Consider the following 57,671-nt stretch of genomic DNA (forward strand, 5'->3'; position numbering starts at 1 on the left):
CGAGACGCCTGAGCAACCGCCGATTGACTTCGCCCTCTACGGGCGCAGTGGCCGGGTGGCGGTCATCTACGCAGCAGATCTGGCCGCTCCGCTGCCGGCAACGGTCAGCCCGCGCAGTCTGCGCGAAGCCGGCGATCAACGTTACGCGCTGGCCGCTGCCGGGTGGACGCCCGTTTTCCTGGACCCCGAACATTGCTGGCGCCAACCCGACGCCTGCCTGCGGGAGATCACGCAGGCGTTGGCGCAGGTTCAGGATGCTAAGGAATGAGAATTAAATAAGTGTCCGCTCTCACTGCCTGGCTGAGCAGCTACGAATTTTGACTTTAGTGACGACGCATCACTGTGGGAATGTAGACCGGCAGGGCGGTTGCGGGCGTTCCCTGGGCCACTTTGAGATCCCCGTTCGTGGTATCGTAATAGGCGGCGTAGGCCGTGTTGCTCTGATCCAACGCCAGGGCTACGTAACGCCCCACTTCGCCGGCGCCGTCCAGGATGTTGATGTCCCAACTGCCGCCGCGCAGTTGACCCACTTTGAGGTTGTGCGCGTTGTCGTCGTAGTAGGCCACCAGGGGAGCGTTGCGGCTGTCGAGCGCCAGGGCAGCAAAGCCAACCAGGCCGGTGTCGGCAACCGTTGTCACTACCCAGGAGGTTCCAGCCAGGTGTGCGTATTTCAGGGTGTACTGCGTCCAGTCATAATAGGCCAGGTGCGGATTGCCCAGCATGTCTACGGCCAGCGAGACGTAACCGCCCACATCGCCGGCGCTGTCCACAACCTGGATGTTCCAGGGATAGGCGATCTTGCCGCGAGCCACCTTCAAGTCGCCGTTGTTGGAATCGTAGTAGCCGATCTGAACAACGTCGGCGCTGTCAATGTCCAGGGAAACGTAACTGATCGAACCGACGTTGTCAATGAGTTGCAGATTCCACAGCGCGCCGTTGTAATACACATGCTTGAGCGTGGCGCTACCCGCATCAAGATAGGAGATGTGGGGGCGATTGGCCGAGTCCAGCGCCAGGCTGATGGCGCCGCCCACCGTTCCGCTGCCATCCACGGTCTGAATCTGCCAGGCGCTGCCGGTCCACTGCGCCAGTTTGAGGTTGCCGTGGGTGTCATCGAGATAGGCGATGAACGGGCGATTCATCGAATCCACCGCGATCGCGGTCTGACTGCCGACGGCGTCGCCGTTGGCGCCATCCACGGTTTCGATGCTCCAGGCGCTGCTGCCCCAACGAGCGTATTTGAGATCGGCTGCCAGGCTGTCGTAGTAGCTGATGTGGGGTTGGCCGCCGTAATCCAATACCAGGCCGGTGGCTTCGCCCACGTTGCCGGCCGCGTCCACCACGCTGAACGACCAGTCTGTGCCGCTCCAGGCTGCGTATTTCAACAGGTTGTGCGTCATGTCCAGGTAGCTGATGCGGGGGCGGGCAGTGCCGTCAAGCACGATCGAGGTGTAGGCGCCGGTATCGTCGGCGCTGTCAACCGTTTGGATGGCCCAGGTGGCGCCGGTGCGCCGGGCGTATTTCAGATCGCCGTGGGTCCAATCGCGATAGCTGATGTAGGCGCGGTTGGCTGCGTCCAGGGCCAGTGAGGTTTGGCCGCCCACATCATCGGCGCTGTCCACGACTTCGGTCTGCCAGCCATTGCCCACCGCGCGCGTGTACTTCAAATCGCCGTTGGTGCTGTCGTAAAAGCTGATGTGGGGAATGCCGCTGCTGTCCAGGGCCAGCGAGGTATCGCTGCCCACTTCGCCATCCGCATCCACGAGCTGCGTGATCCAATCGCTGCCGGTCCAGCGGGCGTAGCGCAGATTGGCCGCGTAGACATCGTAGTAGCTGATGTGGGCGCGGTTGCTGCTGTCCAGGGCCAGGGAGATGTGCCGCGCGACCAGGGACTCATTGCCCACAGACTGGATTTCCCACTGGCTGCCGGTCCAACGCGCGTATTTGAGCTTGCTGTGAGTGTCGTCATAGTAGCTGAAGTGGGGGCGGTTGTTGCTGTCCAGGGCCAGGGCGGCGCTGGAACCGACTTCGCCGTTGGCATCCACGATCTGGATGACCCAGGCGTTGCCCGACTTGCTGGCGTAGCGCAGATCGAAATTGGCGCTGTCGAAGTATCCAATGTGCGGACTGCCGTTACTGTCCAGCGCCAATGAGGCGTAGGCGCCCACGCGTATCGAGCTGTCCACCGTTTCGAGCTGCCAGGCGGAGCCGTCGTGCCAGGCGTAGTAGAGATGGTCGCCGCCGTAAGCGATGTGCGGCCGGCCCTGGCTGTCCAGGCGCAGGCTGCGCGTGCTCAGCTCATCGAGGGCCTTGGGGCAGTCCACGCAGCGAATGTCCCAGGTGTAGCCGGTCATGGGTGCGTGGTTGGCTCTGTGGGGAACGGCGCCAGCCTGCGGCGCGGGCGCCAGGCCAGAAAGGATGAGGAGCAAAACGATGGTCAATGCCCCTCTCTTGTGCAGGCGGCCGACGATCCAGGGGCTTGGCGACGCGGTGGATGAGCATTGTGCAGGCGTGTGATCACGGTGAACTCCTCGCCAGGATGAACGATGCCCACATCCAACGGATATGGGCATCGAGGTGAAAGAAACAGCGGCCCCCCTGCCCCCCCAATCCTGGGGGAAAAGCATTCGGCTCCCCCAGGATTGGGGGCAGGGGGGCACTAAGGTAGTTATTCGGATAGGCTGTTAGTAATCAAAAACGATCTCGGCCGCATCAATCTTGATGTGCTCCGGATGCCCGCCATCGCCATCGGGATCGCGCGTGACCAGGCGAATCTCGGTGCTGACCAGCTCGCCAAGCGTGCTGACGCGCCACAGATCGAAGTGATAGTCGGTCTTGACGTCCTTGTTCCAGAACGGGGGGATGATCGTGCCCAGGAGCACCAGGCGGCCATCGGACAGTTTCTGGTAGGCGTCGAGCACCGCGCCATTGTAAAAGGCGTTGACGCGCACCCGCACGCGCGGGCGGAAGATGTTGGTGGCCGGATCGAGGTTGCCGGGACTCCAGCGGGTCAGGTAGATCGGCCCATCGAGGGTCTGGTCAATGATGCTGCCGCCGCGCCGCAGCGCGGAGGTCACATCGCCGCCGCGGTAGGTGGCGCGAGAGACCACGCCCACCAGGGTCAGGCCGTAACCGACGCCCTGGCCCTTGTTGAGCGCCTCGGCCAGGCTCTCCACCCGGCGATAGGCGGTGTTCAACTGCGACGCGGGCGGGTTGAGCAAGCCTTCGATCTCGGTCAGGACGCCGCCCACAGTCGTGGCGGTGGTCAGCGCGGGCAGGTTGATGGGGGTGCGCGTCAGGAGCAGATTGCTGGCCACATTCAGGCGCAGCGCCGCGTATTCCTTGCGCGCCCGTCCTTCATCGCCAGGCGCGGGTCGGAGAAGCGCATCCTGCAGAGAGACGATCTCCGGGAAGACGGCAGAACTGTCCTGGGCCGAGGCAATGAACGCGGCAATCTCAGCCGCGGTGTAGCGAGGGTGCCCGCTGCGGTGAATTTCCTTCTTCCAGTCGGCAACCGTCATGGGGCCAACCGCCAGTGGATCGAAGTAGCCAAGATTCAGCTCACGAGTCTGTCCGGTCTCCAGGCTGAAGGCGAGCAGCGAAGCATCGTGCGATGGAATCCAGCCGGCCGGAATGGTCAGGTCGTCCACGCGCAGCACGTAGGCGCCGGCGTCGAGGCTGCTGAAGCTGTAGGCGCCCTGGCTGTTCGACGTGGCCTGGCCGACTACGCTCTCGCCGCTGTCAATCACGCCGTTGCCGTTGCTGTCGAGGTAGAGGGCCAGGGCGGCGCTGGCGATGAAGCCTTCGTCCGCGTCCAGCACTTCATCGCCATCCAGGTCTTTCCAGACGATGCCGTTGAGCGACGCGTCGCCCCCGCGGGGGATGAGGATGCCGACATCCTGGCGCAGGATGCCGCCGCCGTAGCGGCTGACGATGGGAACCGCGATTTGGGCCGGCAGCCCGATACCGCCGGGCGGCTGCACCCGCATCACGTACGCGCCAGGCCACAGGTTGGCAACGACGTAGTTGCCCTGGGTGTTGGAGACCGCGGAGCCGGCCAACGGTTCGCCGCTGTCAATCAAGCCGTTGCCGTTTGGATCGTGGAAGACCTCGACCAGGGCGTCGGGGATGACGGTTTCGCCCAGGCCGCGCACACCGTCCTGGTTGGCGTCATCGAAGATGGTGCCGCTAAGGGTCATCAGCAGGGTGCCGCCGAAATCAACGCCGAGCGCAACAACGCTGCCAACCACCACGGTTCGAGTATTCGGAGTCGTGCGGGTGTAGCCCAGGGCCTCCAGACTGAGTTCCGTGACCAGGTAGGTGTTGGCGTCCAGCGCAGTGAAGGCGTAGGTCCCATCCAATGCGGTGGTGGTGACGGTCAGGAAAACCTGGCCGTTGGTGGCGGCGTCGCGAATCTCGACAGTGAGACCCGCGTCCAGGCCGTTGTCGGTGGCATCACGGATGCCATCGGCATCGGCGTCGAAGAAGACGGCGCCGATGATCCCGCCTGTACCGGCAGCATGACCAGGGGCCGGGCGCGCCAGGGAAGCTGTAGCCCCCACAAGCAATGCCGTCAGCAGTACAAGCCGAAGTAGGTTTTTCATAACATTGACTCCCATTTCTCTAATGCCTGCGCCATGAATCACAGCGCTGTGAGTACCGGGGCAGGGCCGGCCCCGGCGCGCGGGGGGGGGGGCCTACAAATTGAGAAGATACGTGAAACGCACCTGATTCTAGCGAAATTTACGAGGTCGGGGGCGCGCTCGTGATTACAATTCGCTGACAATTCGACGGCTGACCGGCAACGACTGCTGTGTCAAGACAGCCGTCGAATGTTCAGGGCTTAATCCTCACCCGATTCTGCGCACTTGAATGGCCGAAACGATCGGATTCTTGGTGCCACTGACCTTGACGAAGCTGATATTGAGTACGCCATCGGTCACGGCGATCGTGTACACCTTGTCGAGCGCCACGGCCTTGCCGGCCTGACCATAGACGCTCATGTTCGGTTCGACGATGGTCGTTTCCAGCGTGATCTTCATCACACGATCCGTTGACTTGGAAGACTCGAAGTCAGCAAACTTGAACGTCACTTCGTACGTGCCGCTGGGAACGGTGAACTTGTACTCGCCGGGCGCGTCGCGCCATTTCTGGTACAGCGGGTCATCGGTGGTGCCGGCGACGGCCGTGGTGCTCGATTTGGCTGTGCCGCCGGTATAGCCCCAGCCGTTGGTCAGGTAGGCTTGATCGGCCGGCCACACCTGGCTGCTGCCGTCAGTGTACGCGGTGCCGCCGGCGTTGACGCGCTGGGTGGTGTAGGGCAACGGCGTTGGGGTGTTGGTTGGCGTCGCGGTCGGCGTGCGGGTTGGCGTTGGCGTTGCCGTAGGACAGGTCGCGCACGGTGTGTTCGTCGGGGTGGCAGTCGGTGTATGGGTCGGCGTGTTGGTGGCCGTGGGGGTCGGCGTGGGCGGAGGCACCTGGCGCACCCCTACCGCGGAAACTACCGGCACATTGCTGCCGCCATTCTGGCTGAAGACCACATTGAGAATGCCGTCGCTGACGGTGGTCTGATAGACTCGATTCAGGGCCACGTACTGACCTACCGCGGAATATAGGCTGAGTGCATTTTCGACGATGACGCCTTCGATCGTGATACGCATGATGCGCGACGTGGCCGATGTCGCGGTAAACTCGCAGAAGCGCAGGGTCACCTCGTAGTTGCCGTTGGGTACGGTGAACTTGTATTCGCCAGGCGCCTCGCGATATTTCTGATACAGCGCGTCTTCGGTGGTGCCGCCAACCGATTTGGTGGACGACTTGGCCGAGCCGCCGGTGTAGCCCCAGGAGTTAGCGGCAAAGGCCTTGTCAACGGCCCACACCACGGCCTGGCCATCGGTGAAAGCCGAGGTGCCGCCCGAGTTGACCCGCTGCGCATACGGCACCGGTGTGGCCGTGGGCGTGGGCGTCCTGGTCGGGGTATGGGTTGATGTTGGCGTTGCCGTGGGGCAGGCCACACAAGGCGTGTTCGTGGGGGTGGCAGTCGGTGTGTTGGTGGCTGTGGGGGTCGGCGTGGGCGGAGGCACCTGGCGCACGCCGACAGCGGAAACCACCGGCGCGTAGGTGCCGCCGTTCTGAATGAACATGATGTTGAGAATGCCATCGCTGACCGTCGCCTGATAGACCCGATCCAGGGCCACGTACCGTCCCACCGTGCCGTAGATGCTCAAGGCGCTCTCTACGATGACGCCTTCCAGGGTAAGTCGTATGACGCGCGACGTAGACGATGTCACCGAAAACTCAGCAAAGCGCAGGGTCACTTCGTAGTTGCCGTTGGGCACGGTGAACTTGTACTCGCCAGCCGACTCGCGATACTTCTGATACAGCACGTCGTCGGTGGTATTGTCAACCGATCTGGTGGACGACATGGCCGTGCCGCCGGTGTAGCCCCAGGAGTTGGCAGCAAAGGCCTTGTCAACGGCCCACACCAGGCCCTGCCCATCGGTGAAGGCGGTCGTGCTGCCCGCATTGACCCGCTGCACATACGGCGGAGGTGTGGCGGTTGCGGTTGGCGTGCGGGTTGGCGTGGGCGTCGGTGTGCTGGTGGGCGTGGCGGTGGCCGGCAGCGTCGGCGTCGGCGTCGCGGTGGGGGTGTTGGTCGCTGTCGGCGTCGGCGTGATCGTCGGCGTGGAGGTCGGCGTGTTGGTGAAGAGCGGCGTTGGCGTGGCGGTGGGCGTCGCGGTGAAGGGGGCCCAACTCGCGGCCGCGGCCAGCGCGGCGCCGGCGTCTATGCGGCCAAAGCCGTAGTAGATGTCATAGCCGGCCGCGCCTTTGTCCACCGCGGTTTGCTGGATGATGGCGCGCACGTCGGCCGCGGAAAAGCTCGGATGCGCCGAAAGGATCAATGCGGCCAGGCCGCTGACATGCGGCGCTGCCTGTGAGGTGCCGCTGAAGTACTGGTACGCATTGGGATTGCTGGCGGTCCAGTTGGTGCTCCACACCGTGTCGCCCGGCGCGGTCACGTCTACGAACGTGCCGTAGTTGGACAATGTCCACCACACATCGTAGTAGTCGGTGCCGCCCACCGCAATGACTGCGGGATAGCCGGCCGGATAGTACGTCTGATTCAGGCCACTGTTGCCTGAGGCAGCTACCATCACCACATCATGACTCGCAGCATAGGCCACGGCATCGGTCATCAGGTAGGAGGTGCCGGCGCTGCCAAGCGACATGTTGATGACATCCGCGCCATGATCGGTGGCATAGATCACGCCATCGGCCACCCACACCCAACTGCCGTAGCCGGTGTAGTCCATGACCTTCAACGGCATGATCTTGACGCCCGGCGCAATGCCCGTGTTGCCCTGTCCGTTGTTCATGGCAGCGGCCACGATCCCCGATACGTGGGTGCCATGCCCTTCGTCGTCGCTGGGGTCGCTGTCGTTGTGTACGAAGTCGTAGCCGGCCACCGTTTGCCCGCTGAATTCCGGGTGCGTCAGCGAAATGCCGGTGTCGAGCACGGCCACAGTCACGCTGGCGCTGCCGGTGGTGTAGTTCCAGGCCGTTTCAGCGTTGATCATCTGCGGCGCGTAGACCTTGCTGATGTCGCTGTAGTCGGGGTCGGTGGGCACCACGGCGATCTGCGCCAGGGCGTTCGGCTCGGCGTAGCGCACATCGGCGCGCTGGCGCAGCGCGCGAATCAGGGCCAACGCCTGCCCTGGCTGGCTGCGCAGCACCAGGGCGTTCAATGGCTTGATTTCACGCACGACCTGCGCCTGTTGTTCCGCCAGGATGGCCGCGACGGCGTCGGCGCTCATTCCTTCGCGGAAACGCACGATCACCTCATCGGCCGCCACGGGCGTCTGTTCGACCTGGGGCGGAATCACGCTGTTGCGCCCCGGCGCCAGGTCCAGCAGTGCGCCAAAGCCGCCCACCTCGCCGCTGAGCAGATCGAGACCGGTCTGCCCCGGCTCGCCAATGCCGCCCGGCGGCTGCACACGCACCACGCGCTGGCCCGGCATGATGCCGCCGATCGCGTAGTTGCCCTGGTTGTCGCTGACATCGCTGCCCAGCAGCGGTTCGCCAGTGTCCACCAGGCCGTTGGCGTTCAGGTCGTCGAAGACCTCGATCAGCGCGTCAGGGATGCGCATCTCGGTCAGGCCGCGCACGCCGTCGTGATTGGCGTCGTCATAGATCGTGCCCGCCACCGCGCGCGGCAGCACGTCCAGGAAATCTACGTTCGTGACGGCTGCCCCGATCACTTCGACCACCTGGGTGTTCGACGTGGTGCTCACATAGTTTTCCAGGTCGGTTTCGGTGACGGTGTAGGCGCCATCAGCCACCGCAGGAAAATGATAAAGGCCGTCCGGCGACGTGATCATCGTCGCGTAAACCACCTGGCCGCCCGTGGCCTGATCGCGCAGTTCGATGAGCACCCCGGCGATGCCGCGATCCTGCGGATCGCGCACGCTGTTCGCGTTACGGTCGAAGTAGACTGCGCCGCTGATCTCGCCATTGGTAGCCGGCTGCGCGCTGTCTCCGCTGCGGATGATGACTTCCTGCTGGCCGTCGTGCGCCAGCGCAACTGAGAGGATCGGCACGGCCAACAAGGCGCCGATCAACGCAACGATCAAGAGCTGTCCTATTCTTACAGTTATTTTCATCGTGGGTCCCTCTGGTACTTCTCTTATTCCTGGATGAACACTCATTCATGCTGGTTCATCATATCCAAATGATTGTGACAATGCTGATAACGAGTCTGCCCGGAGGGCAAGCACAGGCTCTCTGTTCAACGAATCTCGATGGCCGCAACGGCCGGGTTCTTCCTGCCGCCATTCTTGACAAAACTGATGTTGAGCGCTCCGTCGTTGACGGTCACGGCGTAAACGCGATCAAGAGCCGTGGCGCGCCCCACCAGGCCGTAGATGCTCAGCGCCGACTCCACCGTCACCCCTTCGATGGTGATCTGCATCAGGCGGTCGGATGCCCGCGTCGCCTCGAATTCGGCAAAACGCAGGATCACGTGGTAAGCGCCATTGGGCACGGTGAAACGATACTCCACCGGATTGTCGCGCCACCGCTGGTAGAGCGCGTCGTCCAGGGTGCCGGCCACAGCCAGGGTGGTGGATTTGGCCGCGCCGCTGAAGTAGCCCCAGGCGCCGGCCACATACGGCGCATCGGCCGCCCACACGACGCCCTGCCCATCGGTGAAACTGGGGCCGCCGCTGTTGACACGCTGAATGTAGGGCGTCGCGGTGGCCGTTGGGGCGGGGGTGGGAAGTGTGGCGCCGGCAAAGCTGACCTCGATGGCATTGATGATCGGGTCATAGCTGCCGCCGTTGGCGGCAAACAGGATGTTCAACTCCCCGTCATTGACCACGGCCTGGTACACCTTGTCGAGCGCGGTATAGCGGCCGGCGCTGCCGTAGATGCTCAGCGCCGCCTCCACGGTGGCTCCTTCCATTTCGATGCGCATGACACGCGCGCTGGCATTGGCCACATTGAATTCAGCGAAGCGCAGCACCACAGTATAGGCGCCGTTGGGCAGGCTGAAGCGATACTGGCCGGGCGCTTCACGCCAGGCCTGGTAGAGCGGCTGATCTGCGGCGCCATGCACCTGTTTGGACGAACGCTTGGTTGTGCCGCTGTCATAGCCCCAGGTTCCATTCCAGGCCTGGTCCGCGCGCCACAGGTTGCCCTGGCTGTCCTGGTAGGCCGCGCCGCCGCAGTTGACTCGATAAACCGCAGGGGCAGCGGTGGGCGCGGGCGTTGGCATGGCGGTGGCTGATGGCGTGGCCGTCGCCGTTGCCGTGGGCGTCATAGTCGGCGTTGGCGTCAGGGTGACGGTCGGCGTTGGCGTTGGCGTAACCGTGGGTGTCGAGGTTGGCGCGGGCGTTGGGGTGTCAGGCAGCGGCGTCCAGTTGACGGCCGCGGTCATGGCCGCGCTGGCATTGATGCGACCGGCGCCGAAAAACGGATCTCGGCCTGGCGCTCCCAGGTCTACGGCCGTCTGTTCGATGATGGCTCTCACCGCGGCCGGCTGCAAATCAGGGCGCTGCGCCAAGAGCAGGCCGGCCAGTCCACTGACATGCGGCGTGGATGCGGAGGTGCCGCTGGCAAAACCATAGCCGCCCGGCGTGCCGGCGCTCCAGAGCGTGCTCCAGATCTCCACGCCCGGCGCGCCGATGTCCACGAAACCGCCATAATTCGACAGGATGAAGCGCTCATCGGACCGGGTGGTTGCCATCACCGCAATCGTTTCATCGTAGGCAGCCGGGTAGTAGGGCAGTTCGAGGCCCAGGTTGCCCGCGGCGGCCACGAGCGTCACCCCATGACCGGCCGCGTAGCGCACCGCATCGAGCAGAAGTTGGGAGCCGGCGTAGCCGCCGAGCGAGAGGTTGATGATGTCGGCGCCCTGATCCGCGGCAAAGACGATGCCGGCGGCCACATCGGCCCAATCGGCCAGGTTCGAGGCGTTGAGAACTTTGACGGGCATGATGAGGGCGCCGGGCGCCAGGCCAGTCGTGCCCTGGCCGTTGTTCATGGCCGCGGCAATGACGCCGGCCGCGTGGGTGCCGTGACCCGAATCGTCGCTGGGATCGCTGTCCTCGTTGACGAAGTCGTAGCCCGGCAGCAGGCGGCCACTGAATTCGGGATGAGAGAGCTCGATGCCCGAATCGGCCACGGCAATCACCACCTCCGCGCTGCCGGTGGTGATGTCCCAGGCTGCCTCAGCGCCGATGAGCTGCGGGGCGTAAACGCGATCGGGCAGGCTGTAGTCGGGATCGGTGGGCGTCAGGGCCGCCTGCGCCAGGTAGTTCGGCTCCGCATAGATCACCTCTGTCCGGCCTCCTAACTCGTCCACCAACTGCATCACTGCGCCGGGTTGAGTCCTGAGCACATAGGTATCGAGGCCGGCCAGGTAGCGCATCGTCTGCAGCCCGTACTGCGCCATCAGCGTTGCGCGGGTCTGTTGGTCGGTTGGTGCAAAGCGCACGATGATTTCATCGGCCACGAAGCCAGACGTGACCTCGGGCTGAGCCTGCATCGTTACGGCTCGCGCCGGCCATGCTGCGGCCAGCAGGATGATACTGAGAATTAGCGGCAGCGCCCAGCGCAGCAAAACCTGCTGATCAACGTTGCGACCGGTCCGCGTGATGCGTATCTGTTTCATGCCATGTTCCTGTCTGAAACTCCGAATCACGGTAGTTTGCGGATCTGGATCGCCGCCACCATCGGATCGAGCTTGCCGCCGTTCTTGGCGAAGGCGATATTCAAGACGCCGTCCGCCACCGTGGTCTGGTAAACCTTGTTCAGGGCCGCGGCATTGCCCACCAGGGTGTTGACATTGAGCGTGTTCTCCACCACCACCCCTTCGATCGTGATCTTCATCACGCGCGAGGAGGAGCGGGTGGCCTCGAACTCAGCAAAGCGCAGCGTGATCTCGTAGGCGCCATTGGGCGCTGTGAAGCGGTACTCGCCTGGTGCGCTGCGCCACTTCTGGTACAGGGCGTCATCCGTGGTGCCGGCGACCGCGGTGGTGGTTGACTTGGCTGTGCCGGCCGTGTAGCCCCACGACCCGCTGGCAAAGGCCTTGTCGGCCGCCCATGCCTGGCCCTGCCCATCGGTGAAGACGGCGCCGCCGTTGTTGGCGCGCTGCGTGTAGGGCGCGCTGGTGGGGGTGGCAGTGGCAAGCGGCGTCGGCGTCGCGGTGGGGCAGGTCACACAGGGGGTGTTGGTGGGCGTCGCGGTAGGCGTGGATGTGGCGGTGGGCGTAGGGGTAGGAGGCACTGTCTGGCTGATCATCACAGCCGAAACCACCGGCGGCTTCGAACCGCCGGCCTTGTCGAGCTGGATGTTCAGTTGGCCGTCGTTCACAGTCACCTGGTAACTCTTGGTCAGGGCTGCATAACGCCCGACCTGACCGTAGATACTGAGGCTGCTCTCGACCACGACCCCCTCGATGGTAATGCGCATGACCCGGTCCGTTGACTTGATTACGTCGAATTCGGCAAAATAGAGACCCACCTGGTAGGCGCCGTTGGGCAGGTTGAAGCGGTAAGCGCCAGGGCTTTCGCGACGTTTCTGGTAAAGCGCGTCATCCTCCGTGTTACTCACCGCGCGTCGATGTCTTGGAAGTGCCGGCGGTGGCGCCCCAGTTCCCATCCCACACCTGGTCGGCTGCCCACATGGCGCCCTGCGAATCAACGAAGAAGGTGCCGCCGCTGTTGGTCCGGCGCACATAGGGCGTCGGGGTAGACGTGACGGTGGCGGTCGGCGTCGCTGTCGGCGTGGGGGTTTGGGTGCGGGTGGGGGTAGGCGTCATGGTGGGGGTCGCGGTGGGGATCGGCGTCGCCGTCGGCGTGGAGGTCGCGGTGGGCGTCGGCGTTACCGTGACCCAACTGCCCGCGGCGCCCAGGGCGCGCCCCGCGTTGATGCGTCCCCATCCGGAGTAAGAATTGGGCTGCGGCATGGCCAGGACATCGGCGCTTTGCTGCAGCAGCAGGCGCACATCGGCAACCGAGAAGTTGGGCCGGTCGGCCAGGATCAGGGCGGCCAGTCCGCTGACGTGCGGCGCTGCCATCGAGGTGCCGCTCAAGTAGTCGTAAGCGCCGGGGTTGGTGGTGGTCCAGAGGGTGCTCCAGATGTCAACGCCGGGCGCGGTCAGGTCCACCGCATCGCCGTAGTTCGACAAGCCCCACACCTCATCGCTGCGCGTGGTGGCGCCCACGGCCACGGTTTGGGGATAGTAGGCCGGGTAGAAGGGCGCATTGGTGCCGGTGTTGCCGCTGCCTGTGACCATCAGAACGCCGTGCGCCGCCGCGTACTCGATGGCGTCTTCCAGGATCGCGGAGCCAATCGGCCCGCCCAGCGAGAGGTTGATGATGTCCGCGCCCTGGTCCACCGCAAAGACGATGCCGGCGGCGATGTCGGCCCAGGTGCCGCTGTTGGAAGCGTTCAGCACTTTGACGGGCATGACAGAGACGCCGGGCGCGATGCCGGCCATGCCCTGGCCGTTGTTCATGGCTGCGGCCAGAATGCCGGTGACATGCGTGCCATGCCCGTTGTCATCGCTGGGATCGTTGTCGCCGTTGATGAAGTCGTAACCGGGTACGAAGTGGGTTTGTGCAAACTCAGGGTGAGTGAAAGAGACGCCGGTGTCTACCACGGCCACCACGACGCTGGGGACGCCGGTGGTTGCGTCCCAGGCGCTTTCGGCTGAGATCTGCTGCGGTGCGTACACCAGCGCCGGTGTGTTATAATCTGGGTCGTTCGGATGCAGGGTGCCGCCCACCACGTAGTTGAGGTCGGCCCACAGGACCGCGGGTTCCAGCGTCAGGGTCTCCACCAGAATCTCGACAACCCAGGCGTCGGTTCGATACTGATAGACATTGATGTCCGCCAGGTAACGCGTGAGCTGCAGGTCGTAGCGAGCTTCCACATCGTCAATGACCACAGCCGGGGTTTCCGGCAGATAGCGGATCAACACATCGCGGTCCTTGTACGCATGTTTGGCCAGCCCAAAATTGTTGCCGGTATCAATCAGGCCAAAGGCGTCGAAACTGGCCTGTTCCCTGTTGTCGGTGGTCAGGACGTGGTGTTTGGGTATAGATGAAACATCAATATCCAGAACGAACTGCCCCATGCCGCCGATAACGAAGGTGTAGGAGCCGCCCGCGGTGGATTTTTGCGTGGCCAGGAGGATGTCGCCGTAGTTCGGGATGCCGTTGTTGTCCACGTCGCGAAAGAGGCGCACCGTGACATCGCGGATGCCTGCTTCGGTGGCCGGGTCGAAGAGGCCGTCCAGGTTGCTGTCTCGAAAGACCATGCCGGTGATCACGTTTGACTGTTCGCCCTGGCACGCCAGCGCCCGGTAGGCTGAGCCGTTGTCCAGCACACGCAGGTTGCTGGCCAGGCCGGTTTCCAGGCTGATGTCGGCCAACAAACCGCCCGCGGTGACCGCCATGAGCGAGCCGGTCGTGGAGAAGCTGATGCCTTCGAGCGCGTCAAGGCCGGTGCTGCCAATGACCGACGTCATGCCGGTCGTCGTTTCGATTTTGATCAGAGAGCTGGCGCCGCTCGTCTCAGCGGCGATGCCGATCATTTGCCCGTCATCGGGGTGGAGGGTGATGTCGGTCACGAGTTGTCCGGCCGGGAGTTGAATGACGATGTAGTCCGCATGCCGGCCGAACGCATCATGGATGAATTCGCCGGACTGGGGTTCGATCTGGAAAAGGAGACTGCCCGCGGGTTCGACGGCCACGGCGTAGAGCGCGCCGGAGAACGGATCGAAACTCAAGCCCTGGATGTTCTCGAATTGCTGCCGCCCGGCGGAGCCGTTGCCTTCGCCCAGGGTTCTTTGGAGCGCAGTATAGACCCCAGAAGCGGCGTCCAGTTTGCCGAGCTTCTGACCGTTGACAGCCCACAGTTGACCGGTCCCGGGCTGGCGGGCCAATGCTGTCGTTTGTGAGACGCCCGCGCCGGCGCCGATGTTGGTTTCGTTGCTGGCCGGATTGCCGTCCGAGGGGAAGACAAGGGTCAACAGGCTGCTGCCATTGCTGCCGCCGGCTGCGGCGAGCGCGTAACAGGTATTCGTGTCCGTAGCAGGCATGCGAGGGTCCGGCGCTGATTGCCCGATGATTGCCAGCGCGCTGACAATCAAGATATTCATCAGGGTGTACAACATATTCATTTCTCCTTCGTAATGCCGCGACCACTCGTGCGCAACAGAAGGGATCGGGAGACTTCAAGTGAGCGGTTATGGTTCCATTATAACATAACCGGCTAACAAGTCACCTTACGAACAGATGACAATGCCAGGCGTCTCATCACGAAACCATAACGAAAAGACAGACGAGAAAGCTGCCTGAGCCTTCTCGTCTGTCTTAGGATTAGCGCACCCTTGCGGTCGCCCACGCGGGCAGGCGCAAGGCCATGCCCGCTCCGTGCGCTGGCTGGCTTTCCAACCAGCGCACGGAGTTGCCAGGCGTCGAACGGTTAGCGGCGCATGAAGGGCACGAAGAGCTGCATACCCCACAGCCGCGCCGACACCGGTCCGATCATCTGACCGGAGGGCAGCGCCTCCAGGCGGTAGAAGTAGGCCTTGCCCGCGACGGCCGACTCGTCCACCCATTCGTAGCTGGCGCCGCTGCCGCCAATCGCCTGGCTGGCAACCGGCGCACTGGTCATCTGCTGATAGACGCCGTCCGCACTGGTCGCACGCCACACGTCGAAGCCGGTGTTGCCACCTTCCGCCAGCGTGGTCCAGGCCAGGGTCACCTGCCCGCTGCTGTGCTGCGTCGCGGTGAAGTTAGTCACCAGGACGCTCGTCGGCGAGATGAACGGGAAGTCGAGCGTCAGGTCGCTCTGCCCGCTGAGCAGGTTGACGCTGGTCAGCGTGGTCGGGCCGGAGGGCAGATAGCCGTTCGGCTGCGGGAGCACGGTGGCGGTGTACTGACCGGGCGGCAGTCCACTCACCAGGTAGGTGCCGGGCGGGAAACCACCGGCCGGGCCGGTCGTCACCGTGGCCACCACGACGTTGCTGCTGTTCCTGACCTGCACCACGACGCCGCTCAACGGCTGCTCCTGGCCCGGGTCGTAAACATTGTTGCCGTTGGTGTCCACCCACGTGAAGTCACCGACCGTCACCGGCTGCCAGTAGCCGAAGTCAGCCGTCAGGTTGGTGTCGCCCACACCCGTCGGGTTGAAGTTCTGGATGCAGTACGGGTTGACCTGGCTGTTGTTGTCCTGACCCGGATTGGGGCCGCTGGACTTGGTGTAGGTGGTCAGCACCTGGTTGGCGTCGGTCACGATCACCACGTAGTTGCCAGCCGGGAACTCACCGCTGAAGCGGTAGTTGCCGCCCAGTGCGATGCTGCTGCTCGTCAGTTTGGTGTCCACCAGGAAGTCGAACTGATCGCGAGTGCAGTTGCCGTTGACGTCGTACCACAGCTCCACGGTGACATTGCCGATGCCCGGCTCACCGCCCTGGTACAGTCCGTCCGCGTTGCGGTCCACCCACACCAGGTTGCCGATCGTGCTGTCCTTCAACACGGTCGGGCCAGGGGCGTAGCCAAAGTCCGCGGTCGGGTTGAACTGGCCCTGCGCCAGATTCACTGCGTAGGGTTGAGCCTGGTTGTTGTTGTCTTGCCCGGGGTTGGGACCTAACACCGTGGGCGCATAGCCGGTCAGCACTCCGAAGGCATCGCTCACGCGCACCTCGTAGCTGCCCGCCTGCAGACCCACGAAGACGTAGTCGCCGCTGGCGCCCGTCGTCGTCGTGGCAATCACTACGCCGCCCTGGCGCAGTTGCACCGTCACGCCGTGCTGGCCGTAATCGCCGCTCGCCACCGCGAACAAGCCATTGTTATCCTTTTCGATCCACACCTGGTTGCCGATGGCGCCCATCGGGCGGTCGGTCAGGTGGTAGCCGAAGTCGGCAGTGAGATTGTCGCCGCCCACCGGCAGGATCACCGCGTAGGGGTCGGCCTGGTTGTTGTTGTTCACCCCGGCCGCGCCCAACGGCGACTTGGTGTAGCCGTAGAGCACCCCGTTGGTGTCACTGACATGCACCAGGTAGCGTCCAGCGGTCAACCCGCTGAACAGGTAGTTGCCGGTGTTGGCATCCAGGCTGCTGGCCGTGGTCACGGTCGCGATGATCGGCTCGCCCGCGTTCCACACGCCGTTGCTGTTACTGTCGCGGATCAGGTCCACGCTGACGCCCGCGAACGGCGTGTCGCTGCCGTTGTAAACCCCATCCTGGTTGGCATCCAGGAAGACCAGGTTGCCGATCGTGCCCAGCAGGTTGTTGCCGGTATCGTCGTAGCCGAAGTCGGCCTTCAGATACTGATCCCCGGCCAGCACCACCACCGGGCTGTGCGGCACCGGCGTGGTGGCCGTGTACCCGGCGGGCGGGTTGATCGGCGCCACGCTGTAGGAACCGGCCGGCACTTCGATCAGGTAATGACCGTTGCTGTCGGTGGTGTCACAGATCGCCGCGCCGCCGGCCATGGGGGTCGCGCAGACCTGCACATTGGGGATGCCCGGCTCGCCCGGCTGCTGCACGCCGTCGCCGTTGTCGTCGTACCAGACGGTGTCGCCGATGATCGCCTTGCCCGTCGTCGGCGTCTGGTAGTAGCCGAAGTCCGCGTCCTTGTAGACATCGCCGGCGCCCAGCACGATCGCGCCTGTCGGGTCAGGCTGGCTCTGGTTGGCGATGACATGGGTCAGCCCGGCCAGCACGTTGTTGGCGTCGGTCACATCCACGAAGTAGGTGGCCGGCGGCAAGTTGTTGAACAGGTAGCCGCCATCCGCGTCGGTGGTCAGGGTACCCACCAGGGTGTCGCCGCCGCTCAGCGTGCCGTTGCTGTCATCGTCGCGGTAGAGCGCGACGGTCACGTTCGGGATACCCGGCTCGCCCACATCCTCGATGCCGTCGTGATCCTTGTCGTACCAGACGAAGTCGCCGATCGCGCCGAGCTTGATGTAGCCAAAGTCGGCCGTCAGGTTGTAGCCGCCCTGCGGCAGCACCACCTGGTAGGCCTGCGCCTGGTTGTTGTTGTCCTGACCCGGATTCGGCCCGAGCAGCGTCACCACGTAGCCCGCCAGCACGCCGAAGCTGTCGCTGACCCGCACCTGGTACGTGCCGCCGGGCAGACTGACGAAGGCGTAGTCGCCGCTGGCGCCGGTCGTCGTCGTGGCGATGACCGCGTTGTTCTTGAGCAACTGCACCGTCACGCCCGCCTGGCCGACATCGCTGCCGTTGGCGTCGAACAGGCCGTTGTAGTCCTCTTCGGTCCAGACCTGGTTGCCGATGACGCCGATGTTGCTGCGATCGAGCGGATAGTAGCCGAAGTCGGCCGTTGTGTTGCTGCCGCCTGGCGCCAGGTTGATGGCGTAGGGGTCAGCCTGGTTGTTGTTGTTCACTCCGGCCGCGCCCAGCGGCGACTTGGTGTAGTCGAACAGCACCGCATTGGTGTCGCTGACATGCACCAGGTAGCGGCCACCCGGGACGCCGCTGAACAGGTAGTTGCCCGCGCTGCAGGCCGTGCCGCCCACGGTGGTGACCGTGGCGATGATCGGCTCGCCCGCGTCCCAGGCGTTGTTGGCGTTGCTGTCGCGGATCAGATCCACGCTGACGCCGGAGAGGGCGCTGTCACCGCTGTTGCAGACGCCGTCCTTGTTGGCGTCCAGGAAGACCAGGTCGCCAATCGTGCCCAGTAGCGGGCCATTCTTGTCGTCATAACCGAAGTCCGCGTCCAGGTACTGCTCGCCAATCTGCACGGTCAGCAGGTGCGGGACCGGCGTGGTCACGGTGTAGTTCGCCGGCGGGTTGATCGGCGCCACGCTGTAGGAGCCGGCCGGCACTTCGATCAGGTAATGACCGTTGCTGTCGGTGGTGTCGCAGATGGAAGCGCCGCCAGCCGTTGGCGTCGCGCAGACCTGGATGTTCGGGATACCCGGCTCGCCCGGCTGCTGGATACCGTCGCTGTTGTCGTCGTACCAGACGGTGTCGCCGATGATGGCCTTGCCGCTGCCCGGCTGCTGCACATAGCCGAAGTCCGCATCCTTGTAAACCTGGCCCATGCCCAGGTTGATCACGTTGGTCGGGTCGGGCTGGCTCTGGTTGGCGACGATGTGCGTCAGCCCGGCCAGCACGTTGTAGGTGTCGGTCACGTCCACGAAGTAGGCGCCGGGCACCAGGTTCTTGAAGATGTAGCCGCCGTCCGCGTCGGTGGTCGTGGTCGTCACCAGGGTGTCACCGGCGGTCAGCGTGCCGCTGCCATCGGTGTCCCGATAGAGCGCCACGGTGACGTTCGGGATGCCCGGCTCGCCCACATCCTCGATGCCGTCCTTGTCGGTGTCATACCAGACGAAGTCGCCAATCGCACCGTACTTGGTGTAGCCGAAGTCGGCCGTCAGGTTGAAGCCGCCCTGCGCCAGGCTGACCGCATACGGCTGCGCCTGATGGTTGTTGTCCTGGCCCGGATTGGGGCCGAGCACCGTCAGCACGTAGTCCTTGAGCACCTTGAAGGTGTCGCTGACCCGCACCTGGTAGTTCCCAGCGGGCAGGCTGACGAAGGCGTAATCGCCGCCGGCGCCGGTCGTCGTGGTGGCAATCACCACATTGTTCTGCAGCAGTTCCACGGTCACGCCGGCCTGGCCGACATCGGTGACCAACGGGTTGAAGATGCCGTTGCTGTCGTATTCGATCCAGACCTGGTTGCCGATGACGCCGATGTTGGTGCGATCCAGCGGGTAGTAGCCGAAGTCCGCGGTCTGGTTACTGCCCGCTGTGGGCAGGTTGATCGCGTACGGATCGGCCTGGTTGTTGTTGTCCACACCCGCAGCGCCCAGCGGCGACTTGGTGTAGTCCACCAGGACTGCGTTGGTGTCGCTGACATGCACCAGGTAACGGCCTGCGGGCAGACCGCCGAACTGGTAGTTGCCTGCGGTGCAGGTAGTCCCCGCGGTCGTCGTGGTCGTGGCGATGATCGGCTCGCCCGGGTTCCAGGTGTTGTTGGCGTTGCTGTCGCGGATCAAGTCCACGCTGACGCCGGCCAGCGGGCTGTCGCCGCTGTTGCAGACGCCATCCTTGTTCACGTCGCGGAAGACCAGGTTGCCGATCGTGCCCAACTGCGGCTGCGTCGGGCTGTCGTTGTAGCCGAAGTCAGCATCGAGGTACTGATCGCCGACCGCGACCGTCACCGGATGCGGCACCAGGGTGGTCACTGTCAGACCGGCAGGCGGGTTGGTCGGCGCCACGCTGTAGGAGCCGGCCGGCACCTGCACCAGGTAATGGCCGTTGCCATCGGTGGTGTCGCAGATGGCCGCGCCGCCGCCAACCGGCGTCGCGCAGACCTGGATGCCCGGGATACCCGGCTCATTCGGCTGCTGGATGCCATCGCCGTTGTCGTCGTACCAAACGGTGTCGCCGATGATGGCCTTGCCGCTGGTAGGCTGCTGCACATAGCCGAAGTCCGCATCCTTGTAGACCTGGCCGGTGCCGAGCACAATGGCCGCGGTCGGATCGGGCTTGCTCTGATTGGCGACGATGTGCGTCAGTCCGGTCAGCACATTGTTCGTATCGGTCACATCCACGAAGTAGGTGGCGGTGGGCAGTCCCTTGAAGATGTAGCCGCCGTCCGCGTCGGTCGTGGTGGTCGTCATCAGGGTGTCACCGGCGGTCAGCGTGCCGCTGCCATCGGTGTCCCGATAGAGCGCCACGGTGACGTTCGGGATACCCGGCTCGCCCACATCCTCGATGCCATCCTGATCGCTGTCGTACCAGACGAAGTCGCCGATGGCGCCCAGGGCGGGCAGGATGGCCGCGCAGGCCTTTGCCTGCTGATTGGGCAGGGTGGTGTTGGTATCATCAATCACGCCGCTGGCGATCGCCAGGTTCGGCGTGGCGTCAGTACACTGCGTGCGATAGCCGAAGTCCGCGTTGTTGTAATCCTGGCTGGTCGCCAGCACCACCGTCAGCGGTTCGTTGGCCGTCGTCAGGTTCCAACCCGCGGGCAGGGTGGTCTGATCCACATCCACGCAGTAGGTGCCGGCCAGCAGTTGGGTGAAGTCGTAGTCGCCGTTGCCGCTGGTCACCAGGGTCTTCTTCGGCGAACCCGAGGCCGGGCAGGCGCCTTGATACAGCTTGACCGTCACGCCGTTGATGCCGGGGTCGCTGTCGTTGTCCGGCAGGCCATCGCCGTTCAGGTCGTAGAAGACACGGTCGCCAATGCTGGCGGTGCCCGCCTGCCAGTAACCGAAGTCCGCGGTCAGGTAATCCTGGCCGCTTGCCAGAACCACGGTGAGCGGCTCGTTGTTGGTGGTCAAGACGAAACCGGCCGGCAGCGTGGTCTCATCCACGTTGACCGTGTAAGTGCCGGCCGCGAGGTTGTTGAACAGATAGTAGCCGGTAGTGCCCGGTTCGGTGATGGTGGTGCGCACCAGGGTCGCGCCCTGGTACAGATTGACGGTGACGCCAGGCAGGCCCGATTCGTTGGCATCCTGTACGCCGTCGCCATCCAGATCGTGCCAGACGCGATCGCCGATGGTGGCCAGGTTGCTCGAATCCTTGCTGGGCGAGTTGTGCGCCGAAACCAGGGTGATGGCGCCGCAGGCGCCGTTCATCGCGCTCTTGGGCACCGAGAACTCATAGATCAGGTTCCACTCCCAGTAGTTGCCGGAAGTGGCGTTGTAGTTGAAGGGCGGCGAATGCTTGAGCTGACCGCCCCAGGCGCTGCCGGTCCAGTTGGAGTTTTCAAGGTTCCAGTGCAGCGAGGTCATGGCGTCATTGATCGGCGCGGTGCCGGGGTTGGGGCTGTTGTCATGCCCGGTCTGGCCCGAAGTCCAGTTGCCGGTAGTGCCGTACAGCAGGTCCAGTCCTACCGTGTTGTAGCTGCCGCCGCTGTAGGTGATCTTGACCGTCGCCTGGTCGCTGTTGAGCAGCTTGCTGAAGTCGTGTCCGGTGCTCCAGCCGTCCTGCAGCATGTAGGCGTTGTCCAGACCACTGTCGGCATAGACGTTGCTGTTGAATTTGCGGTCCATGACGAAGGACCAGTAGCACATGGTGGAGCCGGCGTAGGAATACAGGTTGCCGCCGGAGGAGCTGTCGCTCGTCATGATGTGAGACGTGTAGCTGTAGCTGCTGTCGAGCAAACCGTCCACCAGGGGATCCGACTGTGGGCCATTGGCGGCGGTGGTTCCCAGCGCCTCGGGCGCGCTCATCGGCGCGCTCATGCTGGTGGCCTGCATTGCCAGGAAGTGAACCACGATCTGGAACGATTGGCCGGGGCTGAGGTCATGCCCGAAGCTGACCGTGAGGTCGCTCCAGTTCAGGGCGCCATCGTCCACGTTGTCATCCGTGGCCGGCGTGGCGCTCACGAAGTCGAGCACACCGGTGTCATACCAGTCGCTCAGCGGCAGTTTGTTGATGATGGTCGTGCCGGTGTTGGTGATCCGAATGGTGAAATCAATCTGCTGGCCCAGGTACGCGGGGTCGGCGCTGGTCAGCGTCTTGCTGATCTGCAGGTCGCCAAAGGGCGTGGTGTAGCCGAAATCGGCTTCCAGGTAACTTTCGCTGTCCCCCAGGCTGATCATCGGCGTGGGATCGTTGTAGGTGGTGATGACATAGCCGTTGGGCACGGTGGCGTCAATCACATCTACGAAGTAATCGGCCGGCGCCAGGTTCTGGAAGATGTACTTGCCGCCGGAGCGCGTGGTCTGCGTGCCGATGACGGTATCGGTGGCCGGCGTGAACAAGCCGTCGCCGTTGTCGCGGTAGAGCTTGACCTGCACGCCGTTAATCCCGGCTTCGCCCGCCTGCTGCACGCCGTCATGATTGGCGTCGTACCAGACCGTGTCGCCGATCTCGCCGGGGCAGATGCCCGGCTCCGCGTAGATCGTGTTGGTGCCCAGTTTACTCGGCGACGCGTGAATGTAGGGCACTTCGATGGCGCCAAAGCCAGCGGCGCCGAAGGCGGTCTTCGAGACCTTGATCTCGTAGATCACATCGTAAATCCAGTCGGGATAGGTGGGATTCGGCGTGTAGAACTCATCGCTGGCTGGCGAGTTGACTTCCAGGTCGGTGCCCAGGATGGCGCAGTTGCCGCCGCTGCAGTAGCCCAAGTTGTTCAACGTATATTCGAACGATGTGCCCCAGGCCTGGATGTTGGCCGCGCTGCCGGTGTTCATGCCGCCGTCGCCGCCGGCCACGCCCAGCGAGCCGTAGCCCGATGGCGTGCCGCTCTTGGCCGAGATGTAGTCCAGGTCGAAGTCGAGCACCTGGGCGCCGTTGCTGTCATAGCCCCAGAACTGAGCGTGGTCCGAACCGGTCAGGTTGCCGAAGGAGTGACCGCCGGGCCAGTTGACGGCATTCGTGCCGTAGGTGTTATCCACGAAGTCCTTGTCAATGGCCAGGACCATGTAAACCGAATTGCCGGACGGCTGGTAGAAGGTTGCCAGCTTGCCGAACAGCGTGCCCTCGGGGTTGTTGTAACAGACCTCGGTGGCGTCGGGCGAATTCCTGTAAATATCGTCGTAGCGGCCATCAATGACCGGCGGCGTGTTGTCGAAGACCGTGGTGGTGTCGGCTACGCTGTCCGATTTGCTCGGCTCGTTGCCTGACGTCGCGGTGATGATCGTTTGATCCACGGTGTTCTCTGTCGCGCCGGCCGGGACACGGATCTCAGCCACCAGGTAGTAGGTTGCGCCCGCGGCAATACAGACCGGGTTGGTCAGCGCCGGCTCATTGGGGTTGTTGGTCTCATGGACGCCGTTCTGATTGGTGTCTTCCCACAGCAGCACGGTCCATCCCTGGGAGGAGGACTTGGTCACGGTGACGCAGTCCTGCGAGCCGCCGTTGTTCGTGATGGTGTGGCCATAGAAATTGACCGAACCAGCCACCGCGTAGCGGGTGAAGTCCGGCTGTACAACCAGCAGTTGGCCGACGCGGGTGCTGTCGGTGGCGGTCGCAGTGGCGCCGGTGGCCTGCGCGGTCGCGGTGATGGTGGTCACATCGGTGATGCCCAACGCGACGACGTTCGGCACATCTACCTGCACCAGGATGGGATAATCCACATTGGGGCCGATGGAAGGCGTCTGGCTGATGATGGTATCCTCAGGATCCTTGACGCCGTTGCCGTTGACATCTTTGTAGATGCGCGTGACCCAGCCCTGCGCTGAAGAGGCGCCCAGGTTGACCACGGTGGTCAGGTTGCCCACGCGCACGATATGCGCATAGGTCTTGGTTTGTCCGGCCACGCCCTCGCCGCTGTTGTTCGGAGAGACCGTAACCCCTGCGGTGAAGCAAACGACCAGCTTGGGACGCTGGGTGGCGGTGCCGTCATCGCTGCTCTTGAAGATCTTCTCGGTCTTGGGGTTGGTCACCGGCGACTCCAGGATCACGCCCAGGTTGGTCGCGGGCGACGTCAGCCATCCGTTCGCCAGGCTGGTGATGTTCCAGGAACGCCAGACGCTCTTCGTGTCATCCACCGCGGTGGAGGCCGCGACCGCAGCATCGTAATCGCCGCCCAGGGTTGTCCACAGACTGTTGGCCGCCTTGTCACGCGCCTTCCAGGTCACTTCGGATTCAGTCCACGAGGCCGTGACCCGGTGTGCATTGATCGTCACGCTGCCACCGCTGGCACCCTTGACGTACAACGACAAGGTTGCGCTGTTGATGATGGCCGTGGGTGTGATGCTGGACAGATCGAAGCGCAGGAGCGCCCGCGTCAGCTTGCCGTTTTCGGTCTTGATTCGCATTTCCGAATCGCCGCCGCGGCGCTCGTCCTGCTTCTCTTGTTTGATATACGCGTCTACCCCAGTGACAGAACTGGGCTGCAGCGTTGTGCATGTCTCACCGGCCGAAGGCGATTCGGCCGACTGAGCGACTGGGACTGCGGGCGCGGCCTGGACTGCACTAGGGTTAAGCCCTGCCAGCGACGCCGACATGAGTAATGTAATTGTCATTACAACACTCAGCCAAGTCGTCTTGCTTTCATTCTTCTTCATTTCGAACTCCTTTGACGTCCTGCATAATCTAGTGCGCTACCGAGGCTCCGTGGGAACAGTGAGGGTGATAGAAGCTATGGGGAGCCGAGGCCGTAAAATCCAGCCAATAGGCGGTTTGCTTACAGTTTTCGATGCGCCAGGCATCCTGGTCGAACCGGCATTTTCGTGAAAAGGCTGTGTTCGCAAGGGACGGACGCCGTCTCATCCCCTTGTACAACCCTCCACATGACCGGGGTACTATTCATTATAGTCATAATGACCGCGCACGTACAGGGTCTAACCTTTCAATTGCCTTACGGTTTCGAGGAAGATGCGACGGTGGAGTAATGACCTGGGCAAATCGAACTAATTTGTGATTATAACATGGTTTACAGATTAGTCCAATGGAGAATTGGCGGTGGGGCGCCTGATGACCGAGAAAAGTAATTGGGATCACCTTGCTGGCGCAGAAAAATAAAACCGGCCCGATCAAGAGATCAGGCCGGTTTCGCCGTTGCCGAATGCCCACCGAATGAAAGCCCACCGAATGAATTCGGTGTCTGATATGTCAAACCCGCTCAAGCGGGTTGCGTTGGTGGGAACCCGTTTTGCCAGGTTCTGGTGGTTGAGGCCGTGAATTCGCCCTCCGCAAATTTTACGGATTCAGCCACCACACCCCACACCAACCTGCTTCAGCAGGTTTCGGTGTATCAGACCGTGAATTCATTCACGGGTGGTATCAGACCGTGAATTCATTCACGGGTGTGTATCAGACCGTGAATTCATTCACGGGTGGGGGGGGGGCGGGGGGGGCGCCGCCGCCCCGGGGGCCGGGGGGGGGGGGGGGGGCGGCCGGCCCCGCGGGGGGTGAGGGGGGGGAACCCGTTGGGGGGGGCGCGGGGGGGGGTGGGGTGGTTGAGGCCGTGAATTCGCCCTCCGCAAATTTTACGGATTCAGCCACCACCCCACCAACCTGCTTCAGCAGGTTTCGGTGTATCAGACCGTGAATTCATTCACGGGTGGTTCAGCCCGTGAGTTCGTTCATGCGCGCCGCGGCGGGCTCGTCGCGCCCGCACCCACCGAATGAATTCGGTGTCTGATATGTCAAACCCGCTCAAGCGGGTTGCGTTGGTGGCAACCTGCCTCAGCGGGTTTGATTATGTCAGCCCGTGAATTCGTTCATGGGCGGGTCAGTTCATTTCTGGCCTGTTCACCAACCACTCGTGCGCACGACGGGCACGAAGAGCTGCATACCCCACAGCCGCGCCGACACCGGCCCGATCATCTGACCGGAGGGCAGCGCCTCCAGGCGGTAGAAGTAGGCCTTGCCCGCGACGGCCGACTCGTCTATCCACTCGTAGCTGGCGCCGCTCCCGCCAACCGCCTGGCTGGCAACCGGCGCACTGGTCATCTGCTGATAGACGCCGTCCGCACTGGTCGCGCGCCACACGTGGAAGCCGGTGTTGCCACCTTCGGCCAGCGTGGTCCAGGCCAGCGTCACCGGCCCGCCGCTGCGCTGCGTCGCGGTGAAGTTAGTCACCAGGACGCTCGTCGGCGAGACGAACGGGAAGTCGAGCGTCAGGTCACTCTGCCCGCTGAGCAGGTTGACGCTGGTCAGCGTGGTCGGCCCGGAAGGCAGATAGCCGTTCGGCTGCGGGAGCACGGTGGCGGTGTACTGACCGGGCGGCAGTCCGCTCACCAGGTAGGTGCCGGGCGGGAAACCACCGGCCGGCCCGGTCGTCACCGTGGCCACCACGACGTTGCTGCTGTTCCTGACCTGCACCACGACGCCGCTCAACGGCTGCTCCTGGCCCGGGTCGTAGACGTTGTTGCCGTTGGTGTCCACCCACGTGAAGTCGCCCACCGTTACCGGCTGCCAGTAGCCAAAGTCAGCCGTCAGGTTGGTGTCGCCCACGCCCGTCGGGTTGAAGTTCTGAATGCAGTACGGGTTGACCTGGCTGTTGTTGTCCTGACCCGCATTGGGGCCGCTGGACTTGGTGTAGGTGGTCAACACCTGGTTGGCGTCGGTCACGATCACCACGTAGTTGCCGGCCGGGAACTCGCCGCTGAAGCGGTAGTTGCCGCCCAGCGCGATGCTGCTGCTCGTCAGTTTGGTGTCCACCAGGAAGTCGAACTGATCGAGAGTGCAGTTGCCGTTGACGTCGTACCACAGTTCTACGGTGACATTGCCGATGGCCGGCTCACCGCCCTGGTAGAGGCCGTCTGCGTTGCGGTCCACCCACACCAGGTTGCCGATCGTGCTGTCCTTCAACACGGTCGGGCCGGGAGCATAGCCGAAGTCCGCGGTCGGGTTGAACTGACCCTGCGCCAGGTTCACCGCGTAGGGCTGCGCCTGGTTGTTGTTATCCTGGCCGGGGTTGGGACCCACCACCGTCGGCGCATAGCCGGTGAGCACACCGAAGGCATCGCTGACTCGCACCTCATAGCTGCCGGCCTGCAATCCGACGAAGACATAGTCGCCGCTGGCGCCTGTCGTCGTCGTGGCAATCACCACGCTGTTCTGGCGCAGTTGCACTGTCACGCCGTGCTGGCCGTAATCGCCGCTGATCACCGAGAACAGGCCGTTGTTGTCCTTTTCGATCCAGACCTGGTTGCCGATGGCGCCCATGGGGCGGTCGGTCAGGTGGTAGCCGAAGTCAGCGGTCAGATTGTCGCCGCCCACCGGCAGGATCACCGCATACGGGTCGGCCTGGTTGTTGTTGTTCACCCCGGCCGCGCCCAACGGCGACTTGGTGTAGCCGTACAGCACGCCGTTGGTGTCGCTGACATGCACCAGGTAATTCCCATCAGGCAAGCCGCTGAACAGGTAGTTGCCGGTGTCGGCATCCAGGCTGCTGGCCGTGGTCACGGTCGCGATGATCGGCTCGCCCGCATCCCAAACCGTGTTCGCATTGCTGTCGCGAATCAGGTCCACGCTGACGCCCGCGAACGGCATGTCGCTGCCGTTGTAAACCCCGTCCTTGTTCGCATCCAGGAAGACCAGGTTGCCGATCGTGCCCAGCAGGTTGTTGCCGGTATCGTCGTAGCCGAAGTCGGCCTTCAGATACTGATCCCCGGCCAGCACGATCACCGGGCTGTGCGGCACCGGCGTGGTGGGGCTGTAGCCGGCGGGCGGGTTGATCGGCGCCACGCTGTAGGAACCGGCCGGCACTTCGATCAGGTAATGACCGTTGCTGTCGGTGGTGTCGCAGATCGCCGCGCCGCCGGCCATGGGCGTCGCGCAGACCTGCACATTGGGGATGCCCGGCTCGCCCGGCTGCTGCACGCCGTCGCCGTTGTCGTCGTACCAGACGGTGTCGCCGATGATGGCCTTGCCAGTCGTCGGCGTCTGGTAGTAACCGAAGTCCGCATCCTTGTAGACATCCCCGGCGCCCAGCACGATGGCGGCCGTCGGGTCAGGCTGGCTCTGGTTGGCGATGACATGGGTCAGCCCGGCCAGCACGTTGTTGGCGTCGGTCACATCCACGAAGTAGGTGGCCGGCGGCAGGTTGTTGAACAGGTAGCCGCCATCAGCATCGGTGGTCAGGGTACCCACCAGGGTGTCTCCGCCGCTGAGCGTGCCGTTGCTATCATCGTCGCGGTAGAGCGCGACGGTCACGTTCGGGATACCCGGCTCGCCCACATCCTCGATGCCGTCGTGATCCTTGTCGTACCAGACGAAGTCGCCGATGGCGCCGAGCTTGATGTAGCCAAAGTCGGCCGTCAGGTTGTAGCCGCCCTGCGGCAGCACCACCTGGTAGGCCTGCGCCTGGTTGTTGTTGTCCTGACCCGGATTCGGCCCGAGCAGCGTCACCACGTAGCCCGCCAGCACGCCGAAGCTGTCGCTGACGCGCACCTGGTACGTGCCGCCGGGCAGACTGACGAAGGCGTAGTCGCCGCTGGCGCCGGTCGTCGTCGTGGCGATGACCGCGCTGTTCTTGAGCAACTGCACCGTCACGCCCGCCTGACCGACATCGCTGCCGTTGGCGTCGAACAGGCCGTCGTAGTCCTCTTCGGCCCAGACCTGGTTGCCGATGACGCCGATGTTGGTGCGATCGAGCGGATAGTAGCCGAAGTCGGCCGTTGTGTTGCTGCCGCCTGGCGCCAGGTTGATGGCGTAGGGGTCAGCCTGGTTGTTGTTGTCCACCCCGGCCGCGCCCAGCGGCGACTTGGTGTAGTCGAACAGCACCGCATTGGTGTCGCTGACATGCACCAGGTAGCGGCCACCCGGGACGCCGCTGAACAGGTAGTTGCCCGCGCTGCAGGCCGTGCCGCCCACGGTGGTGACCGTGGCGATGATCGGCTCGCCCGCGTCCCAGGCGTTGTTCGCGTTGCTGTCGCGGATCAGATCCACGCTGACGCCGGAGAGGGCGCTGTCACCGCTGTTGCAGACGCCGTCCTTGTTGGCGTCCAGGAAGACCAGGTCGCCAATCGTGCCCAGTAGCGGGCCATTCTTGTCGTCATAACCGAAGTCGGCGTCCAGGTACTGCTCGCCAATCTGCACGGTCAGCAGGTGCGGAACCGGCGTGGTCGCCAGGTAGCTCGCCGGCGGGTTGATCGGCGCCACGCTGTAGGAGCCGGCCGGCACTTCGATCAGGTAATGACCGTTGCTGTCGGTGGTGTCGCAGATGGAAGCGCCGCCGCCTGTGGGCGTCGCGCAAACCTGAATGTTCGGGATACCCGGCTCGCCCGGCTGCTGGATACCGTCGCTGTTGTCATCGTACCAGACCGTGTCGCCGATGATGGCGTAGCCGGAGGTGGGCGTCTGGTAGTAGCCGAAGTCGGCGTCCTTGTAGACCTCGCTGGCGCCCAGCACGATGGCGCCCGTCGGGTCAGGTTGGCTCTGGTTGGCAACGACGTGTGTCAGCCCGACCAGCACGTTGTTGGCGTCGGTCACATCCACGAAGTAGGTGGCCGGCGGCAGGTTGTTGAACAGATAGCCGCCATCCGCATCGGTGGTGCGGGTGCCCACCAGGGTGTCACCGGCGGTCAGCGTGCCGCTGCCATCGGTGTCGCGGTAGAGCGCCATCGTCACGTTCGGGATGCCCGGCTCGCCCACATCCTCGATGCCATCGTGATCGCTGTCGTACCAGACGAAGTCGCCGATGGCGCCAGGCAACGGCGTTGGGGTATTGGTGGGCGTCGCCGTCGGGGTGTTGGTGGGCGTAGCCGTCGGTGGCTGTCGGGGTTTTGGTCGGCGTAGCCGTCGGCGTGTTGGTGCGCGTAGCCGTGGGCGTGGCCGTCGGCGTAGCTGTTGGAGTGTTAGTGCGCGTCGCGGTGGGCGGGGCTGTTGGGGTCTTGGTGGGCGTAGCCGTCGGCGTCGAAGTTCGGGTCGGCGTGGCGGTGGGCGCTGATTGGGTAAGACACATGGCGTCGGCCTTGGTGTAGGCGTTGCCGGAGCTGTCGGTATCGCGCAAGATGACCTTCAAGTGGGCGACGTTGGCCGGCGCGGTGGCGCTGAGCGTGTAGGGGCCGCCGAGGCTGGGGTTCGCCCCGCTGCTCTCCATGTCCCAAATAACGGTATGGACGGCAGCCGTGCCGATTTCTGTGCCTCCGGAGTTGTAGAAGCGGATCGCGATGGTGGTCTTCCAACTGGGTTCATGCGAGCCGACGTAGAAGGTCATGTTGTACGTAACGCCGACCGTGGCCGCGGCCTGTTGAGAGAGCACGCCGGACTGCCCGCCGCTGTAGCGCGACCAACCGATGCGCGCGCCATCTGGCTCATTGGGCAGATAGTTCGTGGTCGAGGCCTCGCCGCTTTCCAGTGTCCAGCCGGTAGGAAAACCGGACCCGTTCACGGTCTCGAAGCTCGGATTGGTCAACAGACCGGACGGACAGAAGCCCACCGGTGTTGCTGTTGGCGTTGCCGTGTTCGGCGAAGTCGGTGTTGCGGTGGGGGTTCTGGTTTTGGTTGGTGTTGAGGTAGGGGTTCTGGTTTTGGTTGGTGTTGCGGTGGGGGTTCTGGTAGCCGTGGCCGTACAAGGGCCAAAGCCGTCGCTTTCGTCGCGCCCCAACCAGTTGCCGTTTTCGTAGATTTCCACACGAAAACTGTGATGGACAGACAGATCAATCGAGCCGGACCACGTCCCTTGCACCGTTTCGTTGCCATGGGTCGTGCCGGTGGCAATAATTGTGCCATCCACCTTGACGCGCCACGATTCGGCCGTGGAATTCCAGCCCACGAAGTTTACCGACCAGCCGCTGCAGTCGGCCGAGGGCCATGCCTCGATGATCCACTGCACGCCGCTTGCTGCCGGGGCAGCTTGCACGATCCTGGCACTCCCCAGGCCCAATCCCGCCCAAATCAGCAGGATCAGACCCGCGCTGAATTCCAACCAGTGGTGGTTGTTCCTCATGTTGTACACAAATGACTCCTTTGATTTCCCGGTATTCGCTTCGATACCAGGTTACACCGATTACCAAAGCTCCGTCACTTGTGTTTGGATTGATGAAAAGGGTGTCAAATGAGGCAGCTTCGGCCTTGACGATTATTTTCCTGGCTCCATTCTGTGACAGTGAACTCCCACTGCCACAGAAAATCGCCAACTTTGAAAATTAGCGGAGGGCAAGGCAGAAGCGCAGAGAGGCGCGACTACTGATGTTCATTATAAATCCAGTCCCTACGAAATGTGTAGGTATAAACCTTACAATTTCCTTACAGGGCTTCTCATTTCTTGTGTGTTCATCAACCGCCGATGCGCATCAGGGGTAAGAAGAGCTGCATACCCCACAGTCGCGCGGACACCGGCCCGATCATTTGACCGGAGGGCAGCGCCTCCAGGCGGTAGAAATAGGCCTTGCCCGCGACGGCCGACTCATCCACCCATTCGTAGCTGGCGCCGCCAACCGCCTGGCTGGCAACCGGCGCGCTGGTCAGCCGCTGGTAGATGCCGTCCGCACTGGTCGCGCGCCAGACGTGGAATTCCAACCCGGCCGCGCCGGCCGCGGTCTGCCAGGCCACCCTCACGCGGCCATCGGCCAACTGCCAGGCAGCAAAGTCAACGACCTGCAGCGCCGTGGGGTTGATGAACGGAAAATTGAGGTTCAGATCGCTCTGCCCAAGCGCCAGGTACGCGGTGGTCAGGCTGGCTGGCCCAATCAGGGTGTAGCCCGGCGGCCCGGCCAGGAAGGCGACGGTGTACTGCCCCGCGGCCAGGTTGCCCAGGCTGTACAGGCCGCTGGCAAAGCCGCCCGCCGGCCCGGTGATCACATCGCCCATCGTGGCGCCGCCGCTGTTGGTGATGCGCAGATTGACGTTGTTCATCATCTGCTCGCCCGTGTTGTAGATACCGTTGCCGTTGCTGTCCAGCCAGGCAATACCGCCGACGGTCACGCCGGCGCGGCGATAGCCAAAATCGGCGCTGACCACCGCGCCGCCGTCGGTCAGGGTGACGCTGAATGGCTGCGCCTGGTTGTTGGCATCCGCGCCGGGCTGCGGGCCGAGGGCTGTCACCATGTAGCCGTTCAGAACCCCAAAGGGATCGGCCACGCGCACCTGGTAGGCGCCGGCCGCTAAACCGGTGAACGCGTACGCGCCGCCCGCGCCGCTGGTCACCGTGCGCGTCACCACGTCGTTCTGCAGCAGCTCGAGCGTCACGCCGGCCAGTTCATCATCGCTGCCGCCGGCGCTGTACAGGCCATCGCCATCGTTGTCCATCCACACTTGATTGCCGATCAGCCCAACGCTGGGCTGAATGCGGACATAGTAGCCAAAATCGGCCAGCACGCTGCTGTCCCCGCTCGCCAGGACAACGACATACGGGTCGCTCTGGCTGTGATTATCGGTGTCCGGTTGCCCCAACGAACCCTGGTTGTAATCCAGCAGCGCGCCGTTGGTGTCGCTGACGTGAATCAGGAAGCGTCCGGCCGGAACGCCCAGAAAAATGTAATTCCCGTTGCTGGCGTCCAGGGCGGCATTGGTCGTCACCGTCGCCAGGATCGGCTCGCCCGCATCCCAGGCGTCATTTTCGTTGCTGTCCTGGATCATGTCCACCGTCACCCCGGCCAATGGGCTATCGCCCGCGTCGAAAACGCCATCGTAATTGGCGTCGTTGAAAACCAGGTTGCCGATGCTGCCCAGCGGGGCTTCCGTGGGGTTGCCGTAGCCCAGGTCAACGCCCAGCGCCTGCTCGCCCGCCGCCACGGAGAACGGCGTCCCCACCGCCACGGTAGCCTGTAAACCGGCCGGCGGCGTGGGTGGCGCCACGCTGTAGGCGCCGGGCGCAAGGGCCAGCAGAAAATGACCGTTGGCGTCGGTCTGCGCGCAGATGGCCGCGCCGCCGGCCGCGGGCGTGGCGCAAATCTGCAGATTCGCGATGCCTGGCTCTCCCCGCTGCTGGCGCCCGTCGCTGTTGCCGTCGAACCAGACGCTGTCGCCGACGATGGCCTGGTTGGGGCCGGGCGGGAGGACATAACCAAAATCAGCATCGCGCCAGACCTGACCGTCAGTCAGCGTCAAGGGGCCGCCAGGATCCGGCAGGCTCTGCGGCCCGCTGACTGAAGCGGCGCCGCTGGTCGCGCCGGGCAGTGTCCCGATATCCACGAAGTAGACGGCGGGTGCCAGCGCGTTGAACAGAAAGCTGCCATCGGCGCTGGTGACGCGCGTGGCGATCATCTCATCCAGGCCGGGTTGCAGCGTGCCATTGCCATTGCTGTCACCGTAGAGGGTCAGCGGCACGTTGGGCAGGCCCGGCTCGCCGATGTTCTGGATACCGTTCTGATTGGCATCGTACCAGACCCGGTCGCCCAGCGCGCCCAGTCGCACCAGCCCGGCATCCCAGCTGGAATCGGAGCCGCCGGCCGCCAGCGTGATGATCGCGGTCTCGCCGGTGTCAGGATCGGCGTCGCTGTCGAGATCGGCGTTACCGCCCATCTGCGGCGCGGTGAAGTCGTAGCCATCCACCAACTCGAACTGAATGATGTAATCGCCGGCGTGCAGCCCGTCGAAGGCGTAGTAGCCATTTTCGTCGGTCAATTGCACATCTACCAGCGATTGCCACTCGTCGTACAGGAACACGCCGACATCGGGCGCGCCTGGTTCGCTGCCATCCTGCACGCCGTTGTGATTGCGGTCGTACCACACGCGGTCGCCCAGCGACGCGGCCAGGTGAAGCCCCGCGTCCCAGGTCAGGTCGGCCGCAGCGCCCAGGGTAAAAACCGGCGTCTGCCCGGACAGAGGGTCGGCGTCGCTGTCGAGCGCCGGATTGGCGCCCTGGTTGGGCTGGGTGAACACGTAGCTGGCCGGCGCCACAAACTCCAGGTAGTAATCGCCCGGCGCCGCCAACAGCGCGAAAGCGCCGCTGGCCTGGGTCATGGTGGAATCGAGCAGCACGCCGACAGCGCTGAACAGATTGACCTGGACGCTGCCGAGACCGCTCTCGCCGGCCGTCTGCACGCCATCGCCGTTGGCGTCGTTCCAGACAAGATCGCCGATCTGGTACAGCCGGCAGGGCGTCACCGTGCGATTGCCGGTCCAGGAGCCGGTGTAGTTGGAACCGCCGTTGCCGGTGGCGCCGGCCGTGACGGAGCCTTTGTAATTTTCGGGTGTGCCGGCCTGATCGTTGTTGTCATAGGGATTTTGGGTGTTCCCGTCCACCGGTTTGACGCCGACCGCGTTGTAGTTCGTGCTGAAACTGGTGTAGACGGCCGCCGCCCAGTTCCAGGTGAAGGTGATGCCCGGCTGATCCACGGTAAAGGTGGCGGTCCAGGTCACGGGGCCGGTGCTGCCCGGAAAGCCGCCGGCCGGGACCGTCAAGGCCAATCCACCGGCAAAGACATTGCGGCTAAAATTCCCCGGCGAGACACGCGTCACCCACTGCTGCGTGGCGCTGTCGAAACTGGTCGTTGTGGTGCTGGCGGCCGGGTCGAAGATGATGCGGGCGTCGGGCGCCGGCAGGGTGTAGGGCGTACCGTTGGCGGTAAATGAAATTGTGGCCTGCCGGACAAAGATCGTGGTGACGTTGGCGCCCATGCCGCTGATCTTCAAGCGGTTGACAAACCAGAGGGTGTTGCCGGCCGCGATGGCGGTGCTGTTGAAGGTGGTGCTGACGGCCGTTGCCGTATCGCACAGAGGAACGAGCGGCTGAGCAACCGCGCGTGGGGTATGGTGGAGGGGCATCCCTGGCTGTAAAACGAACACCATGACGAACGTCACGGTCACTGCGCGCATCCATTGTTTCATGGGGACACCTCCGTGTCACGCACCAGGCGCACGACGCTGCTGGCAGTGCGGAGCGCGTCTGGTCGAATCTGCGGGGGAACATAACTGCCCAGGCTGCGCCCCGCCGCAGGCGAACGATTGAAACCGCGCCTGATGGGCGTACCGCCGGGCAACAGGATTAGTACACGGATCAACACGGATTCACACTGATCGTTTTCATATCCGTGTCCATCGGTGTTAATCCGTGTACCAGTAATCTGCGTTGACGTCACGCCGGTCGGCGCAGGCCGACCTTGCGGCGGAACGCCCCTTCGCCCCGAATTCATTCGGCGGCCGCAGCCGCCAGCGCTGGTCTTGTTTGGCTGGACGGGTCTGCTGGCGTATAATGACATGGCGCCGGAGGCGCGCAAGGCGAGGGACTCTCGAACGTTGGGGGATGTTGGGGGGCGATGGGGGAGTATATCTTACCATGACCGCCCAACTCGATCAACTCGACCGCGGCCGATATACTATCAGAGACGCCATGTGCGCCTCACCTGGAAAGAAACGAGATATGGCATTCGATACACCAAAAAACTACCGTAACCTGGTCATCTACGAAGTCTACGTGCGCAATCACGGCCCCAACGGCGCCTTTGCCGATGTGGAGGCTGACCTGCCGCGGCTGGCAAGCATGGGCGTAGACGTTGTCTGGTTCATGCCCATCCATCCCATCGGCCAGCTCAACAAGAAGGGCAGCCTCGGTTGTCCATACTCTATTCTGGATTATCGTGCAGTCAACCCCGAATATGGTACTAAAGACGACTTTGCGCGCCTGATCGCTGCGGCCCATCGCCTGGGCTTGAAGGTGATGATTGATGTCGTTTACAATCACACCGCGCACGACTCTGTGCTGGTGCGCCAGCATCCCGACTGGTATCATCAGGACGCCAGCGGCAAACCAATGACGACCGTGCCGGATTGGAGCGATGTGATTGATCTGAAGCATCCCAATGAGGAACTGGCGCTGTACCTGATCACCACGCTGCAAATGTGGGCCGAGTTTGGGGTGGATGGTTTTCGCTGCGACGTGGCTTCACTGCTGCCGGTTGATTTCTGGCGCCGGGCGCGCGCGGCCGTCGCGCAGGTCAAACCAGGCGTGATCTGGCTGGCGGAGTCGGTGCATGCCGCCTGGGTGGCCCACCGCCGCTCCGTGAATCTGAGCGGACTCTCCGACGGTGAGCTGTACCAGGCCTTCGACCTGACCTATAACTACGACATCTGGCCGGTCTGGCAGGCAGCCGTCTTGGGGCAGGCGTCCGTGGCGCGCTATCTGGAGATGCTGCGCTTTCAGGACGCCATCTATCCAGACAATTTCATCAAGCTGCGCTGCGTGGAGAATCATGACCAGATGCGCATCATGCGTCTGGCGCCATCGCTCGACCAGGCGCTGGCCTGGACCGCGTTCGAAGCGTTCAACCGCGGCGCGTTCCTGATCTACGCGGGGCAGGAAGCCGGCGCCACGCACACGCCTTCGCTGTTCGACGTGGATAAGGTGGTTTGGGGAGACTACGCCTGGCAGCCGTTTCTGACCACGCTGGCGCGGCTCAAGAAACATCCTGCGCTGACCACGGGCCAGTTCGTGCTGACGGCCGCCGAGCCGCTGATCCAGGCGGCCTGGCAGGGTGAGGGCGGTAACCTGTACGGTCTCTTCAACGTCACGGCGGAAGCGGGCCTGGTGCAGGCGCCGCTGCCCGCCGGCGACTACGTGGATCTGCTGAGTGGCGCGACCGTGAGCGTGCGCGACGGCCAGATGGACATGCCGGCCAGCGCCGTCGTGCTTGCCTACGCCGAGGCTTTGTTCCTGCAGCCCTTCCACTCACCCCTGCTCGATTTTCATCTGCCCGCGTGAGCCGCAATTCGGACACTTATTAAATTCTCGTTCCTAAGCGCCCAAAATACGCCAGGGCGCGGCGCAGGCTGGTCTCGAAATCAGGCGGGTAGCGATGTCTCATACCGGGATGCAGTTCCAATTCACAGGGGAGGTTGTGGCCCCGCAGCGCGGCGATAAGCGCTTGGGCGTGAGGCAGACACGAATGATCGGCGTCGCCGATGATGACGTAGGTGCGTGTGCCGGCCTCCGCGAGGCGTGGCAGCCGCGAGGTCCAAGCCGATAATTCTGGCAACCAGGGGCCGAGCAGGATCAGCCCGCGCGCGGGGAAAATCCCTTCCAGCACCGACCACAACGCCTGCCGTGCGCCCATCGAAAAACCAGCCACGACACACCGGCTGAAATCAACGCGGGGATGCTGACGCAAGGTCTCGGCGTGAGTGCGCATCTCGGCCGTGGCAAGCGCAAGGTCGTTCCACACAAAGGCATTGGGGCCGGCCATCTGCGATGATTGCGGGAGCGCAACGCACCAGCCCGCCGCGGTCAGCGGTTCCCAGGCCGGGGCCGTGTCGGCCACGTTGTGCTGGTTGCCGTGTAAGGCCACCAGCAAGGGCGCGGGCGTGGTGACGGGCCACATCAGGCGCAATTCGGGTTGCGCCGTGCGCTGGGCCGCCGCCTGCTGGCCGCGACAGATGTCGAGGAGGCGCAGGAATTCGACATGATCCCGCAGCGTGAGCAGATCCTCATCTGCCAACATCTGGTCCGGGTTGCTCCAGTAGCCCTGGGCCAGGGCTTCGGCAAACAGGCGCAGGGCCAGGTCTGACTGTCCGCTGAGATTGGCCAGGCAGATGCGAAAATTGTAGATCTGTCCCGATTCCAGGCCCTGCTGTTGTACCTCGGCCGTCACGAAAGCATACGCTTCCGCATAGGCTTCCTGCTCATAGAGCTCCAGGGCCGTTTCCAGGACATCATCTTGCGTCAAGGCGGTCATCGAGTCATCTCCTGGGAGTTGAATGTCACGCTCGACATCGTCTGCGGTCACGCTTCACCCCGTAAGCTGGCCAACTGGAGTTCGACCGTGTGGATGCCGTCAACAGCCAAGTCCCAATCTTGATGGTCATTCTCGACTTCGAAGGAATACCCACGCGTCTTGACAACCTCGGCCGCCTCGAACTCGTCCAGGGTTATGCCGTATTTTTGCCGAAAGAGACGATCCGTCAATTGGTAGCGCGCCAGACGGCGGCGCAACTCTTGTTCGGCGAGACGCACCACCTGCTGCTTTGGCGCAGCGCCCGGCTCGAGTGAGTTCAGAACGCTGAGCAATCGGTTGGGTAGTTCAACTTGTAGCATGGGGTTACCTCCGTATGGCTGACCAGACATAGCCAGAAAACGCATAGACCAGGCGATCAATCTCCGCTTCCACACCATGACCTTCGTGGTGATCACCAGTATAGCCTGGCTTCAATTAGCCGCTGGCGCTCTGCCAGGCGATCGGGATCGTTGAGCCGAAGAACCAAAACGGTGACGCGTCCTTCCGGAGTGAGCGGCCTGATCTCAGCACCGACGACGTGGAAATGCTGGTCCCAGCTCTGTAAACGAGGATGAAAAAGGGGAACTAACAGACCCGTCAGTGGATCAAAGGAGCCAACATTTGGTCCCTTGTAGCGATTGCAGCGCAAACAAGCGAGGGCAAGGTTGATGGCTTCCGTGACGCCGCCATGCTGAATGGGGACAATGTGATCGGGTTCATGTCGGTGCAATGCCATGGTTTGGGGCAGTAAACAGTACTCACACCGATACCTTGCTCGTTCTGCAACTAATCGGCGTAGATCAGACGGGATAGGAGTGGCCATCAGTTGCCGAGCCGCACCTGGTCAGCGAGTTGCGCCTTGAGCATGATGAGAATGTGCTCGAGCCGCTCCATCTCAGCCAGCTCTTCCTGCTCTGTCTCGCTCAGTAGGCCTGCCTCGTTGAGCGCCAGCAGCCTTTGTAGCCGGCGCTGCGCCCGATCTGATGCGTGGTAGGCGAGAACATTTTCCAGGCTTGGGTTGAGCAAGAAGAAGTCCATGATCTCGGAAGACGTCTCGGCAGCCGGCGTCTTCAGTCGCGCCAGGCTCAACTCAAGCACGACAGGCAGCCAGCGGCGTGCTGGTAGAATTTGGCCCGCCAACTGGTCAGGAAGTTTCATCGTGATCTGTACCATGTTCATACCTCTGACAGTTCCATCAAATGGCCGCTGGACTGGAATGCCGAAACGATCAGGCATCTCCTGGATTGATTGTAGCACACTCCACCTGACCTGCCAAGCGTTGCGGGCCACACTTACCCACCCTCCACGATCCTGATCTCCGCCGGCGTCAGCCCGTAGAGCGCATAGACCAGGCGGTCAATCTCCGCTTCCAGCGCGCTGACGTCGGCCGCGGGGTTCGTGGCCCTGGCGGCGATTGCAGCATGAGTGGCGTCTTCGATCCTGCCTACATTACTGGCGCTCAAGACCGGGATTTGCCTCATGTAATCGGTAAACGCGCGCAGGTACCCACCTCGCATCATTCAACGCAGGGCGGTAATTTCCCAATTTGGCCGCGCTGTGGCATAATGCGCCCTCTTGTCCGCCGGTGGGCGGCAAGTAATCGTTGAATTCTGTTTTGATCATTCCAACGGGTTGCCTGACTCAGCATGGTCAGGCGCTTTTCTTGTCCGTGGCAGGCTCACGCGCGACAGCGGGTGGGCCGAAGATGGCGGTAGGGGCACGTGCGGCGCAGCGGAGTCATCGAAACAGTGAGTAAATCGGCTGAAGAACAGCCAAGATAGAAACGAGAATTGAATAAGCGTCCGAACAGCGCCCCCGCGGGCCGTCGAACCAGGCGGTTAGAAAATTCTCGTTTCATCAAAGTAGAGTGAAAAAACGATGACATCCGAATTCTCGCAGTTAGACCTGCATCCGCAGTTGGTGCAGGCCGTAGAAGCGCTTGGCTTCACCACGCCCACCCCCATTCAGGCCGCCTTGATCCCCCTCTTGCTGGCCGGTCACGACATCATTGGCCAGGCCCATACCGGCACAGGCAAGACCGCCGCCTTTGGCCTTCCCATGCTCCATCATCTGCAGGCTGACTATCACGCCGTCCAGGGCCTGGTGGTGGTGCCCACGCGTGAGCTGGCGAGCCAGGTGGCCCAGGCGTTGCACGACTACGGCCAGCAGCGCGGTGTGCGCGTCCTGCCCATCTATGGCGGTGAAGCGTACGCCCGCCAGATCAACCGCCTGCAAAAGGGCGTTGACCTTGTGGTCGGCACCCCTGGTCGCTTGCTCGACCTGATGGAGCGCAAGGTGCTCGATCTGAGCCGGGTGCGTGTGGTAGTCCTGGATGAGGCCGATGAAATGCTGAGCATGGGTTTCATCGAGGACATCGAGACTATCCTGGCCGCCACGCCGACCGACCGCCAGACCGCGCTGCTGTCCGCGACGCTGTCGCCGGAGATCCGGCGCCTGGCCGACCGCTACCTGCGCGATCCCCGCGCCATCACCACCGAGCGCGAACAGGTGACGGTGGCGGCCATCGAGCAGCGCACCTACCTGGTCAACAACGCCGAAAAGCTGGCCGCCCTGACCCGCCTGTTCGAGATGGAACCGATCACCAGCGCGCTGATTTTTGTGCGCACCCGCGCCGGCGCGGGTGAGTTGGCGGCCGAGCTTTCCACACGCGGCTTCCCGGCCGAAGGCTTGAGCGGTGAACTGGAGCAGGATGAGCGCGAGCGCGTGCTCAACCGCTTCCGCCGCGGCCAGACCAAGGTGCTGGTGGCAACCGATGTGGCGGCTCGTGGCCTGGACATCGAGAACATCTCGCACGTCTTCAACTTCGATCTTCCCGAAGACCCGGAAATCTATGTCCACCGCATCGGCCGCACCGGCCGCGCGGGCAAGACCGGCATCGCCATCTCCCTGGTGACGCCGGCCGAACGCTGGCGCCTGGGCCGCATCGAAGGCTTCACCAAACAGCGCATTTCAGCCGCAACACTGCCCACGGTCGAGCAGATCGAACAGCACCGCGAAGAGCAACTGCTGGAGCAGGTGACGGTCTGGCTGAAGCGGGGACGCACGGGCGGCGAACGTCGCCTGGCCGCGACCCTGGTGGACGCCGGCTACGATCCGCTGGAAATTGCCGCGGCCGCGCTACGCCATGTGCGCACCGTCGAAGGCCAGCGCTCGATTCTGCCGATCACCGAGGTGCAGGAACGACGCCCGCGCCACGCGCTGCGCGAGGTAGAGATGCGATCGCGGCGCGAGATCAGGCCGGGCGAGCAGAGCAGTCGCCCACGACGAACGCAAGGCGCGCCCGAAGTTGGCATGGTCAGCCTGAACTTGAGCAAAGGACGGCTGCACGGGGTGCGGCCGAGCGATGTGGTGAGCACCATCGCCTATCATGCCGACATTCCCGGTCACGCCATCGGCAAAATTTTCATCCAGGACCACCACACGGTGGTTGACGTGCCGGAGCGCTTTGTCATCCAGGTGCTGTCCAAAGCGCACAACTTCCGCATCAACCGCCAAACCATCACCGTCGAACGCGCTTGAGGGGCATGATCTGCACTGGTCAGATACCTGTGTAAAGAAAGAGATGACCCTCTGCCCTAACCCGCCGCTTCCGATTTCAGCCCGCGTCCCACGCCGAGCAGATAGAGCAGGACAAAGCCACCCAGGCGCAGTGCGCTGGCGATCAGCAGGCCCCAACCGAGACTGAAATGATCGGCGAGCCAAGTGCCGGTGAGCGGCGCCAGAAACATGGCGGTAAAGACGGTCGTTTGGTAAAGACCGATGTAGCGCGCCTGGTTCTGCGGCGGGCAGGTGTCGAGCATGATGTCGAAAAAGACCAGGTCCACGCCGGCCTGAAAAAAGCCGTTGATGCCGGCGTAGATCGCCAGCGGCCCTGTGCTGTGCGTCAGCGCGGTCAGGAAGGGGTAGAAACTGGCGCCGAACGCAGATGAGCAATACCCGGCGTTCGCCAGTGCGCTTTGCCAGGCGCGTCCACAACAGATAGGCGACCAGCAGCACAACGGTCTGCGCGGTGTTGATGAAACTGATGGTCATGTCCGACGCTTTCAGTTCGCGCACCCAGTAGAGTGGCAACAGCGGCATGGCCATGCTCAGGCCGGCGCGGAAGATGAACTGGCTGGCCGTGAAGCGCAGGAAGTCGGGGTATTGGCGCAGCACGCCAAGCTCCTGGCGCCAGGGTGAGCCGCGGCCGCTGGGCGCGGGCGGCGCTTCCTGGTCCGGCAGGCTGATGCGGATGGAGAAGCTGTAGCTGACCAGCCCGCCGATGGCCGAGATCAGGAAGATGATCTGGTAATTGAGGGGGAAATCCCAGTGTTGCAGGAGTTGACCGGCCAGCAGCACGGCCAGGGCATTGGCCAGGCCCAGGGTTGACCAGCGTTGACTCATCAGGGCGACGCGGCCGCGTGGCCCGGCCACCTGACCCATCACCACGGAAAAAGCGACCGACACCACCGTTTGCGGCAGCGTAGCCAACGCCCAAATGCCGACGATAATCTCAGGCACATGCTGATCGAACAGATAGGGGACCAGGCCGGTCAGCACATAGCAGGAGAGGACGAACAGACGGGCGCGCGAAAACCAGGGCACCACCTGGCGCTGGCGCGAGAGAAAGGCGCCGACCTGGAATGCCAACAGGATGCCGGTCAACGCGGGCATGGCGGTGAGCAGGCCCACCATGAAGCTGGATGCACCCAGGCGCACCAGGAAGACCGAGAGAAAGGTGCCGATGCCCGCAGCAAAGCCAACCCCGATGCCGTCAATCAAGACATTCTGGCGATTGCGCGCGGCCAGGTCATCAGGCCCGCGCAGCCAATGGCGGGAGCGTTCGAGCAGCGATGGATTGCGGGGCTGATAGCCGTCGGGGGCCTGATTTTCGTCCCAGTGCCCCGGTGGGATGCCATCCGGGTGGCGTGGCGGCCGTGTGGATGATGTAGCACGACGTGACATGAGCTGTCTCTATGCGATCGAATGTGATGGCGCCCCGGGGAGAGCAGCCTGCGGGGAGTGCGCCAGCACGGTAGTCCAATCTGTCGTCCCGCCGGCGGACAGCAACGCGGTGCGCGCGGCGCGCCGAGCCTTTCACCTATTGCGATCAGCATGGCATCCTCCTCGCGGCGTTCGCTGGGCGAAAGCGCACGGTTGGCGCCGGCCCGCAGGGGCTGTGCAGTTCCCCATAACGCCGCGGCTCGCTCGGCGCCGAGCGGGTGCGGCGTCTCCGCCAGCGCCAGCCAGGCTGCGAATTGCAGCGCCAGGGAGATGCCATGCCGATCGTTGAGCGCCTGATAGCGGCAGGTCAGTGGCAGGCAGGGTGTTTGGGCGTTGACTTGGCATACCCCCATCATACCACAAATGGTTGTCTTCGCTGTGGTGCAACATCCGTTGCGCTGACGGCAAGTCACAATCAGCGCCGGACATGTGTCACAAAATGTCACCTCTTGACCAGGGCGTGCGTGCATAATCCAGCCATGTCCTGTTGTTTTGTAGTTAGATGGGCGTAGGCCCGCATTTTGTAAGTTTCTGCAAGGAGATCCATACTGATGAAACGCTTGTTGATTTCGTTGTTCCTGTTGTCCCTGCTGCTGACCGCTTGCGGCGGCAGCTCTGCCTCGCCAACCGCGGCGCCCCCCGCCGCCACGAGCGCACCGGCTGCCACAAGCGCAGCAGTTGCCACGACCGCGCCGGCTGCCACGCCGGTTCCTGCGGCCACCGCTGCGCCCGCGCTGCCCGGCGACCCCAAGTCCGCCATCATCGCGGCCATCCAAAACCAGATGAAGGCCGGCCCCTATCGCACCACGACCAATATCGTGTCCGACAGCGGGACCATCGAGATGACGGGCGAGATTGTGCCGCCCGACAAGATCCATACTGTGATGAAGATGGCCGATTTTGAAAATGAGAACATTTTTATCGGCGAACAGGGATGGACGAAGAAGGAAGGTGTATGGGAAGTGTCGCCCGTGTCCGGCAGCATGATCCTGGAACAGGTCGGCCTGCTGGCGACGGAGGACTCGCTCAGCAAAACGATCAGCAATGTCCAGGCCGTCGGTACCGATGAGGTGAATGGCGAACGGGCACGCGTCTACACCTACACCTCTACCTATATCTTTGGCGAAGCCGGCGCCGATCAAATCATCAGCCAGGTCAAGCTGTGGGTGAGCGAGAAACGGGGTCTGCCGGTCAAGCAAGAGATCGAAGGCGAGGCTGGCGGGATCAAATCCAAGACCGTACAGATAATCGAGTACGATGCGGCGATCACCATCAAGCCACCGATGTAACTGACCCCGAATGAATTCGGGCGAAAGCCGCCGAATGAATTCGGGGCGAAGGGGCGTTCCGCCGCCAGGTCGGCCTGCGCCGACCCGGATTGCGTCCACGCAGGCGAAAGGGCCGCCGAATGAATTCGGGGCGAAGGGGCGTTCCGCCACCAGGTCGGCCTGCGCCGACCCGGATTGCGTCCACGCAGGCGAAAGGGCCGCCGAATGAATTCGGGGCGAAGGGGCGTTCCGCCACCAGGTCGGCCTGCGCCGACCCGGATTGCGTCCACGCAGGTGGACGCCCGGCGGAACGCCCGTGAGGTGCGATTTCAATCGCCAACCGGCGGAACGCCCGTGAGGTGCGATTTCAATCGCCAACCGGCGGAACGCCCGTGAGGTGCGATTTCAATCGCCAACCGGCGGCACGCCCCTCAGGCGCGATTTCAATCGCTCTACTACGCATCGAAAAAAGGAGACATCCATGTCGCACCTGCTGCTCAGTATCATGATGGCAGTTTTCCTGTTGACGGCCTGCGCCGATCGCCAGGCAACGCCAACCGCGATCGAGGCGCCCGAGGCGCCATCGTCGGCCGAGACCTCTGTCGCGCCGGGCACGCCGCTGCCCACCGCGCCCGCCTCCGCAGCGGCCGGCAAACAGGCCACGGGCGAGCATCCGCGCCTGTGGCTGACCACGGCCGATCTGCCGAGGCTGCGCGCCTGGGCCAGTGACAGCAACCCGCTCTATCGTGATGGGTTGGCCGTGGTGCTGGCAAATGCCACGGATGCCATGGACCGCGGCGATGTGCCCGACCAGGATTGTGGCAGCCGTGAGTACGAGGAGTATGCCACGGAGATGTACGCCGAACTGTTCGCGTTCGCGTCACTGGTGCATCCTGACGCCGCGGCGCGGGCGGACTATGCGGCGCGGGCGCGCACCCTGCTGATGACGGCCATTACCGAAGCGGCCAAAGGCCCGGCCACGCAGGAGAACTACAACTGCAACGGCAGCAGGGGCTACCCGCCCTTTCGCCATCCGGAGTTCTTCACCACCGACTCCAACCGCGCGCGCTGGCACGGCGAGGCCTTCCCGTTGGTGGTAGATTGGATCTATCCCAGTCTGAGCGCCGCGGACAAGGCCAAGATTCGCACCGTCTTCCTGCGCTGGTCCGAGGAGATCAAGCAAAGCGGCTACCATCACCCGGAGCCGGTCGGTTTGGTGAACGATCCGGCGCTGCTCGCAGACCGGCTGCAGGTGCGTTGGGCTGGCAACAACTACTTCACCGCGCACATGCGCAACCTGGGCCTGATGGCGCTGGCGCTCGATCCGGCCGATGATCCGGGCCAGACCCTGCACGCCTATCTCGATCAGGCCACGGGCGCCTGGCTCTACATCTTCCATCACCTCAGCGGCACCGATAGCCAGGGCGGTTTACTGCCGGAGGGGCTGGAGTACAGCCCGCAGACCGCCAGCTACGCCATTCAGTTCCTGCTGGCGCTGCACACCGCCGGCGAAGATGACCCCAACCGCCGCGGGCCGCAGGTGGTTCTGAGCGCCAATCCGTTCTGGGACGACCTGGTGACCTCTTATCTGCACGGTCTCAGCCCGGCGACGACCATCCTGGACAGCGCGCCGGAGCTGGGGCCGGTCTATCAACCCGCCTGGTACGGCGATGCCCAGCACTACCGCCTGCCTGATTTCATTGATGCCTTCGGCGCGCTCGGTCTGTACGATCAGGCCGTGAGCAACGCGCCGCGCCTGGCGTCCTTGCGCTGGATCGAAACCCAAACCCCCGCGGGCGGCGCCGACCGTCTGCTGGAACGCGTCGCCAACCCGGACGACTTCCGCCAGGCGATCCTCTACTTCCTGCTCTTCGATCCGGCTGCGGCATCAGCGCCTGATCCGCGCCCCGCCCTGCCGACCGCTTTCCTGGCGCCCGGCATGAACAAGCTGTTCAGCCGCACCGGCTGGGGCGCGGACGCAACCTGGTTCATCTACAGCCTGAGTTGGAATCAGATTGATCATCAACAGGCGGATGGCAATCATTTCGAGTTCTATCGCGATGGAGAATGGCTGACGAAGGCACGGCTGGGCTATGCGGACATCGCCGAGGGCATCGCCAGCACCGAATTCCGCAACGCGGTGGCGTTGGCGAACAACCGCCCGCCCGATCGTGACGATGACGATTGGCGCATTGATCTGTGGCGCCGCGGCTCCCAGTGGAACTACGTCGCAAGCGGCGACCCTACCCTGCTGGCACACAGCACGGCCGCGGGCTACACCTACGCGCTGGGCGACGCCACTAACTTGTACAACTCGGAAAATGAAAGCGCCGTTGACATCACCCATGCCAGCCGGTCCATCGTGTGGCTCAAACCCGATCATATCGTGGTTTACGACCGCGCCCAATCGCAGACGGCCGGGCGTTTCAAACGCTGGTGGCTGCAGTTGCCGCAGCCGGCCACGGTCAGCGGTGCGCGCGCCACCATGCAGACGACCGCGGGCCAGCAGCTCTTTCTCACCTCGCTGCTGCCCGCCAACGCGACCCTGAGCGCGGTGAACACGGTGGAGCAGCACATCCTGGACACGGCCGCCGGCGATGACCCGATGCAGACACGGCTGAAGGTGGAAGCGCCGGGCGATCCGACATCGGTGCGCTTCTTGCAGGTGCTGCAAGGCGCGGACGCGGGCGCCGGCGCGGACACGGCGACGTTGATCGGCAGCGACGATGGGACGTTTGCAGGGGCGGCTGTGCGCGGGGCCGCGGTGTTGTTCCCGGTCAATCTCGGCGCACCGCTGAGTTCGCTGGTCTTCACCGCGCCGGCCAGCGTCACGCGCTTCCTCGTCACCGGGCTGACGCCCGACGCCGGCTACACGGTGCAAACCGCGCCGGTCGCAGGCGGGACGCGGGTGACGATCGGGGCTGGCGGCGCGCAACATGCGGATGCTGGCGGCGTGCTGGCGATTGGGTTCAGCGCCAGTCAGGCGGGCGCAGTGGCCTACCTGCCGATGGTGCGTTGAGGTTCGAATATCCTGTGAATCCTGTGAATCCTGTCTGAATTCCAGGCAGGCTGAGTCCTAATTCTGCTGCCGTGGCCGATACTGGATCGCTTCCGCCAGATGCACCGTTTCGATGCGCGGGCTGGCGGCCAGGTCGGCCACGGTGCGCGCCAGCTTGAGGATGCGATGATAGGCGCGGGCGCTGAGTTGCAGTTGGCGCATGGCCGCCTTGAGCAGGGCGCGACCGCTGCTGTCCACGCCGCAGAATTCACGCACCTCCGCCACGCCCATGTCGGCATTACAGGTGACGTGGGCGTGCGCCTGAAAGCGTTTGGTCTGGCGCTGCCGCGCGGCTTCCACGCGTGCCCGAATCGTCTTCGACGGCTCACCCTGGCGCTCATCGGTCAGCTTATCAAAATCAACCGGCGGCACCTGCACATGGATATCAATGCGATCGAGCAGCGGGCCAGAGATGCGGTGCTGGTAGCGCGCAATCAGCGCCGATGAGCAGGTGCATTCGATGGTCGGATGGCCGTAATAGCCGCAGGGGCAGGGATTGAGCGCGGCCACCAGCATGAAGTTGGCCGGAAAGGTCAGGCTGCCCTGCGCACGAGAAATCGTCACCACATGATCCTCCAGCGGTTGACGCAGCACTTCCAACGTGCGCGGATCGAACTCAGGCAGTTCATCCAGGAAGAGCAGGCCCCGGTGCGCCAGGCTGATCTCGCCTGGCCGCGGCCAACGCCCGCCGCCCACGAGGCCGGCATGGCTGATGGTGTGATGCGGTGCGCGGAAGGGGCGCTGGCGAATCAGGGGCAACCCGCTGCCGCTGGTGTGCAGCAAGTCGCCCACGGAGTAGATGCGCGTGATGTCCAGCGCCTCGCTCAAGGTCAGCCGCGGTAGAATGGACGGCATCGCGCGCGCCAGCAGCGTCTTGCCTGCGCCGGGCGGCCCGCTCATCAGCACGTTATGGCCGCCGGCGGCCGCGACCTCCAGGGCGCGCTTGACGTGCTCCTGGCCGCGAATCTCGGCAAAGTCAGTGGTGGACGGCGCCTCCACCGTTTCGTCATCGAAGCCGATGGTGGATTCGAAGCGGCGGATGGGCAGCAGGCCGCTGAGATGAGCGACGATGGCGTTGAGCGATTCCACGGGCAGGACATTGATTTTTTCGACGAGGGCCGCTTCGGGCGCATCGCTTTGCGGCACATACAGCGTTTCGAGGCCACGCGCCGCGGCCAGCGCGGCCATGGGTAAAACCCCGTAGATGTGACGCACACTGCCATCGAGGCCCAGTTCACCAACCACCAGGCACTTGTTCAGGCTGTCGGATGGAATCTGGCGCGTGGCAGCCAGGATAGCCAGGGCAATGGGCAGGTCATAGGCCGGGCCTTCCTTGCGCAGATCGGCCGGAGCCAGGCTGATGGTCAGGCGGGTGCCGGGGAAATGATAGCCGGAGTTGACGATGGCGCTGCGCACCCGTTCGCCCGCCTCGCGAATGGCGGCATCGGGGAGACCGACAATCGTCACCTTGGGCAGCCCAGGGGCGATGTCTACTTCGACTTCGATGGTGGCCCCTTCCAGGCCAATCAAGGCACAACTGGTGACACAAGCGAGCATAGGGTACCTCCGTTGGGTGAGAGGTCGGTTGATCTTCGGTAGAGCGGGTCAGCAACATCAGGCGCCGCGGGCCGCACTTCACGCTGAACGCAGCGAAATCATACATGAAGTGGAATAGTCTGTCAAGGATGCGCAAGCTGACAAAATGGTCGTTCTGGATTATACTAATCGCAGACTACCATTGGGAGTGGGAACACTTCTGACCTTTCCTGTGAGAGTAGATGACATGCGCAGGCTGAAATCGTCGGGCGGCTGGCTGCTGCTCGTTTTCCTGATGACCGTACCGGCCTGGGCGCCGCTGACCGCGCCCGGCTGGTTCGAACTGCACAGCGGTTTCAGCCCGCTCTATCATCTCAACGAGCTGGCGGGCGGGTTGCCCACCCTGACCGCGCCGGCCGACCCCTGGCGCGGCGAAGGGCCGCTGCCCTACGCGCTGGCGCTGCCCTGGCGAGCGCTCGGCGCCGCGACTGCCCTCAAGCTCACCCTGGCCCTGGCGGTGATCGCGGGGCCGCTCGGTCTTTTCCTGGCTGTGCGCCGTCTGCTGGACAAGCCGGCTGCGCTGGTTGCCTCCGTCCTTTTTGCCTACCTGCCTTTCACCCTGACTGCGCTTTATCGCCGCGGCGCGGTGGCCGAAGTGCTGCTCCTGGCCCTCCTCCCGTGGCTGGGGTGGGCCATGCTGCGTGTCTGCGGCCGCCCGTCTGTGCGCAGCGGGTTGGTTGTGGCTCTGTTGGCGGCCGCGCTCATCTGGACGCAGACCGGGCTGGCGCTGCTCAGCCTGTTGACCTTCAGTCTGCTGCCGCTGTTGATTGCGGCGCCCTGGCGACTGCGCCGCGCCGGCTGGCTCAGCCTGGCGCTGGGCGCGGCCGCCGGCCTGCTCAGCCGTTTCACCTGGCCGGGCGCGTTCGCCGCGGCGCCCGTCACCTTCGCCGATCATGCCGTCTATCTCTTTCAGCTCATCACGGGCAGCAGCGGCTTCGGCCTCAGCCAACCCGGCTGGCAGGACGATCTCAGCTTTGCCCCCGGCCTGGCCGCGCTGGGGCTGGCCCTGCTCGCCTGGTGGCCGGCTGACCATGCGGGCGTGGCCGCGTCCACCCTCAGCGCCTGGCGCCGGGTGTGGACCGCGGTTGCCGTGGTCGGCCTGGCCGCGGCGGTCGTTCCCCTGCCGTTGGGCGGCCTGTTGACCTACCCCTGGCAGAGCCTGGGCCTGGTCGGACTGGCGCTTTGCGGCCTGGCGGCCGTGGGCGTGGCGCGCCACCCTGTGCTGCATGCCTGGCCGCTGCTCGGCGCCTGCCTGGCCCTGATCGTGCTCAGCGCCTATCCCAGCCTGACCCCGCGTGGCGTCCCTGCGCCGCTGCGGCCCGCGCCCGTCGCCATCTACGGCGGGGCTGACCAGCAGATCATCCTGGTGGACATGGCAACCACGGGCGATCTGCAGCCGGGCGGGGTGGTGAGCGCCACACTCACCTGGCAGGCTTGGCAGCCGCCCGATTTCGATTATAATTTTTACCTGCATGTCCTCGACGCTAACGACCAGCGCTGGGGACAGACCGATACCCAACCGGTGTCAGGTCAACCCATGACGCAATGGCGAGTGGGTCAGGTCATCACCGGCACGGTGGCAGTGGCGGTCAGCCCTGACGCACCCTCGCCGCTGCACTTGGCCTTCGGTCTCTACGACTGGCGGACCGGCGCACGTTTGCCAGCCCTGCTGAGGTGAACTTTCGTGGATCGCTTCATTTCAACCGAAACCCTGATCATCGAGCTGCTCCTGGTCGCCTCCCTGGTGGCGATCCTGGTGCGACGCCTGCGCGTTCCCTACACGGTAGCCCTGGTTCTGGTCGGCCTGGTGCTCACCCTACAGCAGCCGTTGGAACTGAGCTTGACGCCGGAGTTGATCCTGGCGCTGCTGGTGCCCCCGCTGGTGTTCGAAGCCGCGTTTCATATCAACTTCACCGAGCTGCGCCGCAACCTGCCGGGTATCCTGCTGCTGGCCGTGGTTGGCGTGATCCTTTCCACCCTCATCGTGGGCGGCGCGGTCAGCCTGGTGACGCCGCTTTCCCTGCCGATTGCACTCGTCTTCGGCGCGCTCATCTCGGCGACCGACCCCGTGGCGGTGGTGGCCCTCTTTCGCGCCCTGGGCGCGCCGCGGCGGTTGGCGCTGCTGGTCGAAGGCGAAAGTCTGTTGAACGACGGCACCGCCATCGTCCTCTTCAACCTGGTTTTGGCCGCGGCCCTGACCGGCCACTTCGACCTACTGAACGGCGTGGCCGACTTCTTGCGAGTCTCCGCGGGCGGCGTCGTCGTGGGGCTGGCGCTGGGCTGGATCGCCGCACAGATCATTGCCCGCGTCGACGATTACTTGATCGAAACCACCCTGACCACAGTGCTGGCCTTTGGCGCGTACCTGGTGGCGGAACGGCTGCACTTCAGCGGCGTGCTGGCCGTCGTCGTTGCCGGCCTGGTCAACGGCAACATAGGCCCCCAGGGCATGAGCCCGACGACGCGCATCGTCCTGTTCAACTTCTGGGAATATGTCGCCTTTCTTGCCAACTCGTTCATCTTCCTGCTGATCGGCCTGCAAGTCAACGTGCCGACGCTGCTTGCCAACTGGCAGCCTATTGCCTGGGCCATCGTGGCCGTCCTGGCGGCCCGTTCTATCGTCACGTACAGCCTCGGCTGGGTGGTCAATCGCTTCTCTGACCCACTGCCCCTGCGTTGGCTGCACGTGTTGAACTGGGGCGGTCTGCGCGGGGCCATTGCCCTGGCTCTGGCCCTCAGCCTGCCGGCCAGACCTCGGCCCGCAGCGCGAACTGGTGCGCATCATGGCCTTTGGCGTGGTGCTGTTTACCCTGCTCGGGCAAAGCACTACCATGCGACCCTTGCTGCGCGCCCTGGCCATTGTGACCCGCAATCCGATTCAGATGCAGTACGAGCTGCGCCATGCGCGCCTGATGACCTTCCGCGCGGCCGCCACGCATCTCGACAGTCTCTATCGAGACGGCTTCATTTCGGAGCAGGCTTGGGAGACCCTGCGGCCAGAACTGCTCAGACAGGTGGAAACGATTGCGCACAGCGTGCGCGACTTGCAGCGCATGTATCCCGAACTCACCACCGAGGAACTGGAGAGCGCCCGCCGCGAACTGCTGCGCGCCCAGCGCAGCGCGCTGATGAGCATGCGCCGTGATGCGATCATCTCCGAGGAAGCGTTCGAACTGCTGGCCTCCGAAGTGGACACTCTGCTGATGAGCGAAGATTTCATGCCGCCAGAACCGCCGGTTGCCCACGCGGGCGCAAGCGCACCGACCAACGACAGCGCCCGGCCGAAGAATTCTTCCTGATGGCCTAAACCGGGCGTCAGGCGCGCCGTTCTCTGTGACCCTGATTTGCGCCGGCCGCGATTGACGCCGGGCGTGCTTTGTGCTATAAGATGGGCAACGGAGGCCTGGCGCCTCCGTCATGTCAGCCATTCCAGCGGAGCAGATCAATGCCGATAGTCAGCCAACGTCGTGGGGAGCGACGCGCCCGTATCATCGCCCCACCCTGGTTGGCCCTGGGCCTTGTGCTTCTATTTTCCCTGCCTGCCCTGGCCCCCTTTGCCCAGCCCGGCTACTTTTGGGGCGCGCATGACGCCCGCCACAATGTCTATTTCCTCTTCGAATTCAACCGCGCCTGGCAGGATGGCATCTTCTTTCCACGCTGGGCGCCCGATTTTGCCTTTGGCTACGGCTACCCCTTCTGGATCGTCTACGCGCCGCTGGCCACCTACCTGAGCCAGGCCTTTCATCTGCTTGGCTTCGGCTGGGAAGCTGCGGTCGAACTGGTCTTCGGCCTGAGCATCATCGCCTCCGGCCTGGCTATGGCCGGTTTCGTGACCAGTTGGGCCGGACGCCGCAGCGGCCTGGTGGCTGGGCTGGCCTACATCTACATTCCCTACCACCTGGTTGACCTCTACGTGCGCGGCGCCCTGGCCGAATCGGTCGCCCTGGTTTTCCTGCCGCTCTGCCTGTGGGCCTTTCGGGAGACGGTCCGCCGCCCGCGCCTCTCCGCCTTCGGCGGCGCGGCCCTGGCCTTTGGCGGCCTGATGCTCACCAGCAACCTGGTGGCGCTCGTCTTTGCCTCTGTCCTGGCCGCGTACCTGCTGCTGCATGTGCTGCGCCGCCTCGATGCCACGCAACCCTGGCGCGACTGGTCGTCGGAGTCTATTCTGCCGCTGTTGGGCAACCTGCTGCATCTGTCGCTGCCGTCGCTCCTGGCCCTCGCCCTCGGCTTTGGCCTCAGCGCCGCCTTCAGCCTGCCGGCCCTGACCGAGTTTCGCTTTGTCAACCGCGAGCAGTGGTACGGTCAGTATTACAACCCGTTCAATCACTTTGTCACCTGGTCCCAGTTGTTCGACCCCACCTGGGGCTTCGGCATCAGCCAACCCGGGCCAAACGATCCGATCAGCTTTCAACTGGGCATCGTCCCGTTCGTTCTCAGCCTGCTCGGCATGGCGGCCCTGCTCAGCCGCCGTCCGCCGACCGCTGCCGCTGCCCGTGCCGCGTCTGCCGACCTGCGCGCCGAAGCCTGGTTCTTCGCCATCTTGACCCTGGTCGCCGTCTATCTGATGCTGCCGGCCTCGGCCTGGGCCTGGCAGTGGCTGCCCAATGTCAAGTTCGCCCAATTCCCCTGGCGCTATCTGATGCTGACCGCGGTCAGCCTGTCTGTCCTGCCCGCGCTGCTGGTGGCCGAGAGTCCGCGACCGCCGGCCGCCGAACAAACAGCCGCAGTCAAGACGCCATCCCCAATGGCCGGTCTGGCCGCCGTGGGCCTGTGTGGACTGCTCCTGCTGGGCAGCGCCGCGTATCTCCAGGTCCAGGTCCGGGAGCCAACGCCGCAGCAAGGCCCGGTGTCCTATGCGGCGCTCATGCGCTTCGAGCAGTCCGCCAACGAGATGACCGGCGTCCCGGTGTTCAATCGTGAGATCCCAACCTGGTCGGCCATGGCCGAAGCGCATGTCCGCGGGCAACCGGTGACCACCCATGTGGATTACAGCCGCGTGCCGCAAGACCTGACCCTGGCCGTGGATGTGCGCGAGCACGGCAGCGCGCACGAACTGGTCTGGGTACACAGTGGCCTGCCCGATCAACGCCTGGCCTTCAACATCGCCTACTTTCCCGGTTGGACGGCCTATCTCTATGCGGATGAAAACGACCGGCCGGGGCCTCTGCTGCGCACCGTGCCCCTCAGCGAGCACGACATCGTCGGCCCCTACGGGCAGATCGGCGTGCCCATTCCAGAGGGCGAGTATTTTCTTCTGCTGCGCTTCGAGGATACACCGGTGCGCATGCTGGGCAGAATGGTCAGCGCCCTGTCCGCGGCCGCTCTGCTGCTGGCCTGGGTCGTGCGCGGCCGCTGGCGGCGTTGATTCACCGACGCGACGCGGCGCATGACCATGATGATGAACGAAGGCGAAATGGTATCTTCTCAATTTGTAGGGGCGCACCCTTGCGGTCGCCCACGCGGGCAGGCGCAAGGCCATGCCCCTACCCCGGATGATTGAGATACACGAAATGCAGGGACGAGACCAATGAACCAACATCCAATAACTGCTGCTTGCAGATACGTTACCGATGACTGGGGGCCGTACGTGGGGCCTTTAGTCGCCGCAACCGAAGTGGACACCCTGGCCGCGGCCTACGGCGCGCCGCTGCGCCGGCTCTACCTGCTGCCCGCGAACGACTATCTCTTTTATACGCGGCAAGAGAAGATGCTGGATCGCCGCGGCGAAGTCGGTATTTGCCTGCGTCGCCCCAACGGCAATTTTCTGCTGCACACCAAGGACCTCTATCCAGGCCTTTATCGCCTGCCGACCGGCGGTATCCACTGGCATGAGGGTGTCGAAGAGGCTGTGCATCGTGAAATGCACGAGGAAACCGGCCTGGCCCTGCACAACCTGCGCTTTCTGGCCGTCATCGGCTACGAGATGCACCTGCATGACTATGTGCTGCCCTTTGTGACCTACCTCTGGTATGCCGAAGAGGCCGGCGGCACGCTGCGTGCGGATGGCGTCGAGGTCGCTGGTTTTAGCGAGCTGCCGCTTAGCAGCTTTGCCTGGATTGCCCGCCAGTTGCGCGCCACGCCCGCGCCACGCCTGGCCTGGGGCGCCTGGCGCGCCATCGCCCATGACATCGCACACGAGTTGCTCACCAGCCCATGACTCGCATCTCCTCCACGCGCAACGTCCTGACCTGGTTGGGGCTGCTGCTGGCTCTAACGATACCGGCCTGGGCGGCGCTGCTGGCTCCCGGCTACTTCTTCGGCGCGCACGACGCCCATCACAGCGTTTTTTACCTGGTGGAGTTCGATGCGGCCATTCGCGATGGGGCCTGGTGGCCGCGCTGGGGGCCTGATCACGCCATGGGCTACGGCTACCCCTTCTGGGTGGTCTATGCGCCGTTCGCCTACTACGTGGCTGAAGCCTTCCACCTGCTGGGGCTGGGCTTCACCGCGGCGGTCAAAGACACCTTCTTGCTGGCCTTCTTGCTGAGCGCAGCCGGCATGTTCCTGCTCGTGCGGCGCTGGTGGGGTGACGCGGCTGGGTTGATTGCGGGGCTGCTCTACACCTACGCGCCCTATCATCTCGTCAACATCTACGTGCGCGCCGCCCTGGCCGAGTTCTGGGCCATGGTCTGGTTTCCCTGGATTCTGCTGGCCTGGGAGCGCTTGCTCGAAAAACCAGGCGATCGCCGCCGCCTGGCACTGGCCGCCCTCAGCCTGGCCGCGCTTTTCATCAGTCACACGGTCGCCATGCTCTTTTTCACGCCGTGGCTGGTCGCCTATCTGCTCTACCGCCTGCTTCTGCCCCTGGCGCGCCGCAGGCTGGCGTATCTGCCCTGGCGACGGGCTGCCGCAGGCGAGCGATTGAAATCGCGCCTGGTGGGCGTACCGCCGGGCGTCCACCTGCGTGGACGCGATGCCGGTAGTACCAGGCGGGTCAACCCCGCTGCACGCAGGGATGCCTGGCGCTCGGACCTCCGCGCCGTCGTGCGCGCGGCGCAGTCCCTGCTGGCCGCGGGCCTGCTGGCGGTGGGACTGGCGGCCATCTTCTTATTCCCGCTGCTGGCTGAACAACGTTACATCGGCCAGGCCGTCTGGGTGCGCAACTCCTATCAGGTGGAGACCAACCTGATCTATTTCCACCAGCTCTTCTCCACGTCCTGGGGCTTCGGCTACAGCGTGGCCGGGCCAGATGATGGCATGAGCTTTCAGCTTGGCCTGGCCCCCTTGCTGCTCGCCGTGGGTGGCGTGGGGTACAGCGTGCGTCGCCGGGGCCAGCACCGCGGCTTACTGGCCTTTTTCCTGCTGACCACGGTAATCATCGCCGGCATGATGCTTGTGCCGGCCGCCGCTGTGTGGCAATGGCTGCCCCTGGGCGACCTCATTCAGTTTCCCTGGCGGCTGCTGACGCTGACCGCCCTCGCGCTGGCTATCATGGGCGGCGCCAGTGTGCAGATCCTGGCTGTCGCCATCGGCGACGAGCGCAGAGACGTTGACCATGCATCCGCAGCCGAGACGAATCGGCGCCCGGCCGTTTTTGTGCTGGCGCTATTCATCATCATCGCCAGCGCCGCTTTCTTGCAGCCACAGTGGACTCCCATCACCGCGCGCGACGAAAGTCCCCTGGCGATCATGGACTTCGAAATGGAGCATCCCGACATGATTGGCGTCATGCAAGGGACGCAACAGCCCTTCGAGGAGACGCCGCTGCTGGCGCAGTACCTGGCCGGTGAGCCGCTGCAGAAGGCGGCCATCATCGAGGGCGCGGGCACAGTCACCATGCTGGCGCATGGCGCTCGTTCAGGCCGCCTACGCGTGGACGCCGCGACGCCGGTGCAACTGGTCTACTACACTTACAACTTCCCTGGCTGGACGCTCACCGCGAACGGGCGGCCGCTCGAAATCATCACGCGGCCGCCCTATGGCCTGATCGGGTTCGAGCTGCCGGCCGGTACGCACCTCGTCACCCTGCGCATGGGCACGACCCCTGCGCGCCGCGCCGGCGACATCGTCTCCGGGCTGAGCCTGCTGATCGTTGTGCTGCTCCTGTGGCGCAAGCGCAAATGACTGCGATGCCTACGCCAGCCCGTGCGTTCGCTTGAAACCAGTGACCGTATTTTGCAGCAGCATGGCGATCGTCATCGGCCCGACGCCGCCCGGCACCGGAGTGATGGCGCTGGCGACTTCCTTTGCCTCGTCGAAAGCCACGTCGCCCACCAGGCGCGACCCGCTCTTCTTACTCGCATCCTCGATACGGTTGATGCCCACATCAATCACCACCGCGCCCGGCTTCAGCCAATCGCCGCGGATCATCTGCGGCCGGCCAATGGCAGCCACCACAATGTCTGCCTGGCGCACCCTGGCCGGCAAGTCACGCGTGCGGCTGTGGCACACCGTCACCGTGGCGTCGTGATTGCGCAGCAGCGCGGCCATGGGAATGCCCACGATGTTGCTGCGACCGACGACCACCGCGTCGGCGCCGCTGATGGGCACACCGACGCTTTCCAGCAGCGTCAGGCAGCCCAGCGGTGTGCAGGGCACGAACAGCGGCGGCCGCCCCTTCATGTTCAACCGCCCAATGTTGATCGGATGAAAGCCATCCACATCCTTCTCCAGGCTGATGGTGCTCAGCACCGCCTCTTCATCCAGACCCGCGGGCAGCGGCAGCTGCACCAGAATGCCATCAATGGCCGGGTTGGCACTCAGGTCGCGCACCAGCGCCTCCAGGTCCGCCTGGCTGATAGACGCGGGCAGTTCATGTCCAAACGACTCGACGCCGATCTCGGCGCATGCCTTGCGTTTAGAGCTGACATAAGCCTGCGATGCCGGATTCTCGCCCACAAGCACGGTGGCCAGCCCGGGCACGCGACCGGTCTTTTCGCGTAGCGCGGCCACTTCCAGGGTCAGATCCGCGCGAATGCGCGCGGCCACAGCTTTGCCGTCAATGATAGTTGCCGTCATGATGATTCTCGCTTCTCGGTTTGATGCGGTGACGCGCGCCATGCCGGCGACGTTCACCATCCTGGATCAGGGATTAGGGCTGAAATACCACATCCAGCGCGACCCGCGCATCTCGCGCACGATGTCGGTCGTCGAAAGGACGCCCACCGGGACGTGTATCCCGTTCGGCCCGGCCTCGGTCACCACCACGCGATGGATGTGCTTCTCGACCATCAGCTTCATGGCCTCGGTCACTGTGCTAT

At 64.0% G+C, this 57,671-nt stretch carries 29 protein-coding genes and 1 pseudogene (2 of these 30 running past the window's edge); 11 read left to right on the top strand and 19 right to left on the bottom strand.

Annotation, left to right across the window (positions count from 1 at the left end; all coding sequences use genetic code 11):
* Positions 1–268 carry the 3' portion of a hypothetical protein gene (locus IPF85_RS05820; protein ID WP_343407127.1) on the top strand. Its footprint begins 563 nt before the window's first position, so 268 of the gene's 831 nt are visible here — the last part of the coding sequence; its start codon lies beyond the left edge, outside the window; it ends in the stop codon at positions 266–268.
* 55 nt (positions 269–323) lie between these two features.
* Here the strand turns inward: IPF85_RS05820 and IPF85_RS05825 are convergent, their stop codons facing one another.
* From IPF85_RS05825 to IPF85_RS05870, 10 genes are all read right to left on the bottom strand, one after another.
* On the bottom strand, positions 324–2,441 hold the full coding sequence (locus IPF85_RS05825) for a carboxypeptidase regulatory-like domain-containing protein (RefSeq protein ID WP_343407128.1): 2,118 nt from the start codon (positions 2,439–2,441) through the stop codon (positions 324–326).
* A 243-nt stretch (positions 2,442–2,684) separates the two neighbouring features.
* The gene (locus tag IPF85_RS05830) at positions 2,685–4,604 is read right to left on the bottom strand and encodes an SdrD B-like domain-containing protein (RefSeq protein ID WP_343407129.1); all 1,920 of its coding nucleotides are present in this window, start codon (positions 4,602–4,604) and stop codon (positions 2,685–2,687) included.
* Positions 4,605–4,850: 246 nt separating this feature from the next.
* Positions 4,851–8,630 (bottom strand): malectin domain-containing carbohydrate-binding protein, encoded by a 3,780-nt coding sequence (locus IPF85_RS05835; RefSeq protein ID WP_343407130.1) that lies wholly within the window; start codon positions 8,628–8,630, stop codon positions 4,851–4,853.
* 155 nt (positions 8,631–8,785) lie between these two features.
* Positions 8,786–11,170: a S8 family serine peptidase gene (locus IPF85_RS05840; RefSeq protein ID WP_343407131.1), complete on the bottom strand. Its 2,385-nt coding sequence runs from the start codon at positions 11,168–11,170 to the stop codon at positions 8,786–8,788.
* 26 nt (positions 11,171–11,196) lie between these two features.
* Complete coding sequence (locus tag IPF85_RS05845; RefSeq protein WP_343407132.1) at positions 11,197–12,114, bottom strand: malectin domain-containing carbohydrate-binding protein; 918 nt, start codon at positions 12,112–12,114, stop codon at positions 11,197–11,199.
* Entirely contained in the window at positions 12,107–14,683 is a 2,577-nt protein-coding gene (locus IPF85_RS05850; protein WP_343407133.1) for a S8 family peptidase, read from the bottom strand. Before IPF85_RS05850 ends, IPF85_RS05845 begins: the two co-directional genes overlap by 8 nt.
* Positions 14,684–14,994: 311 nt before the next feature.
* Positions 14,995–24,507 carry an SdrD B-like domain-containing protein gene (locus IPF85_RS05855; protein WP_343407134.1) on the bottom strand — a complete coding sequence of 3,171 codons (9,513 nt, stop codon included), beginning with the start codon at positions 24,505–24,507 and terminating at the stop codon, positions 14,995–14,997.
* 1,189 nt (positions 24,508–25,696) lie between these two features.
* On the bottom strand, positions 25,697–29,545 hold the full coding sequence (locus IPF85_RS05860; protein WP_343407219.1) for an SdrD B-like domain-containing protein: 3,849 nt from the start codon (positions 29,543–29,545) through the stop codon (positions 25,697–25,699).
* Complete coding sequence (locus IPF85_RS05865; RefSeq protein ID WP_343407135.1) at positions 29,466–30,851, bottom strand: hypothetical protein; 1,386 nt, start codon at positions 30,849–30,851, stop codon at positions 29,466–29,468. The genes IPF85_RS05860 and IPF85_RS05865 overlap by 80 nt, the downstream gene beginning before the upstream one ends.
* Positions 30,852–31,171: 320 nt before the next feature.
* The gene (locus tag IPF85_RS05870) at positions 31,172–34,666 is read right to left on the bottom strand and encodes an SdrD B-like domain-containing protein (RefSeq protein ID WP_343407136.1); all 3,495 of its coding nucleotides are present in this window, start codon (positions 34,664–34,666) and stop codon (positions 31,172–31,174) included.
* Positions 34,667–35,198: 532 nt separating this feature from the next.
* On the opposite strand from IPF85_RS05870, the gene IPF85_RS05875 reads away from it, so the two are divergent.
* Positions 35,199–36,536 (top strand): alpha-amylase family glycosyl hydrolase, encoded by a 1,338-nt coding sequence (locus tag IPF85_RS05875; RefSeq protein WP_343407137.1) that lies wholly within the window; start codon positions 35,199–35,201, stop codon positions 36,534–36,536.
* Positions 36,537–36,555: 19 nt separating this feature from the next.
* Here the strand turns inward: IPF85_RS05875 and IPF85_RS05880 are convergent, their stop codons facing one another.
* The 5 genes from IPF85_RS05880 to IPF85_RS05900 all read right to left on the bottom strand — a co-directional run bounded on the left by IPF85_RS05880 (position 36,556) and on the right by IPF85_RS05900 (position 39,008).
* Positions 36,556–37,506, bottom strand: a complete 951-nt coding sequence (locus IPF85_RS05880; protein ID WP_343407138.1) for a hypothetical protein — start codon at positions 37,504–37,506, stop codon at positions 36,556–36,558.
* Between the two features lie 47 nt (positions 37,507–37,553).
* The gene (locus tag IPF85_RS05885; protein ID WP_343407139.1) at positions 37,554–37,865 is read right to left on the bottom strand and encodes a hypothetical protein; all 312 of its coding nucleotides are present in this window, start codon (positions 37,863–37,865) and stop codon (positions 37,554–37,556) included.
* 92 nt (positions 37,866–37,957) lie between these two features.
* Positions 37,958–38,368 carry an HNH endonuclease signature motif containing protein gene (locus IPF85_RS05890; RefSeq protein WP_343407140.1) on the bottom strand — a complete coding sequence of 137 codons (411 nt, stop codon included), beginning with the start codon at positions 38,366–38,368 and terminating at the stop codon, positions 37,958–37,960.
* A complete protein-coding gene (locus IPF85_RS05895; protein WP_343407141.1) occupies positions 38,368–38,718 on the bottom strand; it encodes a hypothetical protein in 351 nt (116 codons plus the stop codon). The genes IPF85_RS05890 and IPF85_RS05895 overlap by 1 nt, the downstream gene beginning before the upstream one ends.
* A 119-nt stretch (positions 38,719–38,837) precedes the next feature.
* Complete coding sequence (locus IPF85_RS05900) at positions 38,838–39,008, bottom strand: hypothetical protein (RefSeq protein ID WP_343407142.1); 171 nt, start codon at positions 39,006–39,008, stop codon at positions 38,838–38,840.
* A gap of 415 nt (positions 39,009–39,423) precedes the next feature.
* On the opposite strand from IPF85_RS05900, the gene IPF85_RS05905 reads away from it, so the two are divergent.
* Positions 39,424–41,085, top strand: coding sequence for a DEAD/DEAH box helicase (locus IPF85_RS05905; RefSeq protein ID WP_343407143.1), 1,662 nt, complete (start codon positions 39,424–39,426; stop codon positions 41,083–41,085).
* 56 nt (positions 41,086–41,141) lie between these two features.
* Here IPF85_RS05905 and IPF85_RS05910 read toward each other — a convergent pair.
* Positions 41,142–42,510, bottom strand: a pseudogene (locus IPF85_RS05910) (MFS transporter).
* 590 nt (positions 42,511–43,100) lie between these two features.
* Here IPF85_RS05910 and IPF85_RS05915 point away from each other — a divergent pair.
* Both IPF85_RS05915 and IPF85_RS05920 read left to right on the top strand, forming a co-directional pair.
* On the top strand, positions 43,101–43,838 hold the full coding sequence (locus IPF85_RS05915) for a hypothetical protein (RefSeq protein WP_343407144.1): 738 nt from the start codon (positions 43,101–43,103) through the stop codon (positions 43,836–43,838).
* Between the two features lie 460 nt (positions 43,839–44,298).
* Entirely contained in the window at positions 44,299–46,836 is a 2,538-nt protein-coding gene (locus IPF85_RS05920) for a hypothetical protein (RefSeq protein WP_343407145.1), read from the top strand.
* 57 nt (positions 46,837–46,893) lie between these two features.
* Here IPF85_RS05920 and IPF85_RS05925 read toward each other — a convergent pair whose 3' ends face one another.
* Positions 46,894–48,432, bottom strand: coding sequence for a YifB family Mg chelatase-like AAA ATPase (locus tag IPF85_RS05925; RefSeq protein WP_343407146.1), 1,539 nt, complete (start codon positions 48,430–48,432; stop codon positions 46,894–46,896).
* A gap of 226 nt (positions 48,433–48,658) precedes the next feature.
* Between IPF85_RS05925 and IPF85_RS05930 the strand changes: the two genes are divergently transcribed.
* The 6 genes from IPF85_RS05930 to IPF85_RS05955 all read left to right on the top strand — a co-directional run bounded on the left by IPF85_RS05930 (position 48,659) and on the right by IPF85_RS05955 (position 56,535).
* The gene (locus tag IPF85_RS05930; RefSeq protein WP_343407147.1) at positions 48,659–50,149 is read left to right on the top strand and encodes a hypothetical protein; all 1,491 of its coding nucleotides are present in this window, start codon (positions 48,659–48,661) and stop codon (positions 50,147–50,149) included.
* A gap of 6 nt (positions 50,150–50,155) precedes the next feature.
* Positions 50,156–51,616, top strand: coding sequence for a Na+/H+ antiporter (locus IPF85_RS05935; protein WP_343407148.1), 1,461 nt, complete (start codon positions 50,156–50,158; stop codon positions 51,614–51,616).
* Positions 51,600–51,770 (top strand): hypothetical protein, encoded by a 171-nt coding sequence (locus tag IPF85_RS05940; protein ID WP_343407149.1) that lies wholly within the window; start codon positions 51,600–51,602, stop codon positions 51,768–51,770. Before IPF85_RS05935 ends, IPF85_RS05940 begins: the two co-directional genes overlap by 17 nt.
* A gap of 146 nt (positions 51,771–51,916) precedes the next feature.
* Positions 51,917–53,836, top strand: coding sequence for a hypothetical protein (locus tag IPF85_RS05945; RefSeq protein ID WP_343407150.1), 1,920 nt, complete (start codon positions 51,917–51,919; stop codon positions 53,834–53,836).
* Positions 53,837–54,058: 222 nt separating this feature from the next.
* Positions 54,059–54,628, top strand: coding sequence for an NUDIX hydrolase (locus IPF85_RS05950; RefSeq protein ID WP_343407151.1), 570 nt, complete (start codon positions 54,059–54,061; stop codon positions 54,626–54,628).
* Positions 54,625–56,535 carry a hypothetical protein gene (locus tag IPF85_RS05955; protein ID WP_343407152.1) on the top strand — a complete coding sequence of 637 codons (1,911 nt, stop codon included), beginning with the start codon at positions 54,625–54,627 and terminating at the stop codon, positions 56,533–56,535. Before IPF85_RS05950 ends, IPF85_RS05955 begins: the two co-directional genes overlap by 4 nt.
* Positions 56,536–56,544: 9 nt before the next feature.
* On the opposite strand, the gene folD is transcribed toward IPF85_RS05955, so the two are convergent.
* Positions 56,545–57,429, bottom strand: a complete 885-nt coding sequence (gene folD, locus IPF85_RS05960; RefSeq protein WP_343407153.1) for a bifunctional methylenetetrahydrofolate dehydrogenase/methenyltetrahydrofolate cyclohydrolase FolD — start codon at positions 57,427–57,429, stop codon at positions 56,545–56,547.
* 66 nt (positions 57,430–57,495) lie between these two features.
* Positions 57,496–57,671: the 3' end of a CBS domain-containing protein gene (locus IPF85_RS05965; RefSeq protein WP_343407154.1), read on the bottom strand. 247 nt of this gene lie beyond the right edge of the window; the window shows 176 of its 423 coding nt (coding positions 248–423); the start codon falls outside the window, past its right edge; the stop codon is at positions 57,496–57,498.

The sequence above is a fragment of the Candidatus Amarolinea dominans genome, from assembly GCF_016704685.1.
GTDB lineage: Bacteria > Chloroflexota > Anaerolineae > SSC4 > Amarolineaceae > Amarolinea > Amarolinea dominans.

Bases quoted from the DNA above. Each gene is read 5' to 3' on its own strand.
- IPF85_RS05895 (WP_343407141.1), bottom strand. From the start codon at position 38,718: ATGGTACAGATCACGATGAAACTTCCTGACCAGTTGGCGGGCCAAATT.
- IPF85_RS05840 (WP_343407131.1), bottom strand. From the start codon at position 11,170: ATGAAACAGATACGCATCACGCGGACCGGTCGCAACGTTGATCAGCAG.
- IPF85_RS05940 (WP_343407149.1), top strand. From the start codon at position 51,600: ATGAGCATGCGCCGTGATGCGATCATCTCCGAGGAAGCGTTCGAACTG.
- IPF85_RS05885 (WP_343407139.1), bottom strand. From the start codon at position 37,865: ATGCTACAAGTTGAACTACCCAACCGATTGCTCAGCGTTCTGAACTCA.
- IPF85_RS05880 (WP_343407138.1), bottom strand. From the start codon at position 37,506: ATGACCGCCTTGACGCAAGATGATGTCCTGGAAACGGCCCTGGAGCTC.
- IPF85_RS05915 (WP_343407144.1), top strand. From the start codon at position 43,101: ATGAAACGCTTGTTGATTTCGTTGTTCCTGTTGTCCCTGCTGCTGACC.
- IPF85_RS05855 (WP_343407134.1), bottom strand. From the start codon at position 24,507: ATGAAGAAGAATGAAAGCAAGACGACTTGGCTGAGTGTTGTAATGACA.
- IPF85_RS05905 (WP_343407143.1), top strand. From the start codon at position 39,424: ATGACATCCGAATTCTCGCAGTTAGACCTGCATCCGCAGTTGGTGCAG.
- IPF85_RS05870 (WP_343407136.1), bottom strand. From the start codon at position 34,666: ATGAAACAATGGATGCGCGCAGTGACCGTGACGTTCGTCATGGTGTTC.
- IPF85_RS05945 (WP_343407150.1), top strand. From the start codon at position 51,917: ATGCCGATAGTCAGCCAACGTCGTGGGGAGCGACGCGCCCGTATCATC.
- IPF85_RS05850 (WP_343407133.1), bottom strand. From the start codon at position 14,683: ATGTTGTACACCCTGATGAATATCTTGATTGTCAGCGCGCTGGCAATC.
- IPF85_RS05875 (WP_343407137.1), top strand. From the start codon at position 35,199: ATGGCATTCGATACACCAAAAAACTACCGTAACCTGGTCATCTACGAA.
- IPF85_RS05925 (WP_343407146.1), bottom strand. From the start codon at position 48,432: ATGCTCGCTTGTGTCACCAGTTGTGCCTTGATTGGCCTGGAAGGGGCC.
- folD (WP_343407153.1), bottom strand. From the start codon at position 57,429: ATGACGGCAACTATCATTGACGGCAAAGCTGTGGCCGCGCGCATTCGC.
- IPF85_RS05920 (WP_343407145.1), top strand. From the start codon at position 44,299: ATGTCGCACCTGCTGCTCAGTATCATGATGGCAGTTTTCCTGTTGACG.
- IPF85_RS05830 (WP_343407129.1), bottom strand. From the start codon at position 4,604: ATGAAAAACCTACTTCGGCTTGTACTGCTGACGGCATTGCTTGTGGGG.
- IPF85_RS05955 (WP_343407152.1), top strand. From the start codon at position 54,625: ATGACTCGCATCTCCTCCACGCGCAACGTCCTGACCTGGTTGGGGCTG.
- IPF85_RS05890 (WP_343407140.1), bottom strand. From the start codon at position 38,368: ATGGCCACTCCTATCCCGTCTGATCTACGCCGATTAGTTGCAGAACGA.
- IPF85_RS05930 (WP_343407147.1), top strand. From the start codon at position 48,659: ATGCGCAGGCTGAAATCGTCGGGCGGCTGGCTGCTGCTCGTTTTCCTG.